We start from the raw sequence: 57,671 nt of genomic DNA, 5'->3' as shown, positions 1-57,671 counted from the left end.
TAAATTGCTGGCTGGTGCTTATCCAAAAGCCAATACAGACGTTGTATTGATTGTTGATGCGAATAATAGTACCAATATCAATTCGTTGAAAAATCTTGGATTTGACGTTAAGGATGACGAAAAGGTAGATTTTGACAAAATCGTTGGTACTGAATTTAAGTTGATTAATAACAATGAATACTATTCAAAAATACCGACAGGTAACTTTATTCCTAATAATGATTACAAAGCGATGTATGATAATGCCAACAATGACACACTGAAAATTTCTGGAATTTTACGGGTGAAGGAATCATCAACAATGAATCTTTTAGCACCGGGAATTGCCTATAGTAACGAGCTAACCTCTAAAATCGTTAAAGATAATGAAAACTCTGAAATTGTTAAAGCACAAAGAGATACAGACATAAACGTCATGACAAATGAAAAATTAGACGATGCAACTAAAGAAAGTACATTGGCTTATCTAGGGGGAGATAGTATCCCTAGCAGTATTATGATCTATCCAAATAACTACAAGGACAAAGAACAAATCTTGAGCTATTTAGATGATTACAACAAAGGAAAGAAAAAAGAAGATAAAATCATCTATACTGATCTAGCAGGAACGATGACTGAATTGACTGGTGGTTTGATGGATGCCATCACTTATGTATTGATCGCCTTTGCTGGAATTTCTTTAGTGACCAGTATGATCATGATCGGTATTATTACCTATACGTCAGTCATTGAACGGACGAAGGAAATTGGTGTTTTGAAAGCTTTAGGGGCACGAAAAAAAGATATTACTCGTGTATTTGATGCAGAAACCTGTATTTTAGGGGTTGCATCTGGAACACTTGGCGTATTGATTGCCTACTTGGCAACTTTTCCAATCAATGCGATTTTATACAATATGACTGAATTAGAAAATGTTGCGCAATTAAATCCAGTTCACGGCGTTATCTTGATCATTGTTTCAACGGTATTAACCATGATCGGTGGTCATATTCCAGCAAGAATGGCAGCGAAGAAAGATGCTGCAATTGCATTGCGAGCAGAATAGAAATAAAGGCAGCTTCTCTAAAAGATAAGGAGAAGCTGCCTTTTTGTGATTCTTGAAGGGCAAAAGCATATTAGTTATCGGACAAAAAGAAAATTAAGGATCGCCAAGGCTACAAACCCAAAGGTAATCAATCCACAAACAATCAGATGAAGACGTTTATTCATTAAGGCTACTGCAATAAATTCTCTAAGAAAAGCATTCGGCAAATAGTAGCGTGCAGTTTTTGAACCGATACCGTCGATTTTTAAACCAACATCTTCGGCATACATTCCGGCCCTAAAAATGTGGTAGTTATTTGAAGTAAAGATTGCGTGATAGCCACTCGGTTTTTCACGTTCCATAATTTCTTTACTAAACTTCATGTTTTCAAGAGTATTGGTAGATTGTGCCTCCATAATAATATCTTCGTCTGGAATTCCCTGCTCCAAAGCATATTCTCTCATTGCTTGCGATTCAGGAATCTTTTCATCAGGTCCTTGTCCACCAGACATTAAAAGCTGGGGCGGTGATAATGTTTTTTCGCTTTGTTCGCGGTAAAATTGAATTGCACGATCAATCCGTTTGGCCAATAATGGCGTGACTTTTTTACCACCGATTAATCCAGCACCTAAAACAATCACAAAATCCTGATTATATTTTGGTTTATTGAGTTGATAAATCAATGAGATCGATAAAAAATTCCAAAAGACGACAAAGAAATAAAACGCGATCGTCGTCGGAATCGAAAGCAAAATGACTGACCAATCAGGAAGTATTCGTGGACCGATCGTTCGTAAAATAATCAATGCTACGATCGCCAAACCCAGAATCAAGGTCAACAAGTTAGGCAGTTTGCGTGATTCGTGTCGCAAGACAATGAAACTATTGCCAATCAAGAAGATTACGGCCGCGTAGATACCAAACAATATGGTCATTAAAAATAAGAGTGCTAATAGTCCTAAGATACCCATACCAATCAAAGAGCTTGCGGTAAGGGTTACAAGCGCTACGTAGCCCATAAAACTTATTAGTGCAAGATTCAGTAGCCAGCCATTTCGTAAGCGGCATTTCTCTTTAATATAAAAATAGCGAAACAATAAAAAGAAGAAAAGCGGGATCAAAATATAAAAGGTTTTCTTTTGAATTTCAATCACACAAAAATATAAGACAAGAAAAATGCCTGTCCACAATGCAAAATTACTAAATTTGTTTTGTTTGAAACGAATCATTACACTAATTAAAACAATAAAATAGATGGCTAAAGCAAGTAAATCTCGTTGAAAATCCATCCCATCACTCCTTTGAAATTTGGGAAATATATTTTTAAGCTTTTTTGATGATTAGCTTATGCTTGTTTATATGTCAGTATAACAAAGAACGGGTGAAATGCGCAGTTAAGAACTATTAGTTGGTTTTATTTAGGAAGATTAGTAAACTTAAGTGGAGGATGTCGGTTTTTGCTTTTTACAGTTACTCTTTTCATTTTTAATGAACTGAGTATAAAGGATGAATAAATTAAGTAAGATAGTATTCGTAATAAGAGTATATTTCAAAAAGTAATTTACTAAAATGATCTAGGAGGGATATGGATGAAGATTAAAGGCATTGATCGCGTGGATCTGCCCACTATTTTTGTTGTCGGAAAAGAAGGACATGGTTTAGCTGAGGATGGGCAATCGTGGGTGCCATTATTATGGGATCAAATGAACACTCATTTTGAAGAATTGGTTGATCTTTTGGCAGGACAAGAAATGAAGGATTTGCAGCTATGGGGTCTGATGAGTGATGCGGAGCATTGGTTAGAGCCGTGGCAAAATGAGGGACGTTATTTAGCTGGTGTTCAAGTGCCGGAAAAAGCCCAAGCACCTGAAGGATGGATTCGTTGGGAAATACCGCCAATGAGCTATTTGACAGTTAAGGCTAGTGCGGAAAAAATTGAAGAGGCGACAAATCTAATGTTGGGAGAAATCTTCCCTATGGAAAATCTGAAGCTTGCCGGTGCGATCCATGAACATTATTTACCACATTTCGCAGAAGGGGAAGTCGAGTTGTATTTTCCCTTTAAAACAAAGGAAAAGAAATAAATTAGATAAAAGAAGCTGTTCCAAGCTCGAAATATGAACTTGGAACAGCTTTTTTCTACAGTCTGAAACTGTCGATGTTCTTGAAATTTTTTTATTTTATGCAAAGATACCTGTAATTTTTTGCCAAATCAATTCGAATGTACTGGCTTTTTCAACGGCACTCTTGGTTACGAGATCTGTTTTTGCACCTTCGTTTTCTTGGACATAGCCCAAAGTATCTTGGGCTAAAGCGACACTGACAGTACCAATTTTTTCATTCTTGTGGACCGGTGCAATGATTGCATTATTGTCCAGCAATGAATGATCTAAGGTTGTCTTAATCGTTAAATTTTTAGGATCCATATCGTTTCGAATCCAAAGCTTAACAGGTTTTTCCATGGCTAAAGCAACTGTTTTTTTCTTGCCATCTGTGACTTTTAGTTCTTTTTTATCAGTGGGTGTCTGTCCAGCAACAGTTACGTCTTGCTGACTCCAATTATTTAAACAATAATCCATCAAGTTACTTGTTTCGACATATCGTGCGTTCTCATCATTTGGTTGATTTAGTGCATTTAAGATGACTGTGATAACACGGCGTCCGTCTTTTTGGATCGTACCGACAAAACAAGCACCAGCTAAATCAGTAGTACCAGTTTTTAAGCCATCAACGCCTTCTTTATAATTCGGACCATCAAATAACATAACATTCCAATTTTCCATTTCAGTTGGTTGAGTTGAATTTGGAGCGAATGTCTTTTCCTTGATCTTAGAAATTTCCAAAATTTCTGGGAAATCCTTGATCAGGTGCTGGGCTACGATTGCCACATCTCTAGCCGACATTAGATTCTCATCATTTTCTTCGGTACCAGGATAGATATGTTCGCCTAGATAAACATTACTCAAACCAGAAGCATTAATGATTGTCGCGTCTTTGATGCCCCACTCTGTGAGCTGTTCGCGCATTTGATTCACAAAGGTATGCTCATTGCCGGCAATGAGTTCAGCTAGAGCAACCGCACAGGCATTGGCTGATTGAACGATCATGGCTTCAAAAAGATCTTTGACTGTATATTTCTGATCACGAACCAACGTTACATTTGACAATTCAGGAACAGTACTTAATTGTTCAGCGTATTCAGAGATCGGTACTTCTTGCTCCCAAGAGATTTTTTGCTGTTTAATCGCTTCTAAAACGAGGTATGCCGTGATCGTTTTAGTGATAGAAGCAATGCCTTTGGGAGAGTCGCCGTCTTGGTTGAAAAAAACTTTTCCTGAATCAGCATCAATGGCGTATCCTGCATTCGCATTGACTGAAAACTCATCTGCCGCATGGACGGGGATTCCAATGAGACTTTGGAAGAAAAGTACTAGGGCAACCAAAACAAGGGGGAAACTTCTCTTTTTTTTCATCGATGTGCTCCTTTATTTCTATTAACCCTAAAAGTTTAGCAAAATCATAGGGTGAATTCAAGAAAATACATGAAAACACCAGAGTTTTTCATTAGTTTTGAAAGGCTCTGGTGTATAGTGATAACATTTTTTATTTTATTTGATTAAAAACTGCGTCCGCCACCGCCAAAGGTTCCACCACCGCTAGAGTGAGTGGTACTGCCACCACCGCCGCCTCCATTGTTGTTAGAGGGTTTAGGAATCCGCCGAGTGGTAACAAAGGAATTCACTAATTGGTCTTGACGTTCAGTCAAATCTAATTGCGCATTTTGACGATATGGGTAACGATAAGTCCCAGCTTTTAATTGATAACGCAAGCGTACAGAAACAAAAAAGGCGATTGCCGCCACTGCTGCAATGACAAAACCGATAATGAATTCAATTGGTCTGATGGATTTATAACGGGTGATTTTTCCGGTTTTTTCATCAATACGATAAGCCCCACCAGGAACGCCATCGTCAACGAATTCTTGTGCATTAAACAAGAAATTTTTACTTGCTTGATAATAATCGCCGTCTCTCATTGCTCCCTCGACATCATCTAAAAGCTTATCACGCCGTTTATCATTGATGTAGTCGATCAGATTCCCTGAAGTTGAGAGATAAATTTCGCGTTGGTTCATATCCAATAAAAGCAAGGCACCATTATGATCATTTCCGATGCGTGCTCTTAGCTGATCATCCGCAAATTTTCGTGGTTCCTCTGAGTTGGTATCAGTAGTTAAAATAAACACTTCGCCTTTGATCTTTTGATTAATGGCATCTGCTTGATTAGACAATTCGGTTCGTTCTTCCGGTGTTAGAAGATTTGCCTGATCATCTACCGTATTAGAAGCGGCAGAGACCTTCAACGGGCTCAAGAATGCTAAAAAGCCAATCAATAATAGGATTTTTTTCATAGGAAATACCCCACAATCACAGCAATTATCATAATCGCAGCGAAAATCCCAGCTGAGAACAATCCTAAACGTTTATTACTGATCGGCAGAATTCCGCTGACTTTACCTGTTTGGCCATTCATCGCATAATAATAGGTTTTCTTCGAAGCATCTTGATACGTCACAAGCCAGACAGGGAGTAACATATAGTGATTGTCCTGTTTCTCTACATTTACGGATTTATTGCCGGCTGTAAAGGTGGTATATCCCGAAACCGTATCTCGTAACAAGTCTTCTGTGTACTCGGTTAATTCATGTTCAATCTGATCAGCTAAGTCCTTGATTTCAATATCCCGCTTTTCTGCTTGGAAGCCTGATAAGTACTCAGTATGGAAGTCCACGGCTTGATCAATCGGGAAAGGCTGTACTCCTTCGACCATTTTTTGCTGCAGATTTTTTTGAAGGGCATTCTTGGTTAAATGACGAATCTTCGCTTTGCCTTTTCGGAAAATCTGATAGACTTTTGTTTCAGTGTATTCAATTTCACCGACGATCCAGACCCGCAAAGAGGTCCCTTTGCCCGTCAAATTACCAGCAGTCTCAGCGTCAACTACCCAATAGGGAAAATAAACACCAGTCATTTTTTCGATTTGTTCTTTGTTGAAAAAATCTTTTGGAATAAAGCGTTTCTTTTGTGTCCATGCTAAAAAATCTGCGGTGGCTTTTTCGCGGTCGATTTTAAAAGGTAAAACTTTATTCGGTAAAAATTCTCCTGTCAAACGTCCTGACAATACGACAGGATTATGACAAAAGTAACAGTAGGTTGCGGCGGTAGTGTGATCAGTGACAATTTGAGCACCACAGCTGGGACATAGAAAGAGATCGACATCATCAGTACTTTCTTCCTTAACGGTAGTAGTTTCTGTTACTCCATCCTCAGCTGGGGCAGCTTCTTTAGCTTCAAATTTTTCGATATCCTCCACTGTAAAAATACTTAAACAATAATCACAATGGAATTTTTGATCACTTGGATTAAATGTCAAAGGTCCGCCACAGTTGGGACAATGATGCGTCAATACATCTGCCATTTGCAGGTCCTCCTATGGTTAGTAATAGTTTAGTCGATCGGAACACCTTTGAAGGGCTTACCGCAATGCGGACAGAATTTCGGAACGCCATTGCTTAAATCAACTGTTTCACCGCAGTCGCTGCACTTCATTTGGATTTTTGCTGCGGCTGCTGGAGCTGGCTTTGGTTCTCCGCAGTTGCTGCAGAATTTACCAGAATTTTTTTCGCCGCATTTCGGGCAAGTCCATTGATCACCTGTGTTTTTTTGTTGAGCCTGTTGATTCTGTTGCATTTGTTGATTATTATTTTGCGAAGCTTGGTTGAGATAGTCTCCGCCAGCGTTCATTCCCATACCCATTCCGAAGAAACCAGTAGCAGCGCCTGCATCATTTTTACCAGCAGCTTCCATGCCACGAGCAACTGAGCCTTGGACGTAGCCTTCACGCACGTTAGGATCACCTAACATGGCACCTTCATTTCGCATGTTGATTAATTTCGTTGAGTCATCGGTATAAGAGATGCTGGCAACTGCCACTGAAACAATTTCCATTCCTCGCAATTCTTTCCAGCTGTCATCTAATGCATCAGATAAGTATTTGCTAAGTTCCAAGCTTTTTGATGGAACATATGAGATTCGTTGTCCATCGGCAGACATTTGATTAATTGCAGCTTGTAAGCCTGTTAGAAATTCTTGCAAATATTGTTCATTGATATCGCTAATATCAACCTGATCCATATTTCTTGGGATCGCATTTGCGAAGAAAAGAATTGGATCAGTTACTTTGATGGAGTAGGTTCCGTGCGCCCGCAAGAATAGCTCTGCATTGTAGAAATTATCAAAATAATTCAACGGAGTACTGGTCCCGAATTTGATTCCTTTAATTTCTTGCAAGTTAATATAAAAGACTTGCTGTTTCTGTGGGGTCACACCGCCAAACTTGAAGCGACTGAATGTTTCAGCGACCGCATCTTTTAATGAACCATTAAACATGGATGGAGCAGAATTGTTTTCAACGGTGTAGTAGCCTTCTTCGGCGGTATAATCAATAATCTTACCACCGTCTACTAAGAGCATCATCATATTTGGATAGACATGAATCACAGAACCATCTGTGATTACATCGCTGGTTCCTTTTTTATTGCTTCCGCGTTTATCATCCTTTCGAACGGCCACGCCTTTTGACATAACTGTTGTTTGTCCCATATCGGCTGGTTCGATAATTTCCAGCCATTGATCGGCTAAACCACCGCCAATACTGCTAGTTGCTGCTTTAAATAGTCCCATGAATATCCCTCCATAAAAACGTTTTTTCTATTATACCACAGGGCTTTTTCTAAATAGAAAGGAAGCCAACCGACAAATTAAAAGACACTAAACAATTGCATTAGACAATTGGTTTCTATAGTTTTTTTACTCGAAATCACGTATAATAAAAAGCAGTGATTTTGAAAGAAAAGAGGAGAATTATGGCGTATCAAGCACTTTACCGCGTTTGGCGGTCGCAACGGTTTGATGACCTTGTTGGACAGGAAGCGATTACCAAAACGCTGAAAAATGCAATCCAACAACAGAAAACTTCCCATGCCTATTTATTTACCGGTCCCCGCGGAACAGGGAAAACTAGTGCGGCGAAAATTTTTGCCAAAGCCATCAATTGTCCGAATAGTGTGGATGGGGAACCTTGCAACGAGTGTGAGATGTGTCGTTCAATTACAGACGGACGACAAGAAGACGTGATTGAGATTGATGCGGCCAGCAACAACGGTGTGGAAGAAATCCGTTTTATTCGCGATCGAGCGAACTACGCGCCGACGACAGCGAAATATAAAGTCTACATTATCGATGAAGTCCATATGCTTTCTACGGGTGCCTTCAATGCCTTATTAAAAACGTTAGAAGAACCGAAGGAACATGTGATCTTCGTCTTAGCAACAACTGAGCCGCATAAGATTCCAGCTACGATCATTTCACGAACACAACGATTTGATTTTAAACGCATTGATGTTCAAGCAATTATTGGACGGATGGCTTATATTCTTGAACAAAGCAATCAGCCTTATGAAGAGCAGGCGCTGTCCGTAATCGCACGAGCGGCTGAAGGCGGGATGCGAGATGCGTTAAGTATTTTGGATCAAGCGATTTCCTTCAGTAATGAAAAAATTACCTTAGAAGATGCGTTAGCCGTGACTGGCAGTTTGACTACAGAAATGATGGACAGTTTTATCGGTGCTTGTTTGCAGCAAGATGTGAGTGGAGCGCTAGAAGTTCTGGAAAATATTTTAGCAGAGGGGAAAGAAGCTCGACGCTTAACGGAAGATTTGTTACTGTACTGTCGTGATTTGCTGATCTACCAGCAAGCACCCAAGTTATTGGAAAGTCGTGCTGCTTATTTAACTGAAACGTTTAAACAATTAGCGGGTTCTACACCTTCTGACCGTTTGTATGTCATGATTAAAATTTTGAGCGAGACACAAAACGAGATTCGATTTACCAATCATGCCAATGTTTATTTAGAAGTAGCGACGGTGAAATTGGCGACACCGCAAACGTCTGCTAATATTGCAATTGGTGATTCTTCAAGCAACCAAATAGCAGTAGCATCTGCGACACAACCAGCAGATCAAGCAGAATTCACTGCCTTGAAGACTCAAATACAGCAGCTTCAAAAAGAAGTTCAACAATTAAAAAAACAGCCAACGGTTGAAAAAGAAGAGCGCAAAACGGCACCGAAGAAAACTGCAAGCACCTATCGTGTTCCGACAGAACGTGTGTATCAAGTGTTAAGTGAGGCAACTAAAGATCATTTACTAAGTGTGAAGAATGTTTGGGAAGACCTGTTAATGGCTTTGCCAGTCACACAACGGGCGATGTTGAAGGCTAGCGAACCAATGGCGGCAGGACCTGATCTGATGTTAATCGCATTTGATTATGAGATTGTCTGTCAACGAGCTGATAGCAGCGATGAGCTTCGCTTGAATATGCAAAACACTTTGAGTATGATGATCAAGGGGTACACGCCAGAATTTGTCTTTATTACTCGTGAAAGCTGGCCACGATTACGACAAGCTTTTGTCAGTCAGCATCATGATCGCCCAGTAGCAGCTGAAACGAATGAGACAGATGATGAAATTACTTTAATACCTGAGGAAACGAATGAAGTTGTTGAGCAAGCAAAGAGTCTGTTTGGCGATCTTGTAACAATTAAAGATGATTAAAGTGTATTAGGTTTTCTTCATACTTTAAGCTTTAAGGCAATTGGTAAGTAGTTTTATGAAATAAATTTATTAATTAAAGGAGCGAATAGATACAATGATGCGCGGAATGGGAAACATGCAAGGCATGATGAAACAAATGCAAAAAATGCAAAAAGAAATGGTAAAGGCTCAGGATGAACTGAATGCGAAAGAATTCACTGGAAGTTCAACCAACGATTTAGTCACAGTGACATTTACTGGGGATAAAAATATGAAAGCAATGACAATCAATCCGGAATTAATTGATCCAGAAGATCCTGATATGTTACAAGACATGATTGTTTTAGCAGTTAATGATGCGATTACTAAGATTACAAAAGAAACCGATCAAACGATGGGGAAATATACAAAGGGACTTCCTGGAATGTAAGCGACTTTGATCTCAGCAAAAAATATTACTTTTTCAAAGATATATTGTTTTTGCTAGTAGTATTATCCATGTCCGGCTTAACGAACTAGCTTTTCTACGCAAGCTACGCATACAGTGACTGCTTGCAGAGCTGATGTGGAACAAGTACCTACTTGGAGCTCAAAAGCTGAACGAGTTCGTGAAGCCTTTCTGGAAGAGAGGAAGGACAGAATGCAATATCCAGAACCAATTGCAAAGTTGATTGAAAGCTATATGAAGCTGCCGGGAATCGGTCAAAAAACAGCGACACGTTTAGCCTTTTTTACAATTGATATGAAAGACGAATCGGTAAATGAATTTGCACGCTCGTTGATCAGTGTTAAAAGGGATTTGCGTTTTTGCAGTGTTTGTGGGAATATCACGGAAGAAGATCCTTGCGAGATTTGTTCGGATACAACTCGTGATCGTGGCACGATTCTAGTTGTGGAAGAACCAAAAGATGTGATGTCAATGGAAAAGGTTCGTGAATATCACGGTCTTTATCATGTCCTTCACGGTGTTTTGTCACCGATGGAAGGTACAGGTCCTGAAGACATCAATATCGCACCTTTAATCAAACGTCTACATGACGATGAGGTAAAGGAAGTTATCATCGCAACAAATGCAACGACAGAAGGCGAAGCAACTGCGATGTATCTATCGCGTCTGATCAAACCAGCAGGTATCAAGGTTACTCGACTTGCTCACGGATTATCCGTTGGCAGCGACATCGAATATGCTGACGAAATCACTTTGTTAAAAGCAGTGGAAGGACGCCGTGAATTATAAAAATTTCGCGGTGTTTTTTTAGAGAGAGAAGATCAAAATTATTTTGGGGGACAAGAACGTGAACGGATTATTTATTACGATTGAGGGGCCAGATGGTGCTGGGAAAACCAGTGTTTTGAATGAGCTCTATCCTAGATTACAATTAACGGCGAAACGATCTATCGTCAAAACAAGAGAACCTGGAGGCATTCCGATCGCAGAAAAAATTCGTCACGTGATCCTTGACCCTAGCAATGATCGAATGGATGATCGAACGGAGGCTTTGCTTTATGCCGCAGCACGCCGTCAGCATCTGATTGAAAAGGTCTGGCCTGCACTTGATGAAGATAAAATTGTCTTGTGTGATCGTTTTGTTGATAGCTCATTAGCTTATCAGGGTGCCGGTCGTGGTATTGGTATAGAAGAAGTTGCTAAGATTAATGAATTTGCGATTGAAGGGACGACTCCTGACATTACGCTGTATCTGGATGTTGATTCCGATACTGGCTTGCAACGAATCATGAAGAACCGAACCAATCAAATTGACCGTTTGGACTCGGAAGGGTTACAATTTCATCAGAGGGTCCGACATGCTTATCTAAAATTAGCAGAAGAAAATCCAGATCGGATCATAAAAATCGATGCTCGGAAGCGTTTAGACGAAGTCGTGAGAGCTTGTTTTTACGAATTGTTGACACGTTATCCAGACTATTTCCAATCATGAGAGGTGTAAACTATGAAACTTATTTTAGCGATCGTTCAAGACAAAGACTCAAATCGTTTGGCCAATGAATTTATTGATGCGAACATTCGAGCAACTAAACTTTCTTCTACTGGAGGCTTCTTAAAAGCTGGTAACAGTACCTTTATTATTGGGATCGAAGACGAACGAGTGGAAGATGCTTTGGCTTTAATCAAAGAAACATGCCAAGCGCGGACGCAATACGTTACAACACCAGTAACTTTAGACATTTCGTTGGATGGACAAGTCCCTTATCCAGTTGAAGTTGAAGTCGGCGGTGCGACAGTATTTGTCTTGCCAGTCGAAGGCTTCCACCAGTATTAAGATGGAAGAAGCGAAAAAACTCCAGACAATTCAGCCCATTGTTTTTCGTCAATTACAAAACAGTTTTGAGCATGGGCGTTTGGCCCATGCTTATCTTTTTGAAGGCGACCAAGGAACAGGCAAAGCAGAATTGGCATTATGGTTTGCCAAGCATCAGTTCTGTTTAAATTTGCAAGAGGAAATGCCTTGCGAAACATGTAACAATTGTCTGAGGATAACCAGTAAAGATCATCCCGATGTAGTTGAAATCGAACCTGATGGACAATCCATCAAAGTTGATCAAATAAGAGCACTGCAAAGTGAGTTAACCAAAAGCGGCTTTGAATCTGCGAAAAAAGTCGTGATTATTCACCAAGCGGAAAAAATGAATATGAACTCGGCTAACAGCCTACTAAAGTTTTTGGAAGAACCACCAGCTAACTTTATGATTATTCTAGAGACCCAATCGCTAGGAAAAATTTTACCTACGATTCGCTCTCGTTGTCAGATCATCCACTTCCAAGCGTTGTCCACAGAACGCTTGCAGTCTCGTTTAGAGGCAGAACAAATTCCTGAAAAAACTGCAAAACTCTTAGCAAATTTAACAAATAGTTATACAAAAGCTGTTGAAATCTCAAAAGATGAATGGTTTAATGAAGCTAGAGATGTTGTTATTCAATGGTTTAATTATCTCGAAAAAAATGATCCGCAAGCGTTTATCTATGTTCAGAAAAAAATGGTCAGGACGTTTAAGGACAAAGCACAGCAACAGCTCGCCTTTGAGATGTTGGCGTATTTTGTGAAGGAAAAACGTGATCAAGTGATGAGACAAAATCAAATAGGTGTAGAAAAATACAATTACCTATTGGAAGATGTTTTATCCGCCAGTCAGAAACTAGAAGCAAACGTATCATTTCAAAATATCGCAGAACAAGTAACGTTGCACATCGTTTATGCTTAACGTTATTTAAGAGAGTAGGGAGAACCATGGTTGAAGTTGTGGGTGTTCGTTTTCGAGACGCAGGGCATATTTACTATTACGCGCCAGGAAAAAACGAATATTTTTATAATGATAAAGTCTTGGTCGAGTCACAGCAGGCGCACCAGATTGCGACAGTGGCAATTCCAAAAATAGAGATTGAAAAAAAAGATTTGTCCGATGATTTAAAAACAATTTTACATAAAGCATCAGACAAGGAATTAAAAAAAGTAGCTCAAAACGAAGCGGATGCGGAGGCGGCCTTCAAAACTGCCAAGGAAAAAATCCGCGCTCATGAATTGGAAATGAAATTGATCCGAGTAGAATATACTTTTGATCGCAGTAAAATGATTTTTTATTTTACCGCAGACGGACGGATTGATTTTCGCGAGCTGGTAAAAGATCTAGCAGGCGTTTTCCGTACACGAATTGAGTTAAGGCAGATTGGTGTTCGTGATGAAGCAAAAATACTTGGTGGAATCGGACCATGCGGGCGTCCATTATGTTGTTCGACCTTCTTAGGTGATTTTATTCCGGTTTCGATCAAGATGGCTAAAGATCAAGGATTATCGTTGAATCCAACGAAAATTTCTGGACTTTGCGGTCGTTTAATGTGTTGTTTAAAATATGAAAACGGTGAATATGAAGCTGCGAAAAAAGAAATGCCTGATTATGGTAAGGAAATTAATACACCAGAAGGTCGGGGAAAAGTAATCGGCCTGAATTTACTTAGTAAAGTTGTTAAAGTTCGTTTGTTTGGCCGTGATGCGACGATTGATTTTGATTATCAAGAACTAGTTGAAGCAGGTGATCTGTCATGATGGATCGACGTTCCTTGTATGATGGCTTGAATCAATTAGAGCTTGACATGCAAAAGAATCTCGAAGATTTAGTCTCGATGAAAGAGACTTTACTGGAGCTCGTTGAAAAAAATGCTAAATTAGAGATGGAAAATGAACGATTGCGGGAGCGGATTCGTGAGATTGATGAGAAGAAGTCCCCAGTCTTGGATGAGCGACAAGAATTGTCAGAATCTCGTTTGAATCTTGAAAAAATTTATGAAGATGGCTTTCACGTATGTAACTTGCTTTATGGATCAAGGCGTGAAGCAGATGAGCCCTGTGCTTTTTGTTTAGATGTTATTTATCGTGAAAGCAAACAAAAATAAAATGAATTAGAAATAGTGGGTATGACGCTGTTCGTCACACCCACTTTTTTAATCAGTTTTGGATTTAGTCTATCGTTGCATTGATCTGTACACGAAGATAACGCTAGTTTTTCAAATTTTTGATTGGATTTACGAGAAAGAATTAGAAATAGTAATTTTTAACAGATAAAAAATGAAAATGAGTTAGGAGAATGATCGTGAAGATCCAGAAAAGTTTCTCACAGGAAGTTGGCACATTGTATTTAGTACCGACACCGATCGGTAATTTGGAGGATATGACTTTTCGTGCAGTCAAGACATTGCAAACCGTTGATTTAATCGCCAGTGAGGATACACGGAATACCCAGAAGCTGCTGAATCACTTTGATGTGAAGATTCCACAAAAGAGCCTACATGAACATAACTATAACGAAAGAATCCCTGAGTTATTGGATTTCCTAAAAAAAGGCCGATCGATTGCTCAGGTCAGTGATGCTGGGATGCCTTCAATTAGTGATCCGGGACATGAATTAGTGGTAGCTTGCATAGAAGAGGATATTCCAGTGGTTGCCTTGCCTGGAGCCACTGCCGGAATGACAGCTTTGATTGCTTCTGGATTATTGCCTCAACCCTTTTATTTTTATGGCTTTTTACAACGAAAGAAAAGCGCTCAGAAGAAAGAATTAGAAGAGTTGAAAAATCAGACAGCAACATTGATTTTCTATGAGTCGCCTCATCGTGTAAAAGAAACACTCAAAAATATTTCTGAAATTCTTGGAAACCGTGATGTGGTGATTTGTCGGGAATTAACCAAACTATATGAGGAATATCTGCGGGGGACGGTAACAGAATTGATGGATTATCTATCAGAGCATTCTTTAAAAGGGGAGTGCTGCTTGTTAGTTTCTGGCACAACGGAGGTATTGGAAGAGGAAGTATTCCAAGGAACGTTGAAAGAGCAGGTTGAAGCATTAGTTGAAGAAGGACAGCTAGCTAAAGAAGCAATTAAATCGGTAGCCAAACGACATGGATTGAAGAAACAAGATGTTTACAGAGAGTACCACGAATTATAAGAGCAGGGATTTATCCCTGCTCTTTTTATGTGAAGTTTTCTGACATGGAAAGTGATTAAATTAGAAAAAAATGAAAAAAATGAGTAAAAACTCTTTTTTTATTTAAGATTGATGTTAGAATACTTAACATAAAAAGAAATGGAGTGGTTTGATGGCAGCGAATATTGCATTTATTTTGATTTGTTCAGGATTAGTTTTTCTCATGACTCCCGCATTAGCATTTTTCTATGGTGGGCTAGAACGACGAAAAAATATTTTGAACACAATGATGATGGTCATTTGTACAATGGGACTAGCATCCTTGATTTGGATAGTGATTGGCTACTCGCTATCATTTAGTGGTGATGGAGATTTTATCGGAAATTTGGATAAAGTACTTTTCAATGGGGTCTCTATGACTAAAGGTGATGGAATTCCCGAAGGATTGTTTGCTTTCTTTCAAATGATGTTTGCCTTGATTACAACAGCGATTTTAACAGGATCAGTTGCTGGTCGGATGCGATTTTCTGCGATTTTTCTATTTATCGCGATTTGGTTGGTCGTGGTTTACTTTCCAATGGCACACATGGTTTGGGGCGGAGGCTTCCTTGATAAGATCGGCTCAATTGACTTTGCCGGAGGAAATGTCGTGCATATTAGTTCAGGAATTTCAGGGCTGGTTTTAGCAATCGTATTAGGTCGTCGTCGCGAGTACCATCTTGGTGATTATCGACCACACAATGTTCCTTTTGTTGTTTTGGGAACAGGGCTTTTATGGTTTGGCTGGTTTGGATTTAATGGCGGCTCAGCATTAGCTGCTGATGGTTTGGCAATTCATGCAATGATTACGACGAATACAGCGGCCGCCTGTGCGATGCTATCTTGGATGTTGATTGAGAAAATTTTAAATGGTAAACCAACTGTTGTTGGGGCATGTACAGGTGCTGTGGTAGGATTGGTCGCTATTACACCTGGGGCTGGCTTTGTATCAATTTGGTCTAGTCTGTTAATTGGTGCTTTAGTAAGTCCATTTTGTTTCTTCTTCATTTCAGTCATCAAGCAAAAGCTTGGGTTTGATGATGCTTTGGATGCGTTCGGTTGTCATGGTGTTGGCGGAATTTTTGGCGGAATTGTAACAGGAATTTTCGCTGATCCTTCAGTTGGTGGAAAAGTTGGGCTAATTTATGGTGAAACTCATTTATTTATCGCTCAAATTGAAAGTGTGCTGTTTACGCTGGTATTTGCTGGAGCAGCAAGCTATTTGATTATTTCATTAATTAGAGCCTTCATGCCTATTCGAGTATCACAACAGGAAGAAGCCCTAGGGTTGGATAAAATCGAGCATGATGAAAATGCTTATCCGACATTTATGGGAATGGATTCTTAAAAATAGCCTGAGGAGGACGCAATGAAAAAAGTTGAAGCGATTATTAGACAAGAAAAATTAGAGATGATCAAAGCAGCGATTGATCAAGAAATAGAAGTGAACGGGATGACAGTCAGTCAAGTATTAGGCTGTGGACTTCAAAAGGGGCAAAAAAGCCATGTTCGCGGACAAGAAGTTATCACTACGTTATTACCTAAAGTGTCGGTGAGTTTTATCTTAGCGGATGAAGATGTCGAGCGAGTGGTTGATTTGATCTTAGAAACGTGTCAATCGGAGGAATGCGGAACGGGAAAAATATTTGTTTATCCGATTGAAGAAGCGATACGCATTCGTACGCGTGAAACAGGTAAAGCAGCGATCCAATAAAAAAGCGCCTATCTAAGAAATTGTTTCCTTCTTAGATAGGTGTTTTTAATTAAGAATGTCTTCTTTTATTTTTGCGAATTCTGCTTCTGTTAAGATTCCTTGATCCAGTAATTCCTTCATCTTTAAAAGTTGTTCTGCTTTGCTTAATTGCTTTTCAGAGTTTTTTTCTTTAGTGACGAGTGGTATATTTTCCTTTAATTGTGTCAGTACTTTTGGAGCTTCTTCTTCTGTTAGGACAATTTTAATTGTTCCTTCTAAAGAAGCAATTTCCAATATATCTAAGCTGGTTACTTTGGTTAGTCGAAGGTCTTGGAGATTTGTCAAAGGAATGACTTTGAAATCATCACCGATCAACTTTTTTTGTCCTAGTATAAAACGTTGATCAGTCAAGGCGTAGGCATAAAATCCATCATTCTTTGTAGCAGATGTTCGATTGTGCAGTCCAATGAAGCAAATCAGTACCTCTTCATCCGTCCTTAGCTGCTTTTCTAAGACAGAAAAAAGTCTGACACCCCATTGACGATCTGAACCAGAGAAAAACCCGGTATCTTGACAGAATTGGTACATTTCCTCGGCAGTTTTCATGGTCCACCCCCTTGTTTTGTTAGTTTTAGTTTAGCAAAATTTGGAAACGCAAACAAATTTTTGTTGAGGGAAATGGATAGGCGTCACGCATACGATTCCACTAACGTATTGGAAGAGGCAACTGGCAGGCAGCTAATTCGTTTTAGCGTACTAACTTTTTTCAAAAACCGAAAAAAAGTTAATTTGATTCTCATCACGCATATCATCCAACTACCCGCCTCGTATCAATATCTAATTTGAGAATGAAATTTGTCAGTCTGACTTTGAGGAACTGCGAAAAGTTGGAATGACAAAAACCACCATAGCCGTCACTATGGTGGAAATGAAGGTTGTTATTTACTCTTGGTAGGAGTAAGTATGAAAAACCAATTCGGGATAATTGGTATAAATTCATGATAAAGCATTCAATCAATGAAATCATGAACGACTGTTTGTTAATCACTAAGAAATGTATTAGAAAAGACTTATGCAAATTACAGTAAAATTTTTAGGATTATTTCATAATGTAAGGGTTGCATTTCGTTTTAAGGAAATTGAGAGCTATGTTACACTTGGGTTGGAAGATTAAATAGGAGGGTACATTTATGGCAAATATCAGTAAAAAGTTACTAACTGAATTGACTTCAGAAGAAGCAACCGGTCCTTTTATCACATTTATGTTGAATACTCATCATGCGCATCAAGATGTTGAAAAAGATCAAATCATGTTTAAAAACTTTGCTAAAGAAGCGAAGCGACGCTTTGAGAAGAAGTACACTGATCACAGCTTTGAACCATTCCAAGAAAAAATCGATCAATTACTAGCAGATGGAGATTTTTGGCGCAGCGGAACAAAAAGTGTCGCAGTAATCCTAACTGCAAAAGAGATGTATGTTCATCGTTTAAGTATTGCAGTTGATGATCAATACTATGTAAGTGATCTGCCGTATCTTTTGGCAATCATTAAGAATGCACAATTCAACTATGCTTATTATTTAATGGCTTTAAATAGAGATTCTATGAAACTTTATTTTGTACGCAATAAAGAAGTCGAGCTGATCGAGCTTCCAGAAGATGCACCAAAGGATATCGTGACTGCTTTAGGTGACGAGCTGACTGGAGGAAATCTAAGTGTTTCTACAAGAGGCGGTGAGGCCGGTAGTATTCATGGAGTCAGTACGAAGGATGAAGAAGTTGAAATTGATTGGGTGAATTATTACCAAGCTGTCGATAATTTTCTGAAGGAATTAGAGAATCCGGATCAATTGCCAGTGTATCTTTTTGCTTTGCCAGAAAATCAAGCGCAATTCAAAAAAATTGCTAAAAATCCTTATTACTCAGATAAAGCAGCGATCAGTGGATCTCCTGCTCAGATGAATATCAATGATATTAAACAAGAAGCACAAAAAATAGCGGATCAGCTAGCAGAAGTGGAAACACAAACCTATCAAAAATTGATTAATAGAAAATTTATTGATCAATTGATTGATATCGTTCCAGCAGCGAAAGAAGGAAAAGTCTCCCATTTATTTATTGCGACCGCAAATCTTGTAGATGGGTTTGGCGAAGATCCCGACGTAGAATATGATCGTCGACAAGTATTGAACGAAATTGCCGACAATGTTATCAAAAATGGTGGACAGGTCTTTGTTCTAGACCAAAAGGATGCACCGGATGAGAAAAGCTTATTGGCGATCCTGCGGTATTAGAAACGAAATATTTCAAATATATTAAGAAAAAGTTTTTTGAGCGATAACCTAGTGTTATCGCTTTATCTATGTTATACTTCTAATTGTAGTTTTTGTACGGTAATATTGGCAAGTTTGTTTCAGACAACATCTTTCCTATTTCACCATTCAAGTAATTACAAATCAATTTTTTATCCTAGGAGGATGTTTAACATGGAACAAGGTACAGTAAAATGGTTCAACTCAGAAAAAGGCTACGGATTTATCACTGCTGAAAACGGAAACGACGTATTCGTTCATTTCTCAGCTATCCAAGGCGACGGCTTCAAAACTTTAGAAGAAGGTCAAGCAGTGACTTTCGACGTTGAAGAAGGCCAACGTGGACCTCAAGCTACAAACGTTAACAAAGCTTAATTATAGTAGACTTTTATGCCAGATGCGTAAGCATCTGGCTTTTTTTGTGATTTTTTACTTTAGATTTTGAAAAGGAAGGACTTATTTGTGAGTACGAAAGAAAGTCGAATCGTTTTAAACAAAGAACTTTCTTGTAGAAAGTGGTACTATTCAGATATAATGCGTGAGGTAAGCTAATAACAAACGGAGCATAAATCTTCGTCGATCACGTATAGTTCTTCTAATTATTACGAATCTGAGAAAGGAGGGGCGCAGGTGAAAAAAAATTATGCCGTTGTTGATATTGAAACGACTGGAACAGACCCTAAAACGGATCGAATCATTCAATTCGGTTGTGTATTAATTGAAGATGGGAAGATTGTCACGCATTTTTCGACTGATATCAATCCGGATCAACCGATCCCAGCGCAGATCCAAACGTTGACTGGAATCACGAATCAGCGAATCAAAAGGGCCCCCTATTTTGAAGACGTGGCGCAAACGATTACGAACTTATTAGCGGATACGATCTTTGTAGCTCACAATATTCATTTTGACTATCCCTTTTTAAGTAATGAATTAGAACGCTGTGGGATGCCGCCGCTGACGATTCCTGGTATTGATACTGTAGAATTAGCGCAAGTATTCATGCCTACCACTTTGAGCTTTCGCTTAAAGGATTTGGCAGAAGAACTGCATTTGGTTCATGAAAACCCGCATCAGGCTGATAGCGATGCAGATGTGACAGCGCAATTATTGCTGCACTTAGAAGCGAAAATAAAAGAGCTGCCAATCATTACCTTAGAAAAAATAGTTGATACTGCTGATCAGATGGCTTTTCAAACAAAGAATTACTTGGAAAATTGCTTAAGAGAGATGCAGGCCAATCCTAAACCATTATCAAAAGATTTAGCCATTATTCATGGTTTGGCTTTGCGAAAGAAACAGGTGCCGCTCTTTTCAGAGAATTATTTTGGTACGAAGGCTTATCCGCGTTCGCGAAAGGCGAAGGAGAAGGTCTATCAAGGTGAATTGGATTTTCGAAAAGAACAGGCTCGTTTGATGAACCTGGTGTATGATTTCTTTAATAAAAAGGATGACAAAAATGTTTTGGTGGAAGCCGCAACAGGAATCGGCAAGACACTAGGCTACTTGTTGCCTATGAGTTTTTTAGCAACACCAGAAAAGCCGATAGTTGTTAGTACGGTGTCTTTATTGCTGCAGGAACAGATTTTGAATCATGATCTGCCACTGTTCAATCGTTTATTGGATCAGCCTTTGCAGGCGGTGGTGATGAAAAGCAGTCGACATTATATTGATTTAGAACGCTTCTATCAAAGCTTTGAAAAGAAATCTGAGCAAAAGCAATATACTTTTTATCAAATGGCTTTGCTCGTTTGGCTCACCCAAACCGAGACCGGGGATTTTGATGAACTGAATATGACCAGTTTAAAGCATCCTTTTTGGCAAGAAGTAGCTCATTTAGGAACGCATACATTGAACCCTAATAGCCCTTTTTATGCGGTTGATTTTATTCGTCACCGTCAGAAAAAATTGACTCAAAGTAATTTAATTGTGACAAATCACGCTTACTTAGCCCAAGAGGATCAGCGCAAAGAGCCACAGCTGCCGAAGAGTCCTTATTTGATCATTGATGAGGCACATCATTTGAATCGGGTGTTGGAAAAAGTTACTAGCCAGCATTTTAATCTTCTAGCAATTCAACGCATGATCACTCATTTGTTCGATAATCAGCAATTTTCTGTTTGGCAAGCACTCGTACAAAAGGATCAACAGACGCAGCATCTACTTGAAATTTTTCAAGATGTATTGCAGGAATTGAATGAGGATTTGACTGATTTTTATCAAATTTTCAAGGACGAATACCCAACAGAAAATGAGCGGTTGATTACTAAAGATATGATCGATCAGCTTTCTCTAGCTGGCGAACAAGTTTTACAGCGTATCGGTCGTCTTTATCAGGACGCCTTGACGCTAGGGGATCAGTTGCAGGCGTATTTTACGATGTACAAAGAGACATTTGGTATCAAGGAACAGGCGGAGTGGAGTGACCTCCAATTATTGTTAGAGAATTTGGCTCAGCAACAGCAGGCGTTTGAGACCTTTAACGAAAAATGGGACGCTCGCTATATTCATTGGTTTAATGCGAAACGTAAAACCTTTCAAGTACAGGATTTAGATGCTTCATTGATCAGCCAGACAAAATGGTATGATCGCTATCAACAGATTCTTTATTTAGGCGGTACGCTAAAAATCGGCAGTGATCGTCATTATTTTGCGAAGCGCTGGGGAATTCCAGATGCCGCATTGAAAATCATTAGCAGTCCCTATGATTATGCCGAACAAGCGCGTTTGTATTTGCCGACTAATAGTATCAGTATCCAGTCGACCTCGCCTGATCAGTACGCGAATTACGTAGCGAGTGTCGTACATAAGATGGCAGAAAATCAAAAACGGCCGATCTTGGTTCTGTTTACTTCACACGATATCTTGAATCGTGTTTATCAGCGTGTGCGTGTCCCTTTACTAAACGAAGGCAGAGAAGTATTAGCTCAAGGTATCGGCGGCAGTCGTGAAAAACTGCTGAAGCGGTTCTTATTGTCTAAAGACGCGTTGCTGTTCGGTGCGGATAGTTTTTGGGAAGGGATAGATTTACCAGGAGATATTTTGCAGATTTTAATCGTAACACGTCTACCATTTGAAAATCCGCAGCGGCTTCAAGTAAAAGCGCGCAATGATTTTTTAGCAGCAGAAGGAATCAATCCCTTTTTCCAAGAAGCGGTTCCTCATGCTGCATTGCGATTGCGGCAAGCATTGGGACGCTTGATTCGCTCAGAAAAGGATAAGGGTGTGATGCTGTTATTAGATCAACGCTTTATCACTGCTGGCTATGGGGAAAAATTACGCAAAGCTTTGCCAAAAGAATTGCCGATCAAACAGCTACCGTTGGAAGAAATCTTACTTGAGACCGACCAATTTTTAAATTCTGACAAAAGTACAGAGAATTAATGAGGCGAAGCTCTTCTTTTGGTATAATGTAGATTGTCTGAGAGGAGTATGATTTTGGATACGAATAGTGCAGGACAACAACGGCTCAACCGATGGCTTTTAGGAATCGTGGCATTTTTACTGATTATCATTGTGGTAGCGACCATGATTTTTATTCGTTCAAATCGTCCGATGCAGCAAGCCAAAAGAGAGGCTGTTCAAATGGCAGAGAAATATGCCGATTTAAAAACGGTAGATCAATTCTATTGGTTTAACCGTGACAAAACGTATTTCACCGTCACTGGTGAAAGCAACTCTGGAGAAGCGATTATTGTGATCGTTCCAGAATCGGGGGAAAAAATCCGCGTTCTTAATCAAAAGGATGGTCTGACAGAGCAGCAAGCTGAAAAACGTTTTGAAAGTGATCACCCAGAGCTAATCTTTGAAAAGGCTGATCTGGGAATCTATCGCGACCAGACTGCTTGGGAGATTACTGCGAAAGATGAACAGGGCGCGATTTATTATTACTTGCTGGCATTTAATGACGGCAAGACGATCAAAGAGATCAAAAAAATTTAAAAAATCTTGGTAAGGGAGTTATCAGTTATGAAATTGTCACAGCGTGTAACAAACCTAGAACCGTCCGTCACTTTAGCCGCTACAGCTAAAGCCAAAGAGTTGAAGGCTCAAGGCTTAGATGTTATTAGTCTAACTGTCGGAGAACCGGATTTTACGACTCCGGAGAATATCGAGCAAGCTGCGATTGAAGGAATCAAGAGCGGAATGGTTAGTTTCTATACTGCTTCCGGCGGTACACCAGAATTAAAGACGGCAATTGTGGACTTTACGAAGAAGAATTACGATCTAACTATTGAGCCGAAGAACATCATCGTAACCAGCGGCGCAAAATTTGCGTTGTACACATTGTTCCAAACGATTTTGGACGCAGGCGATGAAGTGATTATCCCAGTGCCTTATTGGGTGAGTTACGGAGAGCAGGTTAAATTGGCACAGGGAATGCCGATTTTTGTTACTGGTGCTCAGGACAATGATTATAAGATAACCGTTGATCAACTTGAAGCAGCTCGGACTGAGAAGACAAAAGCGATTATTATTAATTCGCCGTCAAATCCTACAGGAATGATCTACACAGAAGATGAGCTGCGGGAAATTGGCGAATGGGCCGTCCGTCATGAACTGCTGATTGTCTCAGATGATATTTATGATCATCTTGTTTATAATGGGAACGAAGCGCCGCATATGGCTTCATTATCTGACGAGATTTTCCATCATACAGTGATCATCAACGGGGTATCAAAAACCTATTCTATGACCGGTTGGCGAATCGGTTATGCGATTGGGAATGCTGAGATCATTGGCGGAATGACGTCAATCGCCTCTCAAGCGACAAGTAATCCAACCTCCGTCAGCCAGGTAGCGGCTGTTGAAGCTTTAACTGGCGAACAAGAAACGGCAGAAAAAATGCGGCAAGCCTTTGAAGCGCGCTTAAATACGATCTATCCGAAGGTGGCTGATTTACCAGGCTTTAAGCTGAAAAAACCGCAAGGGGCATTTTATCTATTTCCAAATATCAAGGGAGCCATGGAGATGGGCGGCTATGACAATGTAACGACTTGGGTTAACGATCTGTTGGAGCAAGAACAAGTAGCGCTGGTAACTGGTGAAGGATTTGGATCTGATGATAGTGTACGGATGAGTTATTCAGCCAGCATGGAGGACTTAGAAGAAGCCGTTGTACGGATTCGCCGCTTTATTGAAAATAGTAAAAAGTAAAACATCAATTCGGGATAAATAAGTTAGGAGAGACATTTGTGGAACAAATTCAAATCATTGATGCCAAGAATCATGTTGGCGAAACAGTAAAAATCGGTGCTTGGGTCGCTAATAAGCGTTCAAGCGGAAAAATCTCTTTTTTACAATTGCGTGATGGAACGGCTTATTTCCAAGCAGTTGTTGTAAAAAGTGAAGTGTCAGAAGAGGTCTTTCATTTAGCCAAAGAATTGACGCAAGAAACATCAATCATTGTGACTGGAGAAATTCGGGAAGATACTCGTTCAAAATTCGGGTATGAACTAGGTGTGAAAGAGATCGAAGTGATCGGTGAAAGCCATGACTATCCCATTACACCAAAAGAACACGGTGTTGATTTCTTGATGGATCATCGTCACTTATGGTTGCGTTCGTCACAACAGCACGCGATCATGCTAATTCGTAACGAAGTGATTCGTGCGACCTATGAATTCTTTAACAACAACGGCTTCGTGAAAGTTGATCCGCCGATTTTGACAGGTTCAGCTCCTGAAGGCACCAGCGACTTATTTGAAACGAACTATTTTGACCATAAGGCTTATTTATCTCAAAGTGGACAATTGTATATGGAAGCAGCCGCAATGGCACTAGGAAAAGTATTTTCATTTGGTCCAACTTTCCGTGCAGAAAAATCAAAAACACGCCGTCACTTAATTGAGTTTTGGATGATTGAACCAGAAATGGCCTTCATGCACCAAGAGGATAGCCTAGAGGTTCAAGAACAGTACGTTGCTTACTTAGTTCAAAACGTATTGGATAATTGCGATTACGCGTTAGATGTACTGGGCCGTGACAAAGAAATTTTGAAGAACTATACAAAACTTCCTTATCCGCGAATCTCTTATGATGATGCCGTAGAATTATTGAAGAAAAATGGTTTTGATGATATCGAATGGGGCGATGATTTCGGTTCGCCGCATGAAACCTTTATCGCGAACTCCTTTGACCGCCCAGTCTTCATTTTAAATTATCCAAAGGCGATCAAACCATTCTACATGAAACCACATCCAACTCGGGAAGATGTTGTCATCTGTGCGGACTTGATTGCGCCTGAAGGCTATGGTGAAATTATCGGCGGTTCAGAACGTGCAACGGATTATGATTTCTTGTTAGAACAAATCCGTGAGCATAATCTTAGTGAAGAAGAATACTCATGGTATTTAGATTTACGCAGATATGGTACTGTTCCACACTCAGGTTTTGGTTTAGGCCTTGAACGAACGATTACCTTTATTGCTGGGATCGATCATGTGCGTGAGGCTATTCCATTCCCACGTCTGTTGAACCGTATTTATCCATAATTGAAATAGAGCAAAAGCGTCGAGGATAGCCTCGACGCTTTTTTAAAATCCAATTTTTTCTATTAATGATCCTTGTTTGTCATCTTCATGTTGGAAGTAGATTGATTCATTCTCGGAAGCATTTTCTTTGAGATTCGTAGTAACAACAGTTTTCACTTCTTCTTTGTCGATGTTCTTTTCGACGATTTGCGAAGTCGCACCTAGAGTAATGAGTGCCACTGCGATGATAGTAAGTTTTTTCATTTTATTTTCCTCTTTTCATTTTTTTAGGTTAAAAGAATTTATGTTTAATTTGTTTTTTCACTGTGTCAAAGAACTGGGTCATTACTTTTGAGCAGGTTTCTTCTGGCAAATGAGTTTCAGCAGTGATAAAGTCGATGATTGCAGCTAAGTGTTTGCTGGAGTACCGAGTAATATTTTCGTTGCAATAGTGTTCGTAGCTTTTTAAAATGCTTTCGATTGTCATAGCGTCTTCGTTTGTTTGGATAGCTAGTGTTTCCATCATTTCTGTATTGTTCATAGTAAATTCCTCTTTCTTGACCGACTGTCGGTCACTTTAGTTTTAAATGTTAAACTCAACAGGTTTTGTTGAGCTTATGGGATAAAGATTTTTTGTAATTGTTCGGTAGTTTGATCGTAAGGATGGATTTCTGGGTTCACATCCAAGGTTTTGTAAATTAAATCTGTTGCAGCAATGATTCGGTTTTGAATGATTTCAGGTGGTAATTTTTCAATTTCGTCAAACATCGTTTGAATCCCGGCGATTAAGAATTGGATACTCTCCAGCGGATAAGCTGTGTTGAATTCTCCTTGCTGTCTGCCAACTTCAATCATTTCTGCTAAGACGGGACAAACTTGATTGATGGTACCGGCTAGCGCTCGCTGTTTCATTAAGGAATTCTCCGGCATTTGGAATTTGTCGACGATTTCTTCTTTTCGTTCATCTTCCTGACTATTTTGTGCAAGGAAGGTGATGAGCTTTTCTAGTGCTGATCCATTTGAAGCTTGGATTTCTTTCGCTCTTGAAATTTCTTGATCAATGATTTGACCAATGACGGCATCTAAGACTTCTTCTTTTGAAACGAAGTAATGATAGAAGGTCCCTTTCGCGATGCCGATTCGTTTCAGAATGTCATTGACGGTTGTTTTGTTGAATCCTTTGGTTAAGAAGAATTCTTCGGCGGTGATGATGATCTCATTTCTTCGTTCATCATGCTCTTTTACGATGCGCATGTCTTACCTCCTTTCTTTAAACCGACTGTCGGTCGTTGCTTCTGACTTAATAATACCGACCGCGGGTCTAGAAGTCAACCACTTTTTTTAAAAAAAGTTCCTTATTTAATAGAAATACTTTCATATCAGGGTTTATACTGTTAAATTATTTTTGAAAAAGCTTTCTTTTCCGCTTGACACATGAATAGTCGCTCATATATAATATACATGAAGAAACATTCATATGTAATTTTAGAGAGAAGGGTATCTCATGGAAAAAGTATATCGTTTGGATGGGTTGGATTGTGCTAACTGTGCAGCAAAAATCGAGCGTTCCGTCCAACAAATTAAAGGGGTAGAAAATGCGCAGGTTGATTTTATGAGCACGAAGCTAACGATTCAAGCGCCTGAAAAGGAAATCGCGCGGGTTTGCGAGGAAGCTAAAGAGGTCGTGAACAAATTAGAGCCAGATGTTGAAGTGAATAGCGTGCAAACAGAAAAAGTCGAAGAGAGTTCTAAAGGGAAAATCATTCAAATTTGTATGGCAATTTTAGCGTTAGGCGTGTTAGTTATTGTTAAACCAACAATGCCTTGGGAGTTCATCGCTTATCTGATTTTATATTTATGGATTGGTTACGATGTTTTGAAGACTGCGATAACAAATATTTTTCATGGTGAAATCTTCGACGAAAATTTCTTGATGGCTGTGGCAACGATTGGTGCGATTGCGATCGGTGAATATCCTGAGGCTGTGGCAGTGATGTTGTTTTACCAAGTCGGAGAATTTTTCCAAGATTATGCTGTGGCAAAATCAAGAAAATCCATCAGTTCCCTATTGGCGATACGTCCTGATTCGGCGAACTTAATCCAAAATGGCGAAGTAAGAAAGGTTGCGCCGGAAACAATTCGTGTTGGCGATCAGATTTTAGTTAAGCCTGGGGAGAAGGTCCCATTAGATGGGATCGTCAAAGAAGGACGTTCGATGCTGGATACTTCGGCGTTGACTGGTGAATCCGTCCCACGTAGTATCAATGCGGGTGAACAAATACTTAGCGGATTCATTAATCAAAGCGGACAATTGACGGTGGAGGTCACGACGACTTTTGGTGAATCGACCGTCAGCAAGATTTTAGACTTAGTTGAAAATGCCAGCAGTAAAAAGGCGCCGGCGGAAAACTTTATTACCAGTTTTGCCCGCTACTACACACCGATCGTTGTTGGTCTGGCTGTGTTGTTAGCAATTGTGCCGCCGTTAGTTATGGGTGAACCTTTTTATGGTTGGGTGTATCGAGCGTTGACTTTCTTAGTTATTTCTTGCCCTTGTGCTTTGGTGATCTCCGTACCGTTGAGCTTCTTTGGCGGAATCGGTGGCGCTAGTAAAGCTGGGATCTTGATTAAAGGAAGTAACTACATTGAAACGTTGGCGAATGTGGAAACGCTGGTCTTTGATAAAACCGGAACCTTGACTAAAGGCGTTTTCGAAGTTCAAAAGGTGGAAACAACGATCAATCAAAAGGATTTCTTACGCTATGTTGCCAGCGCTGAACAAAGCTCCAGTCATCCAATTGCACAATCAATTGTGAAGTACGTGGACCAACCGTTATCACCAGTTAGTAAATTGGAAGAAATTGCCGGCTTTGGGATTTCCGTTGAGATTGAAGGGCATCATTTCTTAGTCGGGAATGAAAAGCTGTTAGCGAAATACGATATTCCCTTCCAAGCAGTTAATGAAATCGGCACGATCGTTTATGTGGCAATGGACGGAAAATACATTGGTCATCTATTGATCGCGGATGAACTGAAGGACAATGTCTCAGAAGCCTTATCAGAAGTGAAAAGCTTAGGTGTGAAACGGACGGTGATGCTGACAGGTGATAACCGGATGATCGCAGATGCGATTGGCAAGAAGGTCGGGATTGATCAGGTCTACAGTGAATTGTTGCCGGAAGATAAGGTCAATCATTTGGAAGCAGAATTGTCTGATGAGCAAAAGACCGCCTTTGTCGGTGATGGAATGAATGACGCGCCTGTATTAGCTCGAGCAGATATCGGGATCGCTATGGGGGGACTTGGTTCGGATGCAGCGATCGAAGCAGCGGATGTCGTGATCATGGATGATCAGCCAGCTAAAATTCCGGTTGCAATCCAAATTGCTCGCAAGACGATGGGCATTGTGAAACAAAATATCGTTTTTGCGATCGGAGTGAAGGTCATCGTTCTATTGCTAGGTGCTCTAGGATTTGCAACGATGTACGCCGCTGTATTTGCTGATGTTGGTGTGACAGTGATCGCAGTGTTGAATGCGATGCGTTGTTTGCGAGTGAAATAAGATTATATAGAAGAAAAGGCTTTGCGACTATTTCTAGTTGCAGAGCCTTTTTGCCAGTCATGCTTTTCGCAGTTTTTATGGAAAGAGAATCGTTTAATACGGAAAAAGAAATTTTTATACGTCCAGTTTAGCATGATGGTATGCGAACGAAAAAAAGCTCATTTTTCTTGGTTTTGGAAAAATGAATTTCTTAATTGAATGAGTTAGCTGCCAGTCATGCTTTTCGCAGTTTTTATGGAAAGAGGATCGTTTAATACGGAAAAAGAAATTTTTATACGTCCAGTTTAGCATGATGGTATGCGAACGAAAAAAAGCTCATTTTTCTTGGTTTTGGAAAAATGAATTTCTTAATTGAATGAGTTAGCTGCCAGTCATGCTTTTCGCAGTTTTTATGGAAAGAGGATCGTTTAATACGGAAAAAGAAATTTTTATACGTCCAGTTTAGCATGATGGTATGCGAACGAAAAAAAGCTCATTTTTCCTGATTTTAGAAAAATGAATTTCCTAATTGAATGAGTTAGCTGCCAGTTTCCCTTTTCGTAATATGAATGAGTAGTGTGTATGTTGGAGGTAGTTAAAAAAATTTCGCTTATCAGTTGACTAAAACAGATTACAAATGTAAACTGTGTTTGTAGATTACAAATGTAAACGAAGGAGGCGAAGAGTAATGACAATGACGGTGACACCGATCAAAATCAGTGACTCGGAGTGGGAAGTCATGCGGGTAATTTGGACGCAGGAATCTACTACAGCGCAAGAAATTATTGATATTTTAGGACAAACCATGGATTGGAAACCAGCGACGATCAAAACATTGCTGGGTCGATTAGTAAAAAAAGAAGCAGTTCGGACAGAGCAAGCTGGGAAAAAATACATTTATTATCCGGCAATCAGTGAAGGCGAAACGGTCAAAAGTGCGACGGAAAATTTGTTTTCTCATATTTGTGCGAAACGAATCGGCGAAACAATCGCGGAGTTAGTTGCGGAAGCGGAACTGACAGATGCAGATGTGGAAATGATCAAAGCGCAGTTAATTAATAAGAAAACTGTAGCCACGATCGAATGCAATTGTATTCCCGGTCAGTGTGAATGCAATCATCATAAATAATTGGCGACAGCCATAAAAAAATAGGAATGGGAGATCATTATTATGAAAAAACAATTTGCAATCAACGGAATGAGCTGTAATCACTGCGTAGCGAACGTGGAAAAGGCGATCAATCAATTAGATGGGATCGATAAGGTCAAAATCAATTTAAAGAAGAATCAAGGCGTTGTTAAATTCGATGAAGCGCAAGTTTCCGCAGACCAAATTGCTGCAGCAGTGACTGAAGCTGGGTATGAAACTGAGGTGATCTAATTGGCAGACACGACAGTAGAAACATTTGCCATCACTGGCATGACCTGTGCCAATTGTTCTGCTCGAGTAGAGAAGGAGCTGAAAGCAACAGAAGGTGTGCTAGAGGCGAATGTGAATCTGGCAACGGAAAAGGCAACCGTTCAGTTTGATGGAAACTTGACGGCGGAAAATTTAATTCAACGAGTTGAGGCTATTGGCTATGGCGCGATTTTGTTTGATGAGGCGCATAAGCAAAAAATCCAAGAAGAAAAGGCCGCTTACCTTGGAAAGATGAAGCGGGATTTGATTTTAAGTGCGGTACTAACAGCTCCTTTGATGATTGCCATGATCGCGATGCTTTTAGGCAGTCATGCAGGCTGGGTACACTTTTTACACCTTCCATTAGTTCAATTAATTCTAGTGACACCTGTGCAATTTGGTGTTGGGCAGCGTTTTTATCGCGGGGCATATCATGCGTTGAAAACCAAAGCTCCGAATATGGATGTGCTGGTAGCGATGGGAACCTCGGCTGCTTTTGCGTTAAGTGTGTATAATGGTTTCTTCAATCCTCACAATTCAGATCTGTATTTTGAAAGCAGCGGCATGATTATCACCTTGATCTTGTTAGGGAAGTATTTAGAACAAAAAGCTAAGACCAAGACCAGTGATGCGATCAAGCAGTTAATGAGTCTGCAAGCCAAGACGGCAATGATTGTTGTGGCAGGCGAAGAAAAGGAAGTACCAATCGAAGAGGTACAGGTTGGTGACATTTTGAGGGTTCGTCCTGGGGAACAAATTCCGGTAGATGGAAAGATTTTAAAAGGACAGACAACGATTGATGAAAGCATGCTTACCGGGGAAAGCTTACCAGTGGATAAACAGGTAGACGATCAAGTGTTTGGCGGCACCGTTAATACCACAGGCAGCATTCAATTTAGTGCTACACAAGTCGGCAGTATGACCGTCCTTTCACGGATTATCCGGATGGTGGAGGATGCGCAGGGTGAAAAAGCACCGATCCAGCAGATCGCGGACAAAATCTCTAGTATTTTTGTTCCGACAGTATTGGGATTGGCGTTACTTACGTTGCTCGCGACCGGTTTAGTGACTGGTGATTGGCAACAGGCCATCGTCCATAGCGTCTCTGTGCTGGTGATTGCGTGTCCATGTGCACTTGGTTTAGCGACACCGACAGCTATTATGGTAGGAACGGGTTTAGGCGCGAAATCAGGAATTCTGATTAAGGGCGGCGGCGCGTTAGAAAAAATTGCTCACCTGACAACAATCGTTTTGGACAAAACTGGAACGATTACAGAAGGCAAGCCAGTAGTAGCAGATTTTGAAGCAGTGGATCCGCAGGCCTTGGCTTATTTAACAAGTCTAGAACAGCATTCAGAGCATCCTTTGGCAAAAGCAATCTATCATTATGGAAAAGATCAGGTTGAAATCTTGCCCGTCGACAATTTTGAGAGCTTAACAGGGCAAGGCGTTACCGGCGTAATCAATGGGCAATCCTATTTTGTTGGTTCAAAACGCGGCTTGAAAGAGCGAAACATTTCATTTCCTGAAGATCGTGTGTTAGCGTTAGAAGAAGAAGGAAAAACGGTGATGTTCTTAACTGACAGTAAGAAAATGCTGGCAATGATCTCGGTAACGGATCAAGTCAAAGCGTCTTCTAAAGCCGCTATTGCTGCTCTTCATCAATCAGGAATCAAGGTAAAAATGCTGACAGGTGATAATCCTCAGACAGCGCAATATATTGGTGAACAGGTTGGCTTACAGGCATCAGATATCGTTGCAGAAGTTTTACCGGAGGATAAGGCTCAGGTTGTTAAAGAGCTTCAGTCTAATGGTCAATCGGTCGGGATGGTCGGCGATGGGATCAATGATGCGCCTGCACTGGCTTTAGCAGATATCGGCATTGCCATGGGCAGTGGTACAGATATCGCGATGGAGACCGCCGATATTACCTTAATGAACAGCGATCTTTTGTCGGTTGAAAAGAGTATTCATCTATCCAAATTAACCTTAAGAAAAATCAAGCAAAATTTATTCTGGGCGTTTTTATACAATGTGATTGGGATTCCTTTTGCTGCTTTAGGCTTTTTGAATCCTATCATTGCCGGCGGTGCGATGGCCTTTAGTTCGGTCAGTGTGCTGCTCAATTCTCTTAGTTTGAATCAAAAGAAGCTTTAACAGAAAGTAATTCTCTCAGGATAAGAATGCTGTAAAAAATAGGAGGCATGCAACATGAAACAAGGAGATCAAATGGATGAATCGATGAAAATGGACCATTCCAAGCATGATCATCACGAAATGAATCATTCAATGAATGGACACGATCATCACAATATGAATCAGGAAATGAGTGGACATGACCATCACGAGATGGCGCATGGAGGCATGGATCATTCGATGCATATGGGAAATTTCAAACAAAAATTTTGGCTCTCACTTGTTTTATCGATTCCGATCATCGTTCTTTCGCCGATGATGGGAATGCAGTTGCCCTTCCAATTCACTTTTCCGGGTTCTGAGTGGGTTGTTCTAGTGTTAGCAACTGTTCTGTTTGTTTACGGCGGACAACCCTTCTTGAGTGGGGCGAAAATGGAGCTGAAGATGAAGAGTCCAGCTATGATGACGTTGATCGCAATGGGCATTACAGTTGCTTACATCTATAGTTTGTATTCCTTTATTGCCAATAAGTTGAATCCTCATGAGCACGTGATGGATTTCTTCTGGGAGTTGGCAACACTGATTATCATTATGCTCTTAGGTCATTGGGTCGAAATGAACGCCGTATCCAATGCCAGCAATGCCTTGAAAAAGTTAGCAGAATTACTGCCGGACGAGGTGAATCAGATCCAAGAAGATGGCTCCACACAAAAGGTCAAGCTTCAGGAAATCAAGAGTGGTGACATGCTCTTAGTTCGTGCTGGAGATAAAATGCCGACCGATGGACAGATCATCAAAGGGACAACGATTGTCGATGAATCGGCTGTGACCGGTGAATCCAAAGGTGTTCAAAAGAACGTCGGTGACACAGTCATTGGCGGTTCGGTCAACGGTGATGGTACGATCAGAGTAAAGGTCACTGGCACTGGCGAAGATGGTTACCTTGCCAAGGTCATGACAATGGTACAGCAAGCTCAGCAGGAAAAATCAAAATTAGAATCAATTTCAGATAAAGTAGCGAAATGGTTATTCTACATTGCGTTAGTTGCTGGGCTTCTAACTTTTACTGTCTGGCTGTTTGTAGCGGATTTGCCACAAGCATTGGATCGAATGGTTACCGTTTTTGTCATCGCTTGTCCGCATGCTTTAGGTTTAGCGATTCCTTTAGTGATCGCTCGTTCCACCTCATTAGCGGCTAAAAATGGCTTGCTGCTGAAAAGTCGTCAAGCCTTGGAACAGGGAAATCAATTAGATTATGTTTTTCTTGATAAAACAGGCACCTTAACAGAGGGTAAGTTTACGGTGACAGGGATTGAGAAATTGGCAGAGACAAGTAAAGAAGAGGCGCTGAAATATATCGGAGCCCTTGAAGCGCAAACCAACCATCCCCTTGCTGTTGGCGTTATGAATTATTTGAAAGCTGAAGGTATTGACCCTTATCAAGCACAAGAGGTGTCGACCTTAAAGGGAATCGGTGTAAGCGGGACAGTAGAAGGTCATCAGGTCATTTTAGCGAATCAAAAAGAAATCGAACGCCGTGCATTGAGCTTTGATCAAGAAAAATTGAAGGAGTACCAAGCACAGGGAAATACGATTTCCTTCCTATTAATTGATGAAGAGCTGGTTGCTTTCTTTGCGATGGGAGACTCGATAAAGCCACAAGCCAAAGCGTTCATCAAAGACTTGCGTAATGCTGGAATCGAACCTGTTATGCTGACTGGAGACAATCAAGAGGCTGCAAAAGCAGTGGCTGATTATCTGGGTCTTAAAGAATTTTTTGGCGAGCTATTACCAGATGATAAAGAAAAAATTATTAAACGCTACACCGATGATGGTAAGAAAGTCATGATGGTAGGAGATGGGATCAATGATGCTCCTGCTTTAGCTAGAGCGACAATCGGAATGGCGATCGGTGCTGGAACTGATATTGCGATTGATTCGGCTGACGTTGTGTTGACTAATAGCAATTTACAGGATATTTTAAAATTTGTCCGTTTGGCGAAGAAAACACATCGTAAAATGATACAAAATCTTTGGTGGGGTGCCGGTTATAATATTTTAGCAATCCCTTTAGCGGCAGGTATTTTAGCACCTATCGGAATTTTACTGAGTCCCGCTATTGGTGCGATTTTAATGTCCTTAAGTACGATTATTGTGGCGATAAATGCTATGACTTTACGCGTCTGAGAATTCAGACGCTTTTTTTTTTGAAAAAAAGTTGATAAAAAACTTTGTGTCTATTTATGTTATTTTTAAAGAAGAGGAAATTCAATGAGTAAAAGAGGAGACACAAGGCATGATTTGGCAATTTATAATAAGAAAGAAAACCCAGGGCTATTTGCAGCTACTTGAATTAATAAATAAAGAACAGTACACGATTACTGAAATGGCTAAGCAACTAAAGGTGAGTATTCGAACAGCGATGCGTTATAGTGATGAATTACAGCAAAAGGGCTATGTGATAAAAGGAAAACCATGGCGAATTAATCGGCAGCACCATCCAAATTTCTTAGAGCTTCATCGGAAAGTGTTAACAGAAGATCCACGCTTTAAACTTTTCAAACAATTTCTTTGGCAACAGACTTCTGCTGACACAGATTACACAAAAATGAGAGAACTGAATCGACAACTGATTCATTTGAACCTTTGGGTAAATCGACGAGCAGGCAGGCTTTTAGGTGATCCAGGTATCATTTTATTGTTACAATTACGCTATTTGAGAGATTTTTATTATTTTGAAGAAGGCGAGGTCTACCAGCAAATCGAACAGTATTATAAAGATCAACCAACACCTTCAGTGAACCAGGTATTGTATCCAGATAAAGTACTAATCAGCCGATTCATTGAAAAATTCGATTTACAGGGAAATTTAACAGAGTTTTTCTTCTTTGATCATTTGCGCTATCATTTTCAAAGCTTTACTGAGTTTTACCATTGCCACCAACAATATCAGACTGATTTATATCAGGAAGTCAGGAAGGCGAGTAGAATTATTGAAGAAACGATTGCTTTGGAAGGCGAACTATTAAGGAGTACATTCAACGTAAAGCTTTTTGATCTTTTCTTTGGACTATCTCAAGGACTTCCAATACTACTCTTCAATTTAAAATGGAAGCAGGGACCGGTTCCGTCAAGTTATGATCATCTTAGTAGGGAAGTAAAGCGGCAAATTCCGATGCTAAGGAATTGTCAAAATGAAGGGCTGGCTTTGGCCTTGAAAAACATTGTGGTTGCAAGTCATCAAGTTGCTTTGAAAACGACGCCCACTTTAGACTCTTCTTTATTGATTCAAGAGAGATATCAGACGGTTTTATTATCTGATTAAGGAAAATTGGATCAAGATTTTTCTTAAAGAAAGGTTATGCTATAATGATGAGGACTACGATAAGAGTGTCATTCTATTTCACGTGTTTCTTGAACATTCGCGTGATTTGTAGAAGGGGATACAGTTGAAAATAAGGGGTAGTTCTTTCATTTGAAGGGCTAGGAAGTAGGAGGAGAGCAGAATGGGATTGCGAAAGTTAGATGTTCCGACATCTTCAATTACAGAAGTAAAAAAATCACCAATGGATGTTTTTGCTCAAGCTCGTAAAGCAGAGACCGGGGTTTATATTTTTAACCGCGAAAAAATCGCTGGTGTGATGCTGACTAAGGAACAGTATGAAGCCTTAGTAGAGGAGTTAAATACCTTGCGAGATACGTTATATCAACCAGTGGAACGAGAATTACCTGTTCCTGAAGAATTAGAGGAATTAGCGACAGCTCTAAGAACAACATTAGCCAAAGGTTCGGTGATTTCGGCGCGCTATTTGGATGAACGCATGGTGGCGACTGGTTTTATCACGAAGAAAACCGGCTTTGGCGGTGTGACAGAAATGATGAAGGAGCTGGAGGATACTGGAAAGATCATCTACCAGCTAAGGCGGCGGGAGCACAACAAGGTCATCTATGCTGAAATTTTTGGTGAGCCGCAGGAGTTCCAACGCGGATCGGCAGACAAGCTGATGATTCGCAAAGTGAACTTAATCGAGAGATAAGGTAATTGACTTAAAAAACTTATTCGGACAACGCTGTTTCTATTGTTTTTGATAGGACAGGTTGTTCTTTTTTTTGCAGAAATTATGTTTTTCTATCTTCTAGTGGGAATAATTGTCTCTGAACAGACGTTCGGTTATAATGAAGATAAGATAGGAAGGGGAGAGCAGAATGGCAGATTTGGTTTTTCCTTTGAAAAATGATACATCGCGAAAAATTATCCATATTGACATGGATGCTTTTTTTGCCTCCGTCGAGGAACGGGACGATCCGGAACTGGCGAAGCATCCTTTAGTAATCGCTCGTCATCCTTCTGATACTGGCGGCAAGGGTGTCGTGACGACGGCGAATTACAAGGCTCGGATTTATGGGATTCATTCGGCGATGAGTGCCCAGAAGGCGTATGAATTGTGTCCTCAGGCTATTTTTAAGCCTGGTGACCATGCTAAGTACAGTGCTGTTTCACAACAGGTTCGAAAAATTTTTCATCGCTATACGGATATTATTGAGCCGGTGTCGATCGATGAAGCTTATCTGGATGTAACGGAAAATAAGATCAATGCGCGTTCGGCCATCAAAATTGCTCGTCTGATTCAGCAAGAGATTTGGCAGGAGCTGCAATTAACCTGTTCTGCTGGAGTCAGCTACAATAAGTTCCTGGCCAAGCTGGCTTCGGATTACCAAAAGCCTCAGGGAATGACAGTAATCTCGCCAGAGGAATCCGTCGTCTTTTTAAAACGTTTGCCGATTGAGAAATTTCATGGCGTAGGGAAGAAGACTGTTCCTAAAATGAATGAGCTGGGAATTTTTACTGGAGCGGACTTGTACGAGAAGAGTGAAATGTTCCTGATTCAAGAATTCGGCAAGATGGGCTATTCCTTGTATCGAAAGGTACGGGGAATCCATGATTCACCTGTTAGTATCACGCGTGAACGAAAGTCTGTCGGGAAAGAACATACGTATGGCCGCCCGTTATCGACAGATGATGAGGTGTTAAGTCAGTTAAGGCAATTGGCGGAAAAAGTCGAGGGCTCCTTAAAACGCGTACAGCGTCACGGCAAGACGGTTGTTCTTAAAGTTCGCTATGCGGATTACACGACAGTCACACGACGGGTCACTTTGCCTTATTACATAGAAAAGAAAGAAGACTTGTTTTCACAGGCCAGTTTGATTTGGGAGGAGATTGGCGGCGTAGAAAAAGGGATCCGCTTAGTCGGAATTACTCTGACTAATCTTGATCCCATTGCATTTGAAAATATTGTGTTGCCTTTGTGGGAAGAGCGTTCAAATTAGTTCGCTCTTTTTGATTTGCTCGAAAGCTTTTTCGGAGTCATGAAGCTTCTCCCAAATGACGACTTCACCTTTAGCCAATGATTTTTTTACATCGATGATGCGTTGGTTGGAACTACCACGAAATTGTAGCATCAAGTTTTTCTTTGAGAGTTCGAAACGACCGTCAACTAAAATATCGATCTTGCTTAGCATTTCTAGCTTATCATCGCTGTCTAACAACAGTTCTTCAAAGGTGTAGCCGCTCCAAGACCAGATGTCCTTCGTATCGCCGAATTCAGCGCGAATTCGATTGATAACTTTTAAGCAGACCTGCGTATTTAAGAAGGGTTCACCGCCTAAGAAGGTCACACCTTGGACATAGTCATGAGCGGTATCCGCAATTAGCTGGTCTTCTAATTCTTGAGTGAAAGGCTTGCCGTAATGAAAATTTTGCGAAGCCGCGTTGAAGCAGCCTTCACAGGCAAAGGGACAGCCGCTGACGTAAAGACTGTTACGGACGCCTTCGCCATCAACAAAGTTGAAGGCCTTGTAGTCTGCGATATATTGTTGGCTCAACTCGCTGGCCAGCCATTCTTTTGGTTTAGGATTACGCATATTTTTCCCCTTTCAAGTAAAACAGGGAGCGGCAAAGAGCGCCGTCCCTGTCAATCGTATTTCTGTTTGGCTCAATGAACGAAGAATGTTCGTTGAGTTTTTTTTTACATGTGTTTTACACGTGAGGCGATTTCTTCGTGACGTCCGTGCACCATTGGACGTGCTTGAGGGTTTCCTAAGTATCCGCAAGTCCGTTTGACTACGTCACATGATTTTGGATCGTGATTGCCGCATTGTGGGCATTCAAAGCCACGTTTGGTTGGTTTGAAGTCACCTTCGAAGCCACATTCGTAGCAGTGGTCAATTGGTGTATTCGTTCCTAGATAGGCGATGCGATCGTAACCGTAATCCCACACAGCTTCCAATGATTTTGGATTTTGTTGAAGAACAGGGTATTCACAATAATGGATAAACCCGCCAGAGCAGTATTTAGGATAATCCTTTTCAAAGTCTAGTTTTTCAAATGGTGTTGGATTTTTACGAACGTCGTAATGGAAACTATTTGTATAGTAGTCCTTGTCTGTAATATTTTCGACAATACCAAAACGTTCTGTATCTAAACGACAGAAGCGGTCAGTTAAGCTTTCACTTGGTGTTGAATACACACTGAAATGGTAGCCATATTCGTTGCCCCATGCATCGGCGTGTTCTTTCAAGTCTTTCATGATGTCAATGGTAAAGTCTTTTGCTTCTGGATTGTTTTCCCATTCGCCGCCGTAAAAGACACTGGCTACTTCATAAAGTCCGATATAGCCCAAAGAAATCGTTGCCCGTTTATTTTTGAATAATTCGTTAACCGCATCGGTCCGTTTCAGACGTTTGCCGAACGCGCCATATTGATAAAGGATCGGAGCGTTTGCTGGTGTAGCTTCTTTACAACGATCGATACGGAAGACTAACGCGTCTTTGGCGATTTGCAGGCGTTCTTCTAATAGAGACCAGAATTTTTCTTTGTTGCCGCCAGACTCTAAAGCGATCCGCGGTAAGTTTAAGGTAACAACGCCAAGGTTCATACGACCTGCGTTGACTTCTTCTCCTTGTTCATTTTTCCAGCCTTGTAAGAATGAGCGGCATCCCATTGGCACTTTGAAGCTGCCGGTTAATTCGATCAATTTATCATAGTTCAAGATATCTGGATACATCCGTTTAGTTGCACATTCTAACGCCAATTCTTTGATATCGTAGTTTGGATCAGTTGGTTCTAAGTTTGTACCACGACGCAAAGTAAAGATCAATTTAGGAAAGATTGCTGTCCGTTTTTCGCTGCCTAGACCTTCAATTCGGATTTGCAGAATCGCTTTTTGAATTTCACGTTCAAACCAGTCTGTTCCAAGACCAAAGCCAAGAGAAGTGAAAGGCGTTTGTCCGTTTGAAGTAAATAGGGTATTGATTTCATATTCTAAGCTTTGCATCGCGTCATAAATATCTTTACGTGTTTTTTGTTTCGCGAACGCTTTTTGTTTTTCAGGGTCATCGATCCACTCTTCAGCGTCTTTTAAGTGTTTTGCGTAATTTAGACGCGCAAAAGGAGCTAATAATTCGTCCGTACGGTCTGCTGAACAGCCACCGTATTGGCTTGAAGCCACGTTGGCGATGATTTGTGAAATCTGGGCTGTTGCTGTTTGGATTGATTTAGGACTTTCAACTTCCGCATTCCCGATTTTAAAGCCGTTGTTCAACATGCCTTTGAAGTCAATCAAACAGCAGTTGGTCATCGGTGTATATGGATGATAATCTAAATCATGATAATGGATGTCGCCTTTTTGGTGCGCGTTCGCCACATGAGGCGGCAGCATCTTCAAACCAATTGATTTGCCGACAATTCCAGCTGTTAAATCACGCTGCGTGTTAAAGACATCACTATCTTTATTGGCATTTTCGTTAACGACGGTTTGATCCTTGTTGATCAATTTTCCGATCGTAAAGTTGATATCGGTGGCTTTGCTGCGCTGGAAGTCGCGGCGCGTCCGATAATTGATATATTCTTCCGCTAATTCATATTCGTTGTGTTCTAATAATGTATGCTCCACGATGTTTTGGATTTCATATATTTTGATATCGCTAGTAAAACGTTCTGAAATTTCTGCATCTACACGCTCAACGATTGACTGGATACGTTCATGAGCCAATGGATCAACAGATCCTTTAATTTTCGTTTCTGCCTTGATTAAAGCATCATAAATCTTTTGATCATCAAATGCTGTGTGACGACCATCACGTTTTACGACCTTAATATTTTTTAGCGACGGTTGATATTCGTTGAACAACGAATCTTTTGTGTGGATTTCCATCATTGCAAACACTCCATTTCCTTTAAAGTTCATTATCAATCATATAGCATTTCTGAGTTTGTTGCAACGATATATAGTATTATTTTTTGTCAAAAAAAGAAAAGCACACTATATATAGTGTGCTCGTTTACTGAAAGATATAAGAAAACTGATGAGGTCAAGCTTCCCTTTATGATAAAATAACTGAAAAATATTTTTCCAAAAAAGTGAAAAAATTGTAAGACTATTGAAGGACGTTTCACATAGGAATCCGCCTCAAATATGATACCATAAAGAAAAAAATTTAGATATTAAAAATAAGTATTCGTCATATTAATTTTTTGAATATGTTGATCACTGCTGCGTCAGACAAGGGCCAACTCATTTTTCTATTTGAGAAAAATAGTACATTAAAACGAATAAGGATGTCAGTTCAACTTTTTGCAGGAGACGTAGGCAAAAGAGAAAATATCAAAACTAGCTAATACATTGATTGAACACTTTAGTTGAATGATATACGGCATTCGAATCAACCTAATTTTTTCTTTTAGAAAAAATGATTACATTAAAACGAATAAGGATGTCAGTTCAACTTTTTGCAGGAGACGTAGGCAAAAAAGAAATTATCAAAATTAGCTAATACATTGATTGAACACTTTAGTTGAATGATATACGGCATTCGAATCAACCTAATTTTTTCTTTTAGAAAAAAATAATTACATTAAAACGAATAAGGAGGCACTCATGAAAAAAATGATCGATGTGCAGCATCTTAGTAAAAGCTTTGGCACACGAAACAATAAAGTCACGGTTTTAAATGACCTGAACTTCAGTGTAGAAAAAGGCGAGTTCATCGGTATTATGGGACCTAGTGGAGCTGGGAAGACGACCTTGATGAATATCCTCTCCACAATTTTATTGCCGACAATGGGTTCCGTTAAAATCGACGGAGCAGATATTACCCAGATGCGAGAGGCTCGTTTGACGGATTTTCGGCGGGAAAATTTAGGATTTATCTTTCAGGACTTTAATCTAATCGATAGTTTAACAGTTAAGGATAATATTATTTTGCCATTGACTGTCAGTAAGCTCTCTAATGAAGAGATTGAAGAACGGGTGCTTCGGTTGACGAAAATTTTGAAGATTGAGCAGATCTTAGCACGTTACCCGGAAGAAATATCCATCGGGCAGCAGCAGCGAACAGCAGCGGCCCGCGCTTTGATCAGCCGTCCATTGGTTTTGTTTGCTGATGAACCCACGGGCTCTTTAGATTCTAAGTCTGCTTCAGAATTTTTGAATTATTTAGATGAGGTGAATCTTCATGAGGAAACCACAATCTTAATGGTGACCCATGATCCTTACACTGCTAGTTATTGTAACCGAGTATTGTTTATTAAAGATGGGCGTTTTTTCTCTGAAATTGTCCGGCGTTCTTCTCGCAAGGATTTTTTTGAAAAGGTCATTGATATGCAGGCAACGATCGGCGGAGGAGGAAAAGCCAATGCTGATTAAAATCGTTTGGCGAAGCTTTAAAAAGCAGTTGTCGAACTATTTGATTTTTTTCTTCAGTCTGATTTTTGCAGTAATGGTTTATTATTCTTTTACAGCGATGACCTATGAGCAGCCGTTAATTCGCAGTGCTGGAAAAAATACACAGCTAGTTGGGATGTTAGGCTTCGGCAGTTTTGCGGTTGTACTGATTTTGCTGTTTTTTATGACGAATACCAATCGTTTTTTTATAGAAAATCGGCGAAAGGATATCAGCATCTTCCATTTATATGGATTGAACTACTATCAGATTTGTCTCTGGTTCATTTTAGAAATTTTCTTTATCGGGATTTTTTCTTTTGTAATCGGGATCGGCGTTGGAGTTTTGCTTTCTAAGCTGTTTAGTATGATTCTTGTGAAAGCTATGGACCTGCCGCTAAGAGTGCATTTCTTTTTCTCGACCGATGCGATCATAGCAACTGGCTTAGTGGTGCTCTTTATATTGGCGGTTGTTTCTTTCCAGATTTTATGGCTGGTATCAGGGTCTAAGTTTTCACATTTAAAGACGCTTCGCTTACGTAAAATTCAAGCGATGAAGGTATCTTTGCCGCAGAAAATCGCTGGTAGTATCGGGGCTCTCTTTTTATTAAGCGGCTGGGGAATGGCGATGACCTATGTTGTTTTTTCCCGGACAGCCAGTGATCGTTTCGGCTTGCTTCGAGGCAATGCTTTGTTAATGGGCTTGATCTTTTTACTATGTGTATTTGGCAGCTATTTATTTTTTGCTTTTACATTGCGCTGGTATAATTCCTATCGGCCAAAGCGCTTAAACAAAAATTTGGGAATGCTATCAAGAAGCGAATGGCAATTACGATTATTTAGTGAATGGCGTTTTTTGGGTTCTATCACAGTTGCGTTAGGTTTAGCATTGGCGATTTTAGGGGGAATGGCGGCACTTGTGTCACTACAAATGCGTTTAGTTGATGAAATTGCTCCGGCCTCTGTAATGATGACACAACAAAGCTATCAGAAGCTAGAACCGAAGCTGCAAAGCGTTGCTCCTTATCAACGGCAGACCTTACACTTAAAAGCAGTGCCAGCCAAACAAAGCGTAGCAATTTCTGGAGAGGGTGTAAATTCTCAGCCGGAAATTACGGATGTCGTTTCGATATCTGATTATCTGGCTTTTCGAAAAACCAATCCTACCTTGCAGAATATTCAGTTAAAGTCTGCTGATTCGACAGTTGTTTTGAGCTCCTATCAGCGTTATCTGAATGATTATGCTCGTTACAGTAAAATCATATATTTGAAAAGTCAGAAGCTAAAGGTTCAAGAAACGCACCCCAATTTTTTTGGTGATACGAGCTTGCGATATGGTACGGGAATGATTGTCGTTTCTGATGAACTTTTTGATGAATTATCAGGCATTTCTTATGCGTTAGAGGTGATCGATGTAGAAGATCGTTTTGAGAATAAGCTGAATCAGGTTATTCGTGCAAACCTGAAGGGCGATTGGGATTATCCGATACATTATGATCTGACTTGGAAAAATGAACAGATTGTCGGAGATATTGTAGAAGGAGAAGGAACTAATAAAGATGGGTCGACGGTATATCGTTCCGAGTATACCTCGTATCAAGAAGTTTATCGAATGACTCGCAGCAGTATGGGGTTGGTGCTGTTCGTAGTGACCTTTGTGACCACCACCTTTATCATTGTGACAGCAAGTATGGTCACACTGCGGCAACTTTCTGAGTTTAAGCAAAAGCGAAAGAAATATGGTTTATTACGACAAATGGGAATACCCGATAAAACAATTTATCAAGAAATTAAGCGTGAAAATCGAGTGGTTTTCTTTATTCCAGCGATTTTGGCTCTGATTCATAGTATGTTAGCTATCTCGGTCATTTCTCACATTGCCAAAAATGCCAACTATGGATTTGTCTATCTGTTTTGTGGACTGATGCTGGTGGTCTATGCGCTATTTTATTGGGCAACGTGCGTATATCAGAAAAAGCTTTCATAAAATCTTAAGAACAGGATGTATCGATATTCGGTATATCCTGTTTTTTCGTCTAGTTATCTTCCCAGTTACATTGGCAGAAAACCAATGATAGCAGGCAGTTTTTCCATTAAAAAAATGTTCTAAACGCCGTGGATACCAATGTGACAAAACTGTTCGTTTGAAAGCGGTATATGTAAGAAAAACAAATGGTAGATTTTTGGCATCCTCCTATAATGAGTACTAAATAAAAGGGAGAGGGCGATCGGATGAAGAAATTTTTTAAACGCCCCGCTACTCGTTACTGGTTAAGTTTTATTGGAAAGACGCTTTTCTACTTTGCCGTCCTTTTAATACTCGTTTACTTATACCATTACAAGAGTATCCAAGGCGGTAATTTTATCTATAACGAATTTTAATCGATTGAAAAGAGTTCGTTCTTGAACTGAACGGGAAGGGGACCAACATGCAAAATATCATTACAGCGATTGACCAATGGGCTAATGAAAAGCCAGAGGCACTCGCTTATCAATCAGAAAAGGAAGAATTCAGTTATCAAACATTACGTCAGTGGTCAGATAACTTAGCACACTATTTGAATCAAAATATAGAAGCTAAAACACCGATTGTTGTCTTCGGAGAATTGGAATTTGCTATGATCGCCAGTTTCTTAGGAGCGGCCAAAAGCGGACATGCCTATATTCCGATTGAATCAACTACCCCATTGGATCGTATCCAACTGATCCTAAAGGTAGCACAGCCAGCAATGATTTTAAGTGTTTTGCCTTGGCCAGAAGAATTAAACGTGACGATTCCAGTCGTGTCGCCTGAAAAACTAGCTGAGATTTTTACAACAGAACATGCATATGAAAAATTGCAGCCAGTGATGGGCGATGAAACCTTCTATATCATCTTCACTTCTGGAACGACTGGGGTACCGAAGGGTGTTCAGATTAGTCACAAAAATTTATTGAGTTTTGTAAATTGGAATCTAAAGGATTTTGAGATCGAAGCGGGCATGCGTTTTTTATCGCAGGCACCCTATTCCTTCGATTTATCCGTTATGAGTATCTATCCTGCACTTTGCAGCGGTGGAACATTAATTCCGATGGAAAAAGCAGTGATCAATGATTTCAAGAAATTATTCAACTTTTTACCAAATTTAGCTTTGGAGGTCTGGGTATCAACACCGTCATTCATGGATATCTGTCTAATGGAGAAGACCTTTGATGGCGAACATGTGCCTTCACTGAAGATTTTCCAATTCTGTGGAGAGGAGCTGCCAAGAAAGACGGCAGAAGAGTTATTACGGCGCTTTCCGCATGCGAAGGTCTTTAATACTTACGGGCCAACGGAAGCAACGGTTGCCATGACGCAAATTGAAGTGACTGAAGAGGTGTTAAGCAAATATGATCGTGTGCCGATCGGTTATATCAAAGAAGATACCGAAGTTCTGATTTATGACGGAAATCGAGCAGTAACAGACGGCATTGCCGGGGAGATCATTATTAAAGGTCCGAGTGTTTCAAAGGGCTACATGCATAATCCAGAAAAAACGGCAGCTGCCTTTTTCAAGATCGATGGCGTTCCTGCTTATCGTACAGGAGATGCTGGAAGACTTCAGAAGGATGGGTTACTGCTATATGAAGGACGGATTGATTTTCAAGTGAAGCTGCACGGCTTTCGAATCGAATTGGAAGACATCGATCATCATTTAGAACAGGTTTCTTATGTTAAGCAGGCGACAGTGGTTCCCAAGTATCAAGACCACAAGGTTCAGCAATTAGTGGCTTATGTTGTTGCCAATGACAATGACTTTGAGAAAACGTATCAGCTAAGCAAGGCAGTGAAAGAAGAATTAGCGGAAGCTGTCATGGACTACATGATTCCGCAAAAATTTGTCTATGTCGATCAATTACCGCGGACGGCAAACGGCAAAATTGATCGCAAGCGACTAATTAACGAGGTGAATAGCTGATGTTGATTCCTCACATGGTGCCTTATGCGTCACCGATTTATTTCATTATCTTATGTGTGGCACTGTTGCCGCTGATAATAAGTCTACTGATTCGCGGTAAACGAATCGGCTGGTACCAGTCACTGATCACACTGTTCTTCTTGTATGTTTCTTTTGGCGGAAAGGATTATCGCCAAGGGCTGGCATTGATCGGCTACGTGATCTTCCAAAGTATTCTTGTTTGGTGTTACAACCATTATCGTAAAAACAAGAATCAAGCGGGCATCTTTTACTTAGCCGTATTTTTAAGTATCGTTCCTTTGATTTTAGTTAAGATCACCCCATTTATAGATGGAGAAAACTCCATCTTTGGATTTCTAGGGATTTCTTATCTGACCTTTAAATCGGTTCAGATCATCATGGAAATGCGGGATGGGATGATCAAGGAATACAGCCCGTTGAACTATATCAAGTTCCTGCTGTTTTTCCCAACGATTTCCTCTGGTCCGATCGATCGGTATCGCCGCTTTGAAAAGGATTTGAAGGAGCCGCCTACACCAGAAAAATACGTCGATTTATTAGGTGCTGGTGTTCACGATATTTTTGTCGGCTTTTTATATAAATTTGTAATCGGCTATTATTTTGGTCAAGTGCTTCTGCCAATCGTTGATCGAATGGCGATGCAGCATGGTGGTATTTCTTGGGGCCTAGTCGGCTATATGTATGTCTATAGTATGTATTTGTTCTTCGATTTCGCTGGCTACAGCCTGTTTGCAGTAGGTACCAGCAAGCTGATGGGATATGAGACACCACCGAACTTTAATAAGCCGTTCTTATCCTGGAACATCAAAGAATTCTGGAATCGTTGGCACATGACCTTGTCCTTTTGGTTTCGCGATTATATTTATATGCGTTTGATGTTCACCTTGATTAAAAAGAAAACCTTCAAGAGTCGGATCGTCGCGTCAAATGTCGGCTACTTTGCTTTGTTCCTGATCATGGGCGTTTGGCACGGCTTGACTTGGTATTACATCTTGTATGGCTTCTATCATGCCGCATTGATTTGTTTGACAGATGCGTGGCTGCGATTCAAGAAGAAACACAAGAAGCAGATTCCATCCAATAAATTTACCCATGCGTTGGCGATTTTCTTAACCTTCAACGCCGTCTGCTTGAGCTTTTTGATCTTCTCAGGTTTTTTGGATAAATTAATATTTCACAATTTCTTTCTAGGAAGATAAACAGCTAGACTACAAAAAAACGAAATGGAGCGAGTAACATGGAAGACACATTATTTAGTATTTTAGAAGATATCACAGGAACAGAGGAAGTTCGAGAAAATCCTGAGGTAGATTTATTCGAGGAAGGATTGATGGACTCCCTAGCAACCGTTCAGCTATTGGTTGAAATTGAAGGACAGTTAGATGTGCAAGTACCTGTTTCAGAGTTTGACCGCGCGCAATGGAACACACCAAATAAAATTATTGAACAAGTGAAAGCTTTACAGGCTTAATGAAAAAGAAACTTTTCGGTATCTTTGGGCCGATTCTTTTAGCGGCAGTATTATTGGTTCTTCTGTTTTTTTCCCCATTTAAAATCAACAGCAATGATCCAAAGCTGATCAAAGCTGCTTCAAGTTCAATGGCTGGAAATGTTTTGCGAGGAAACAGTATTACAAAAGAAGCTCTAAGTACCGATCATTACGTCCCATTTTTCGGCTCTTCTGAATTGAGCCGAATCAGTCCCTTCCATCCATCGGTCTTAGCCGAAAAGTATGATCGCGGCTACACGCCTTTTTTGATGGGAGCGCCTGGAACCCAATCATTGACCCAATTTATGATGATGCAGTCATTGGGAAATGAGTTGAAGGATCGCAAGGTTGTATTCATCATTTCCCCACAATGGTTTGTTAAAAATGGGATCAAACGTGATTACTTTGATGCCTATTATTCCCCAGAGCAGACCTTGACTTGGCTAATGAATCTCAAAAAAGTTCAATCTAGTGATAAATATTTGGCTCAACGCTTGACTCACTATGGAGTGGTAAGAAAAGATGAACGGTTAGAAAGAATGCTAGATGCAGTGATGGCGGGAAATTTACCAGACCAAACGGATGTCACCTTCAGCAGACTAAAATTAAACATGTTAGAACGAGAGGACGAATTGTTCAGTACAATCGGCATGATTAGTAAGCAGAAGGCTATCGATAAAAATGTCAAAGCACTGCCTGAAAATTATGATCCCCATAAATTGAATCAGTTAGCCAATCGTTTAGGCAAGCAGGCGACCCAAGGAAATGAATTTGGGATTCAACAGCATTTCTTTAAACGCAGGATCGAACCACATATGGATCGATTTGCCAATTCGCAACGAAAATGGGATTATCGCTATTCTCCAGAGTTTTCCGATTTTCAATTGGCGCTTGATCAATTAGCGAAAAAGCATGCGAAGGTACTCTTTATCATTCCACCAGTCAATGGCCGCTGGGCAAAATTTACGGGTCTTTCTGATGAGATGCTGCAGCAATTTTCTGCTAAAATCAAATACCAATTAACATCGCAGGGCTTTACCAATATCGCTGACTACTCAACTCAGCAAAATACGCCCTACTTTATGCAAGATACGATTCATTTAGGATGGAAGGGCTGGCTGGCGGCAGATAAAGAAATTGCTCCATTTTTGAAGAGCTCTAATTCTCAAGGTGAGAATTATACGATCAATAATCGTTATTTCCTAAGCAAAGAATGGCAAGAAATGAATCCCGAAGCGATAAAATAGAAATAGGGAAATTACGCTTGTGAACTTGTGATTGTCTGATTTATCGGCTGGATTAGTAAAGAAAAAGAGCGGTTTTAAAGCGTTAATTTCATCTAAAATAGTTCTTTTTTAGAGATTTTAATGGTGATTCACAAACATTAATCAGAACATCTTTGAGACTTAATTTTGTCTTGAGGTGTTCTTTTTTTCTGTTCTAATAACGAACATAGAAAAGTTATGGTTAAATGGCTTTGTGATTTTAATTGTGTTAATAAAATACAGCTAAAAAGAGGAAATGATAATTTTTCTTTTTCTATAGAAAAAAGTAAATAACTCCAAATTTATGCTAAATTTACTTTTGTTTTATTGATAATGTTATAATTTTATTATAAAAAAGCGCATACATCGCTGGAAGGAGCATTTCTTAATGAAAACAATTGAGCAGAAAAAACCGTTATTACAAAGAACATTGTTTGGTGTAAAAAGAGCCACACTTGAGGCGAAAATTACTAGCTATTTTAAATTTTCTCAAGATGTTGCTACATTCATTAAATACCTTGTAGTTGTCATGGTACGAAATTCGCTTGTTGTTAGTGATTTTTCTTTTCTTTGCCAAGAATTGGTTTGTGAGGTGTTTCTGACAGCGGAGCCTAGTGATGTGCTGCGTGAATACTGCGCCTATTTTAAAGATTATTTCAAAAAAAGCGGAGATTGGGATAAGGTCGTTCATCGCTTGTTTAACGACAAAAAGGAATACTATCGTTTAACCGAAGAAGCTCGTTCAAATAAAAAACTTTTAGATACTCCTGGAACAGAGAAGGCTCAGAATTCAGCGCTGACTCTTCGGATCATTTCTGCCTTTGAAGACGCGTCAGGTAAAAAGCATACCTTAACAATTGCGGATGCAGACGAAACACGCTCAAGGGCAGAAACTTCTGAACTTCTGGAAATCCTAACGACTGTGGCACTCTTTGAGACAGCTGCTGGTGTAAGACGATTTGTAAAATTTATTCAAGCAAAGCGTCCGGGAACAAAAGAGACATTTAAAGAGACAGTTGTAGAAGTCGATCAGGTGGAACAACCAGCAGATCAACAGGAAGAGTGTGTCTTAAATTCAGAAGTAGAAACACCAGAAGTGAAGACGATCGAGATCGTTGTGCCAGCAGGTGTTGATCTGAGTACGATGAATGATCAGGATTTACTGACAATGGTTCGCGTCGGACATCCTGATGTGGTTAGTTTGGAAAATATCCGTGTTATATTTACTGAAGAAGAGACGGAAGAACCAGCAGATGATGAACTGGAAATCCAGAAATCTTTTCTCGAACCTGTGATAGAATCGCAGAGTTCACAAACGTTGTTAAAAGACAAAGTTACACCGAAAACCATAGACGATGTTTCTGCTCCACCAACGACAAAACCGCAGAGGACTAAAAAGAAGAGATTGCTTACGCATAAAGAGGCTTATGTCCAGAGTTTGATTGAGAATTGGTATCAGAAAGAGCACAATGGGAAAAATAAGGAGAGTAGTATTAAGAAGAAGAGAAGATGAGTGATTTAATTTTAGGTGCGTATAGTTTTTGCCTCTTCAAATGGCAGAATAAAAGAGCCCAAAGAAAAATATTCTTTAGGACTCTAGTCAATTCTTATTGATAATTTTTATAATAGAAGATCGCTAGCTGTGTTCGGTCACGAACTCCTAATTTATCTAATAGCTGACTGATGTTGTTACGAACAGTGCCTTCACTTAAGAAGAGCTCTTGGGCGATCTCTTTGTTGTTTTTGCCATTTGCCACTGCAATGAGAATGCTTTCCTCTCTTTCAGATAAGTCAATGACTGGTTGTTTTTGAGGAGATTGATCTGTTAAGATCGAAGCTAATTTTCCAACGATCTCTGTTCCAAAAACTGTCTGCCCATTGTATACAGCTTTGATTGCAGGAACGATACTGCCCAGCTCCTGCTTGATTAAATAGCCTTTGACACCGATCTGCAGGGCTTCTCGGATATATTCATCATCGGAAAAAGTCGTCAGTAATAGGATGACGGCTTCTGGCACCTGTTTAAAAATCGCTTTTGCGGCTTCGATACCGGTGCTATTTCCCATGCGAATATCTGTTAATAGAACGTCCGGTCGTTCCTGCAAATAGAGTTTGACGGCTTCTGGTGCAGAATTTCCGGTACCAACAACGTGTATTTCATCAGATATTTCTAAAATAGTTTTCAATGATTCCGTTACTAACGGATCGTCATCAACAACAACAACGCGAATCATGACATACCTCCTCCTAGCAGGATAGAATATTATTTTCTTGTTCGATGGTGATTGTGAAAGGATGGTTGACTATCTTTTGGCAAAACAATGTGAATCAGAAAATTATCCGGAGTTTGTGAGACGTGAAGCTGTCCGTTAATTTGTTCTACGCGCTGACGCATGCTTTTTAACCCAATGCCATCTCCACTTTTCTTAGCAAGTGTTCCATTATCAAGAATTTGCAGTCGATAAAAGGCAGGTAGCTCGTTAAATGAAAGTGTTACATTGCTAGCATTGCTATGTTTCATCACATTAGCAAATGCTTCCTTAAGCACCATAAGCAGTGTTCGTTCCTGCTCCTGATCCATACCTTCTGGAATATTCCCTCGAATCTCCACTTCACAAAATTGAAAATCTGCTATTAACAACTCAAGTCCCTTCGAAAAGGAAAGTGAGGTCTCGTGAAGATCATGAACACTTTCGCGAATATTATCCATCCCTGTATGAATCGTTGTCCGTAATTGGTTCAACGGTTTTTTTAACTTCTCCGATTGATTGATCGCTTCAATCGCGCCAAGCTGAATAATCGCACTAGATAGCAGATGGCCTACATTATCATGAATGTCGCGAGCGATCCGATTTCGTTCTTCGGAAATTTCTAAATCGATGAAGGTTTCCTGCGATTGGATTAGCTCCTGATTTTTCAGTTTCAACAGTTCTTGCTTTTCCCAACTGTCATCCTTTAATTGCAGCAAGGCTTCTTTTACTTCGACCTGTTTTTTTCCACGCCAGGCTAAAAGGATCGCGAAGCTACTCAAAAGTATAATCAGCATACGCTCTGGTGAAGAGTAGGTATCTTGCAATAAGGGAACTGCTAAGACGATTAGCGCCCAGCTCCAAATAATCTCTTCGCGCCAAGCGATCCGCAGGTTAGCGGGCAAGAAAAGGAGCAGGGGCGGCCAGAAAAAACTCAGGATTAGTAAAGGAAAAACGCCTAATGCTTGCCCTAAAGCCTTCTTCAGCAATAGAGCGGGACCAGCTAAGAGGATACTAGCCAACAAATAAACTACCATTTGCGGTTTAAAATCCTGTTGAAAAAGCAGCAGGATACCAATTAATTCTAAAAAGAAAAAATCTATTGAATAACTATTTAAATTTTTCATTGCGGCTCCTACTTTGTATTAAAGGATTTATTTCTCAGATTACTGGAAAATAGGTTCGATTTGCATCATCAAACATTGAATCATTTGATTTAGATAGAAATTTGTATGGATCAAATGACATTTGTCATCGTATGATTGGCGCAAACTCACTACAAGCAAATGCTTATTTTCATTATAGTAAATGTAAGAAGAAAAGGAAAAGGGGTTTTTCAAATGTTGATCGAAATCGAGAACTTAGTAAAACGTTATGGGGATTTCACCGCCTTGAATCATTTAAATTTATCTGTAAAAAAAGGAGAGATATTGGGATTGCTTGGTCCAAATGGCAGCGGCAAATCCACTACTATCAATTGTATTCTTTCATTATTGACCTATGATCGCGGATCAATCAAGATTTTTGGAGAAGAAATGGGACCGGAAAAGTATAGCATTAAGCAAAAGATCGGGGTTGTCCCTCAGGAAATAGCCTTCTTTGAAGAATTGACAGTAACGGATAATATCAACTATTTTTGTGGATTGTACGTTCAAGAAAAGTCTAAACGCGAACAATATGTTGAAGAAGTGATCCAGCTTGTTGGCTTAGAGGAGTTTCGTAAATTTTATCCGAAACAGCTGAGCGGCGGATTGAAACGACGGTTGAACATTGCTTGCGGGATTGTTCATAAGCCGGAATTGATTTTTTTAGATGAACCAACTGTCGCAGTTGATCCCCAAAGCCGAAACAAAATTTTGGATAGTATCAAGGAGTTAAATCGACTGGGTGCGACGATCGTTTATACGACGCATTATATGGAAGAGGTCGAGATTTTGTGTAACCATATCGTTATTATTGACCAAGGACAAGTGATTGCAGAAGGCAGCAAAGAACAATTGAAAAACATGGTTCGTGAGAATGAAAAACTGATTATTGAAGTTCCGGGGCTATCTCAAGAACAAGTTGAGGCGGTAGGAGCTTTTCCATCAATTATCGAAGTAATTTATGATGAAAACTATTTAAGTGTGACGACGAAAGAGCTGAAGGAAGCCTTGCTGCCAATTTTAAATTATTTCGAAGTTGAAAAAATTATGTACGCCAATATTCATACACAAGAAGCGACATTAAATGATGTCTTTTTAGAAATTACCGGAAAAGAATTGAGAGATTAGGGGGGAGCTAAGATGTTTATTCGTTTGTTTACGTATCGATTACGTGTTCTGTTAAGAAATCGCAGCTTGCTTTTTTGGACCTTTGCTTTTCCCATAGTATTAGGTCTGCTGTTTAATCTAGCCTTTGGCGATCTCGATAAGATTGGTGGGATAGAACAATCAACAGTTGGAATTGTTTCTACTAATGAAGCCAATCAAAAACGCTTTGAAAATGTGTTAAAGGAAATCAAACAGGATGGCAAAGTGGTTTTTAAAAGCCGAGTAATGACTAAGAAAAAAGCTCAAGAGCAGTTATCCGATGATAAGCTTTCCGGTTATTTTACAATTGATGAAAAAGAGATTGAGCTGTTTGTCAGTAAAAGCGACACACAGCAGACCGTTTTAAAAGAAGTATTGAATCAATATTTACAAAATACGAAAAAGGTAGAAACCTTATTGGCAACTGGGAAGGTTCAACCGCAAGAGGTCAGCCAGCTGCTTCAGCAGGAGAGCTATATAAAAGATGGAAATGGTACTGGTAATTTCAATTTGAAATCCTTCTACTTCTTTACATTAGTCGGTATGACGATCATGTATGGATTCATGTGGGGGCTGCGCAATGCAAATGACCAGCAGGCCAATCAATCACCTGAAGGTATCCGCTTATGTCTGATTCCTCGAAATAAATTACTTGTTTCGTTTGCCAATATGCTGGCAAGCTTTGTCCTATTCTTTGTCCAAACAGTTTTGATTTTGATGTTTTATCGATTTGTTTATCAAGTTGAGTTTGGTGATCATTGGAACTATATATTGCTTGTCTGCGCTTTAGGTGCCTTTACCTCTATTTCATTTGGAACCTTAATTGGTAATGTGTTTTCAAAACTGGATTTTCAACAAAAAATTTCGATCGGGATATCAATTTCTATGATTATGAGTTTCCTAGCTGGAATGATGGGTTCCCAGTCAATTAAATATTGGATCGATGTGAATCTGCCGTTTTTAGGCCGGATTAATATCGTTAATTTAATCAGTGAAAGTCTCTACCAATTATTCTACTATCAATCATTGAAGCCGTTTTATACCAATTTGATTTGGCTGATTGGATTTGGCGTGGTGTTTATCCTGCTTAATTATTCTTTTGAAAGGAAGGTGCAATATGACCACTTATAAAGCAATTCTGGAAATTTTAAAAAGAAAAAAGGGCAGTTTGCTGCTAGGAATCATCATCATGGCTGTGATCACCTTTTTCTACGCTGGGCAACTAACCAAAGACGCGGAAAAATTAACCGGGGCAAAAATTGCGATCCTTTCAGAGGATGATTCAGCAATCGAAAAAGGCTTCGTTGATTATTTAGCTAAGCAGCATAATCTTATTACGCTGAAGGATACTTCGCAAAAAGCATTAGACGATGCGCTCTATTTTGATGAAGTAGAATATATTTTAGAAATCCCCAAAGACTTTTCTGAGAAATTAGCACAAGGAGAAGGTGTTAAATTAGCCAGTAAGACGCGTCCGGCAACCTTTTCTAAATCATTAGTAGATACGACGGTCAATAATTTTATAAACACCTATTTAACCTATCAAAAACAAATGCCGGAAGACAGCCAAAAGGACTTGCTAAAGAAAACGCAGATAACGTTGAAAGAAGATGGAAAAGTAAATTTTGATTCGACCTATCATAAAAAGAAAAAACAGCGTGTTTCGGGTCAAATATACAATCTATTGGCTTATGGGATGTTTATGTCGATTTTCAGTGGTTATGCAGTGATAAATTTAGCCTTTAATCGCGAGGAAATCAGTCGTCGGAATAGCTGTTCTCCTATATCGCGACGAAAACTGTCACGAAAAATCTCAACTGGCAATTTACTTTACTCAATCTTTTGTCTAGTACTATTTTTAGCCTTCGTTATGTTGGTTACTAGAAACAGTTTTGATCAGGTAGTAGGGTACTTCGTGATCAATACAGTGTCATTTTTTGTAGCAATCGTAGGCTTTTCGATTATGGTTACCAGTATTATGAAAAATGAGGATGCAATTTCGGGGGTCAATAATATCTTTATTATGGGTAGCTGTTTTGTCGGCGGTATCTTTGTACCAAGCGAGTTTTTACCAGACGTAGTAAATAAAATTGCTGCTTTCACCCCGACCTATTGGTTTGCCCAGAATAATGAATTAATCGGAAAAACAGTGGATTTCAATCAAGCCTTCCTGGATAAATTCCTATTCCAATCTGGCGTGCTATTAGCATTTGCGGCAGCATTTTGGGTGATCCATTTGATTACGATGCGAGAAAAGGGAAGTTTGGCTTATAAAAAGGTTCAAGTATAAGGAAAATCAGCGTGTCCGCAATAGGATACGCTGATTTTTATACATCAAAGTAAATCTGTTGTTCTTCACCGAAAAAGATTGGTAGTAACTCGGTCAAGGTTCCTGCAAGCTTATGTGTGTTTAAATCAGTTTTTTTGACCCATAAGAGATCTTTGGGAACGGTTCGCTTTTTGACTGTCGCCGTATAAAGAAATGCCAGCTCACGAGTCTCCTTAGCTAAGTTGTTCCATTCAGCAGTTCCTCGCAGAACTGGTTGGATCACCAATCCAGTTTCTTCTTCAATTTCTCTTAAAGTAGCCTCATAGCTGCCTTCTTCTTTTTCCACATGACCACCAGGAAAAGTCCAGCCGGGCCAATCCTTCTTCTTTCGATCCTGTACCAAGATTTCCCCTGCTTCATTTTCCAGCATGACCATCATAGTTAATTCAATCGCCAACAAACGTGTCATTTCATCACCTCGTAGTGATTATACAACATACTACGCAGAATTTTTTGACAATGGTATACTAATTTATGGATAAACGCTATCCAGCTTTCTCGTTATAAGAGAATTTGAACGATTATTTTTTTAGATAGTCAAACACAAAGCAATTATATTTTTTAGCAAAGCAGGAGGAGTAAGAGTGGAAAAACAGGAAGAGCAGTTGTTGATCGATTTAACTTCAGCACGTGGCATCGCTGGAAATGAAGATGAGGTCAGAGAAGTCTTTAAAAATTATGCGAAGGATTTTGCTGACGATATTTTCTTTGACGGACTAGGCAGTGTTATCGCCAAGCATGGTGGCGGAGGCGGACCGAAAGTCTTTATTTCGGGTCATTTAGATGAAGTCGGCTTTATGGTTACCAAGATCACCGAAAAAGGCTTTTTAGAATTTCAAACGATTGGTGGCTGGTGGAATCAAGTAATGTTGGCGCAGCAGGTCGAAATTAAAACGCGTAAAGGCAAGGTTATTCATGGTGTGATTGGTTCTAAACCACCACATGTGTTGACGCCAGAAGCTCGGAAACGACCATTCGAAATCAAAGACATGTTTATTGATATTGGTGCGTCAAGTGATGATGAAGCCAAAGAATGGGGGATTCGCCCTGGTGATATGGTCACACCATATATCCAATATCAACGAATGAATGATTCAAAATTCTTACTAGCAAAAGCGTGGGATAATCGGATTGGCACGGCTGTGGCTTTGCGTGTGTTGGAGAATTTATCAAAACGGGAGCATCATAATGTACTGTTTGCCGGCAGTGATGTACAAGAGGAAGTTGGTTTACGGGGTGCTCGAACAAGTTCGCATATTGTGAATCCAGACATCGCCTTTGCTTTAGATACAGGTACTGCGGGTGACACACCAGGGATGACACCAAAAGAGGCAGATTCGGTACTGGGAAAAGGACCGCAAATTTTGATCTATGATGCATCTATGGTTCCTCATAAAAAATTATTGGATTTCGTGATCGATGTTGCTGAAGAATTAGAAATTCCATTCCAGTATACAGTGATTGCCGGCGGCGGAACCGATGCTGGTCAAATGCACTTGACGCGTGATGGTGTTCCTTCATTAGCTATCACAGTACCAGTCCGTTACTTGCATTCACATACATCAATTATTCACGAAGAGGATTATTTTAATACCGTCAAATTAGTGACGGAAGTTGTTGCTCGTTTAGACTATGATACAGTTGGAGAAATCAAGAAT

The 57,671-nt window shown here is 40.0% G+C and carries 53 protein-coding genes (2 of these 53 cut by a window edge); 39 read left to right on the top strand and 14 right to left on the bottom strand.

Going from position 1 to position 57,671, the window contains the following annotated elements:
- Positions 1 to 1,045, top strand: the end of a protein-coding gene (locus OMU_RS16105; protein WP_233421632.1) for an ABC transporter ATP-binding protein/permease. Its footprint begins 1,199 nt before the window's first position; the window shows 1,045 of its 2,244 coding nt (coding positions 1,200-2,244); its start codon lies off the left edge, out of view; it ends in the stop codon at positions 1,043 to 1,045.
- 74 nt (positions 1,046 to 1,119) lie between these two features.
- On the opposite strand, the gene OMU_RS16100 is transcribed toward OMU_RS16105, so the two are convergent.
- The gene (locus OMU_RS16100; RefSeq protein WP_016180922.1) at positions 1,120 to 2,313 is read right to left on the bottom strand and encodes a YdcF family protein; all 1,194 of its coding nucleotides are present in this window, start codon (positions 2,311 to 2,313) and stop codon (positions 1,120 to 1,122) included.
- 300 nt (positions 2,314 to 2,613) lie between these two features.
- On the opposite strand from OMU_RS16100, the gene OMU_RS16095 reads away from it, so the two are divergent.
- A complete protein-coding gene (locus tag OMU_RS16095) occupies positions 2,614 to 3,108 on the top strand; it encodes a GyrI-like domain-containing protein (protein WP_016180921.1) in 495 nt (164 codons plus the stop codon).
- A 96-nt stretch (positions 3,109 to 3,204) separates the two neighbouring features.
- On the opposite strand, the gene OMU_RS16090 is transcribed toward OMU_RS16095, so the two are convergent.
- The 4 genes from OMU_RS16090 to OMU_RS16075 form a co-directional block, all read right to left on the bottom strand.
- The gene (locus OMU_RS16090) at positions 3,205 to 4,497 is read right to left on the bottom strand and encodes a serine hydrolase (RefSeq protein WP_016180920.1); all 1,293 of its coding nucleotides are present in this window, start codon (positions 4,495 to 4,497) and stop codon (positions 3,205 to 3,207) included.
- Positions 4,498 to 4,640: 143 nt separating this feature from the next.
- Entirely contained in the window at positions 4,641 to 5,435 is a 795-nt protein-coding gene (locus OMU_RS16085; RefSeq protein WP_016180919.1) for a TPM domain-containing protein, read from the bottom strand.
- Positions 5,432 to 6,502: a TFIIB-type zinc ribbon-containing protein gene (locus tag OMU_RS16080; RefSeq protein WP_016180918.1), complete on the bottom strand. Its 1,071-nt coding sequence runs from the start codon at positions 6,500 to 6,502 to the stop codon at positions 5,432 to 5,434. Before OMU_RS16080 ends, OMU_RS16085 begins: the two co-directional genes overlap by 4 nt.
- Before the next feature lie 29 nt (positions 6,503 to 6,531).
- Complete coding sequence (locus OMU_RS16075; RefSeq protein WP_016180917.1) at positions 6,532 to 7,767, bottom strand: SPFH domain-containing protein; 1,236 nt, start codon at positions 7,765 to 7,767, stop codon at positions 6,532 to 6,534.
- A 182-nt stretch (positions 7,768 to 7,949) separates the two neighbouring features.
- Between OMU_RS16075 and dnaX the strand changes: the two genes are divergently transcribed.
- The 11 genes from dnaX (at position 7,950) to OMU_RS16020 (ending at position 16,869) form a co-directional block, all read left to right on the top strand.
- Positions 7,950 to 9,698, top strand: a complete 1,749-nt coding sequence (gene dnaX, locus OMU_RS16070) for a DNA polymerase III subunit gamma/tau (protein WP_016180916.1) — start codon at positions 7,950 to 7,952, stop codon at positions 9,696 to 9,698.
- A gap of 94 nt (positions 9,699 to 9,792) precedes the next feature.
- Positions 9,793 to 10,107: a YbaB/EbfC family nucleoid-associated protein gene (locus OMU_RS16065; protein ID WP_016180915.1), complete on the top strand. Its 315-nt coding sequence runs from the start codon at positions 9,793 to 9,795 to the stop codon at positions 10,105 to 10,107.
- Between the two features lie 210 nt (positions 10,108 to 10,317).
- Complete coding sequence (gene recR, locus OMU_RS16060) at positions 10,318 to 10,914, top strand: recombination mediator RecR (protein ID WP_016180914.1); 597 nt, start codon at positions 10,318 to 10,320, stop codon at positions 10,912 to 10,914.
- A gap of 58 nt (positions 10,915 to 10,972) precedes the next feature.
- Complete coding sequence (tmk, locus tag OMU_RS16055; protein ID WP_016180913.1) at positions 10,973 to 11,617, top strand: dTMP kinase; 645 nt, start codon at positions 10,973 to 10,975, stop codon at positions 11,615 to 11,617.
- A 12-nt stretch (positions 11,618 to 11,629) separates the two neighbouring features.
- Positions 11,630 to 11,959, top strand: a complete 330-nt coding sequence (locus OMU_RS16050; RefSeq protein ID WP_010740793.1) for a cyclic-di-AMP receptor — start codon at positions 11,630 to 11,632, stop codon at positions 11,957 to 11,959.
- Between the two features lies 1 nt (position 11,960).
- Positions 11,961 to 12,899 (top strand): DNA polymerase III subunit delta', encoded by a 939-nt coding sequence (holB, locus tag OMU_RS16045; protein WP_016180912.1) that lies wholly within the window; start codon positions 11,961 to 11,963, stop codon positions 12,897 to 12,899.
- A 26-nt stretch (positions 12,900 to 12,925) separates the two neighbouring features.
- Positions 12,926 to 13,738 (top strand): PSP1 domain-containing protein, encoded by an 813-nt coding sequence (locus OMU_RS16040; RefSeq protein ID WP_016180911.1) that lies wholly within the window; start codon positions 12,926 to 12,928, stop codon positions 13,736 to 13,738.
- Positions 13,738 to 14,085, top strand: a complete 348-nt coding sequence (locus OMU_RS16035) for a DNA replication initiation control protein YabA (RefSeq protein ID WP_034876619.1) — start codon at positions 13,738 to 13,740, stop codon at positions 14,083 to 14,085. The genes OMU_RS16040 and OMU_RS16035 overlap by 1 nt, the downstream gene beginning before the upstream one ends.
- Positions 14,086 to 14,276: 191 nt before the next feature.
- Positions 14,277 to 15,137, top strand: a complete 861-nt coding sequence (gene rsmI, locus OMU_RS16030) for a 16S rRNA (cytidine(1402)-2'-O)-methyltransferase (RefSeq protein ID WP_034876563.1) — start codon at positions 14,277 to 14,279, stop codon at positions 15,135 to 15,137.
- A 151-nt stretch (positions 15,138 to 15,288) separates the two neighbouring features.
- The gene (locus OMU_RS16025; protein WP_016180908.1) at positions 15,289 to 16,503 is read left to right on the top strand and encodes an ammonium transporter; all 1,215 of its coding nucleotides are present in this window, start codon (positions 15,289 to 15,291) and stop codon (positions 16,501 to 16,503) included.
- Between the two features lie 21 nt (positions 16,504 to 16,524).
- Positions 16,525 to 16,869 (top strand): P-II family nitrogen regulator, encoded by a 345-nt coding sequence (locus OMU_RS16020; protein WP_016180907.1) that lies wholly within the window; start codon positions 16,525 to 16,527, stop codon positions 16,867 to 16,869.
- 45 nt (positions 16,870 to 16,914) lie between these two features.
- Here OMU_RS16020 and OMU_RS16015 read toward each other — a convergent pair whose 3' ends face one another.
- Entirely contained in the window at positions 16,915 to 17,454 is a 540-nt protein-coding gene (locus OMU_RS16015; protein ID WP_016180906.1) for a PH domain-containing protein, read from the bottom strand.
- 584 nt (positions 17,455 to 18,038) lie between these two features.
- Here OMU_RS16015 and OMU_RS16010 point away from each other — a divergent pair.
- The 6 genes from OMU_RS16010 (at position 18,039) to asnS (ending at position 25,654) form a co-directional block, all read left to right on the top strand.
- A complete protein-coding gene (locus OMU_RS16010; protein WP_016180905.1) occupies positions 18,039 to 19,142 on the top strand; it encodes a baeRF6 domain-containing protein in 1,104 nt (367 codons plus the stop codon).
- Positions 19,143 to 19,334: 192 nt separating this feature from the next.
- Positions 19,335 to 19,535, top strand: a complete 201-nt coding sequence (locus OMU_RS16005) for a cold-shock protein (protein ID WP_010745638.1) — start codon at positions 19,335 to 19,337, stop codon at positions 19,533 to 19,535.
- A 255-nt stretch (positions 19,536 to 19,790) separates the two neighbouring features.
- Positions 19,791 to 22,544, top strand: coding sequence for a helicase C-terminal domain-containing protein (locus OMU_RS16000; protein WP_016180904.1), 2,754 nt, complete (start codon positions 19,791 to 19,793; stop codon positions 22,542 to 22,544).
- Between the two features lie 54 nt (positions 22,545 to 22,598).
- Positions 22,599 to 23,102, top strand: a complete 504-nt coding sequence (locus OMU_RS15995; RefSeq protein ID WP_016180903.1) for a cell wall elongation regulator TseB-like domain-containing protein — start codon at positions 22,599 to 22,601, stop codon at positions 23,100 to 23,102.
- 27 nt (positions 23,103 to 23,129) lie between these two features.
- Positions 23,130 to 24,317: a pyridoxal phosphate-dependent aminotransferase gene (locus OMU_RS15990; RefSeq protein ID WP_016180902.1), complete on the top strand. Its 1,188-nt coding sequence runs from the start codon at positions 23,130 to 23,132 to the stop codon at positions 24,315 to 24,317.
- A gap of 38 nt (positions 24,318 to 24,355) precedes the next feature.
- The gene (gene asnS, locus OMU_RS15985) at positions 24,356 to 25,654 is read left to right on the top strand and encodes an asparagine--tRNA ligase (protein WP_016180901.1); all 1,299 of its coding nucleotides are present in this window, start codon (positions 24,356 to 24,358) and stop codon (positions 25,652 to 25,654) included.
- Positions 25,655 to 25,696: 42 nt separating this feature from the next.
- Here asnS and OMU_RS15980 read toward each other — a convergent pair whose 3' ends face one another.
- The 3 genes from OMU_RS15980 to OMU_RS15970 all read right to left on the bottom strand — a co-directional run bounded on the left by OMU_RS15980 (position 25,697) and on the right by OMU_RS15970 (position 26,887).
- Complete coding sequence (locus tag OMU_RS15980) at positions 25,697 to 25,897, bottom strand: hypothetical protein (RefSeq protein ID WP_016180900.1); 201 nt, start codon at positions 25,895 to 25,897, stop codon at positions 25,697 to 25,699.
- A 28-nt stretch (positions 25,898 to 25,925) separates the two neighbouring features.
- Positions 25,926 to 26,174 carry a hypothetical protein gene (locus tag OMU_RS15975; protein WP_016180899.1) on the bottom strand — a complete coding sequence of 83 codons (249 nt, stop codon included), beginning with the start codon at positions 26,172 to 26,174 and terminating at the stop codon, positions 25,926 to 25,928.
- A gap of 74 nt (positions 26,175 to 26,248) precedes the next feature.
- Positions 26,249 to 26,887, bottom strand: a complete 639-nt coding sequence (locus OMU_RS15970; RefSeq protein ID WP_016180898.1) for a TetR/AcrR family transcriptional regulator — start codon at positions 26,885 to 26,887, stop codon at positions 26,249 to 26,251.
- Positions 26,888 to 27,137: 250 nt separating this feature from the next.
- Between OMU_RS15970 and OMU_RS15965 the strand changes: the two genes are divergently transcribed.
- The 8 genes from OMU_RS15965 (at position 27,138) to dinB (ending at position 38,037) form a co-directional block, all read left to right on the top strand.
- Entirely contained in the window at positions 27,138 to 29,195 is a 2,058-nt protein-coding gene (locus OMU_RS15965) for a heavy metal translocating P-type ATPase (RefSeq protein ID WP_016180897.1), read from the top strand.
- 667 nt (positions 29,196 to 29,862) lie between these two features.
- Positions 29,863 to 30,303, top strand: a complete 441-nt coding sequence (locus OMU_RS15960) for a CopY/TcrY family copper transport repressor (protein ID WP_016180896.1) — start codon at positions 29,863 to 29,865, stop codon at positions 30,301 to 30,303.
- 42 nt (positions 30,304 to 30,345) lie between these two features.
- Positions 30,346 to 30,555: a copper chaperone CopZ gene (copZ, locus tag OMU_RS15955; protein WP_010745648.1), complete on the top strand. Its 210-nt coding sequence runs from the start codon at positions 30,346 to 30,348 to the stop codon at positions 30,553 to 30,555.
- Positions 30,556 to 32,730 (top strand): heavy metal translocating P-type ATPase, encoded by a 2,175-nt coding sequence (locus tag OMU_RS15950; RefSeq protein ID WP_016180895.1) that lies wholly within the window; start codon positions 30,556 to 30,558, stop codon positions 32,728 to 32,730.
- A gap of 54 nt (positions 32,731 to 32,784) precedes the next feature.
- On the top strand, positions 32,785 to 34,896 hold the full coding sequence (locus tag OMU_RS15945; RefSeq protein WP_016180894.1) for a heavy metal translocating P-type ATPase: 2,112 nt from the start codon (positions 32,785 to 32,787) through the stop codon (positions 34,894 to 34,896).
- Between the two features lie 109 nt (positions 34,897 to 35,005).
- Positions 35,006 to 36,034, top strand: a complete 1,029-nt coding sequence (locus OMU_RS15940) for a helix-turn-helix domain-containing protein (RefSeq protein WP_016180893.1) — start codon at positions 35,006 to 35,008, stop codon at positions 36,032 to 36,034.
- Between the two features lie 181 nt (positions 36,035 to 36,215).
- Positions 36,216 to 36,746, top strand: coding sequence for a hypothetical protein (locus OMU_RS15935; RefSeq protein ID WP_010745652.1), 531 nt, complete (start codon positions 36,216 to 36,218; stop codon positions 36,744 to 36,746).
- 169 nt (positions 36,747 to 36,915) lie between these two features.
- Positions 36,916 to 38,037: a DNA polymerase IV gene (gene dinB, locus OMU_RS15930; protein WP_016180892.1), complete on the top strand. Its 1,122-nt coding sequence runs from the start codon at positions 36,916 to 36,918 to the stop codon at positions 38,035 to 38,037.
- Here dinB and nrdG read toward each other — a convergent pair.
- Together nrdG and nrdD are read right to left on the bottom strand one after the other, a co-directional pair.
- On the bottom strand, positions 38,029 to 38,631 hold the full coding sequence (gene nrdG / locus OMU_RS15925) for an anaerobic ribonucleoside-triphosphate reductase activating protein (RefSeq protein ID WP_016180891.1): 603 nt from the start codon (positions 38,629 to 38,631) through the stop codon (positions 38,029 to 38,031). The genes dinB and nrdG overlap by 9 nt on opposite strands.
- A gap of 104 nt (positions 38,632 to 38,735) precedes the next feature.
- Entirely contained in the window at positions 38,736 to 40,925 is a 2,190-nt protein-coding gene (nrdD, locus tag OMU_RS15920) for an anaerobic ribonucleoside-triphosphate reductase (protein WP_016180890.1), read from the bottom strand.
- Positions 40,926 to 41,645: 720 nt separating this feature from the next.
- Here nrdD and OMU_RS15915 point away from each other — a divergent pair.
- From OMU_RS15915 to OMU_RS15885, 8 genes are all read left to right on the top strand, one after another.
- Positions 41,646 to 42,413 (top strand): ABC transporter ATP-binding protein, encoded by a 768-nt coding sequence (locus OMU_RS15915; protein WP_016180889.1) that lies wholly within the window; start codon positions 41,646 to 41,648, stop codon positions 42,411 to 42,413.
- Positions 42,403 to 44,415, top strand: coding sequence for an FtsX-like permease family protein (locus OMU_RS15910; protein WP_016180888.1), 2,013 nt, complete (start codon positions 42,403 to 42,405; stop codon positions 44,413 to 44,415). Before OMU_RS15915 ends, OMU_RS15910 begins: the two co-directional genes overlap by 11 nt.
- Before the next feature lie 245 nt (positions 44,416 to 44,660).
- Positions 44,661 to 44,810: a teichoic acid D-Ala incorporation-associated protein DltX gene (locus tag OMU_RS22995; RefSeq protein WP_016180887.1), complete on the top strand. Its 150-nt coding sequence runs from the start codon at positions 44,661 to 44,663 to the stop codon at positions 44,808 to 44,810.
- A 47-nt stretch (positions 44,811 to 44,857) separates the two neighbouring features.
- Positions 44,858 to 46,369: a D-alanine--poly(phosphoribitol) ligase subunit DltA gene (dltA, locus tag OMU_RS15905; protein WP_016180886.1), complete on the top strand. Its 1,512-nt coding sequence runs from the start codon at positions 44,858 to 44,860 to the stop codon at positions 46,367 to 46,369.
- Positions 46,369 to 47,589: a D-alanyl-lipoteichoic acid biosynthesis protein DltB gene (dltB, locus tag OMU_RS15900; protein ID WP_016180885.1), complete on the top strand. Its 1,221-nt coding sequence runs from the start codon at positions 46,369 to 46,371 to the stop codon at positions 47,587 to 47,589. Before dltA ends, dltB begins: the two co-directional genes overlap by 1 nt.
- Positions 47,590 to 47,627: 38 nt before the next feature.
- Complete coding sequence (dltC, locus tag OMU_RS15895; protein WP_016180884.1) at positions 47,628 to 47,861, top strand: D-alanine--poly(phosphoribitol) ligase subunit DltC; 234 nt, start codon at positions 47,628 to 47,630, stop codon at positions 47,859 to 47,861.
- On the top strand, positions 47,861 to 49,126 hold the full coding sequence (dltD, locus tag OMU_RS15890; protein WP_016180883.1) for a D-alanyl-lipoteichoic acid biosynthesis protein DltD: 1,266 nt from the start codon (positions 47,861 to 47,863) through the stop codon (positions 49,124 to 49,126). Before dltC ends, dltD begins: the two co-directional genes overlap by 1 nt.
- Positions 49,127 to 49,532: 406 nt before the next feature.
- Positions 49,533 to 50,657: a hypothetical protein gene (locus OMU_RS15885; protein ID WP_016180882.1), complete on the top strand. Its 1,125-nt coding sequence runs from the start codon at positions 49,533 to 49,535 to the stop codon at positions 50,655 to 50,657.
- A gap of 94 nt (positions 50,658 to 50,751) precedes the next feature.
- Here OMU_RS15885 and OMU_RS15880 read toward each other — a convergent pair whose 3' ends face one another.
- Both OMU_RS15880 and OMU_RS15875 read right to left on the bottom strand, forming a co-directional pair.
- Entirely contained in the window at positions 50,752 to 51,378 is a 627-nt protein-coding gene (locus tag OMU_RS15880; RefSeq protein ID WP_016180881.1) for a response regulator transcription factor, read from the bottom strand.
- 29 nt (positions 51,379 to 51,407) lie between these two features.
- Positions 51,408 to 52,520: a sensor histidine kinase gene (locus OMU_RS15875; RefSeq protein WP_016180880.1), complete on the bottom strand. Its 1,113-nt coding sequence runs from the start codon at positions 52,518 to 52,520 to the stop codon at positions 51,408 to 51,410.
- A gap of 213 nt (positions 52,521 to 52,733) precedes the next feature.
- Between OMU_RS15875 and OMU_RS15870 the strand changes: the two genes are divergently transcribed.
- The 3 genes from OMU_RS15870 to OMU_RS15860 are packed head-to-tail and all read left to right on the top strand — an operon-like array spanning position 52,734 to position 55,974.
- Complete coding sequence (locus tag OMU_RS15870; protein ID WP_016180879.1) at positions 52,734 to 53,666, top strand: ABC transporter ATP-binding protein; 933 nt, start codon at positions 52,734 to 52,736, stop codon at positions 53,664 to 53,666.
- A 12-nt stretch (positions 53,667 to 53,678) separates the two neighbouring features.
- Entirely contained in the window at positions 53,679 to 54,815 is a 1,137-nt protein-coding gene (locus OMU_RS15865) for an ABC transporter permease (RefSeq protein WP_016180878.1), read from the top strand.
- Positions 54,802 to 55,974 carry an ABC transporter permease gene (locus OMU_RS15860; RefSeq protein ID WP_016180877.1) on the top strand — a complete coding sequence of 391 codons (1,173 nt, stop codon included), beginning with the start codon at positions 54,802 to 54,804 and terminating at the stop codon, positions 55,972 to 55,974. The genes OMU_RS15865 and OMU_RS15860 overlap by 14 nt, the downstream gene beginning before the upstream one ends.
- Positions 55,975 to 56,011: 37 nt before the next feature.
- On the opposite strand, the gene OMU_RS15855 is transcribed toward OMU_RS15860, so the two are convergent.
- Complete coding sequence (locus OMU_RS15855; protein WP_016180876.1) at positions 56,012 to 56,422, bottom strand: NUDIX domain-containing protein; 411 nt, start codon at positions 56,420 to 56,422, stop codon at positions 56,012 to 56,014.
- A 175-nt stretch (positions 56,423 to 56,597) separates the two neighbouring features.
- On the opposite strand from OMU_RS15855, the gene OMU_RS15850 reads away from it, so the two are divergent.
- Positions 56,598 to 57,671: the 5' portion of a M42 family metallopeptidase gene (locus OMU_RS15850; protein WP_016180875.1), read on the top strand. The gene runs 6 nt beyond the window's last position; only the first 1,074 of its 1,080 coding nucleotides appear in the window; its start codon is at positions 56,598 to 56,600; the stop codon falls past the right edge of the window.

This window comes from Enterococcus avium ATCC 14025, from assembly GCF_000406965.1.
Lineage (GTDB): Bacteria > Bacillota > Bacilli > Lactobacillales > Enterococcaceae > Enterococcus_A > Enterococcus_A avium.
This window is presented reverse-complemented; position numbering and strand designations above follow the sequence as displayed.

Excerpts from the sequence above, each read along its gene's own strand:
- OMU_RS16100 (WP_016180922.1), bottom strand. The coding sequence starts at position 2,313 with ATGGATTTTCAACGAGATTTACTTGCTTTAGCCATCTATTTTATTGTT.
- OMU_RS16095 (WP_016180921.1), top strand. The coding sequence starts at position 2,614 with ATGAAGATTAAAGGCATTGATCGCGTGGATCTGCCCACTATTTTTGTT.
- OMU_RS16090 (WP_016180920.1), bottom strand. The coding sequence starts at position 4,497 with ATGAAAAAAAAGAGAAGTTTCCCCCTTGTTTTGGTTGCCCTAGTACTT.
- OMU_RS16085 (WP_016180919.1), bottom strand. The coding sequence starts at position 5,435 with ATGAAAAAAATCCTATTATTGATTGGCTTTTTAGCATTCTTGAGCCCG.
- OMU_RS16080 (WP_016180918.1), bottom strand. The coding sequence starts at position 6,502 with ATGGCAGATGTATTGACGCATCATTGTCCCAACTGTGGCGGACCTTTG.
- OMU_RS16075 (WP_016180917.1), bottom strand. The coding sequence starts at position 7,767 with ATGGGACTATTTAAAGCAGCAACTAGCAGTATTGGCGGTGGTTTAGCC.
- dnaX (WP_016180916.1), top strand. The coding sequence starts at position 7,950 with ATGGCGTATCAAGCACTTTACCGCGTTTGGCGGTCGCAACGGTTTGAT.
- OMU_RS16065 (WP_016180915.1), top strand. The coding sequence starts at position 9,793 with ATGATGCGCGGAATGGGAAACATGCAAGGCATGATGAAACAAATGCAA.
- recR (WP_016180914.1), top strand. The coding sequence starts at position 10,318 with ATGCAATATCCAGAACCAATTGCAAAGTTGATTGAAAGCTATATGAAG.
- OMU_RS16050 (WP_010740793.1), top strand. The coding sequence starts at position 11,630 with ATGAAACTTATTTTAGCGATCGTTCAAGACAAAGACTCAAATCGTTTG.
- holB (WP_016180912.1), top strand. The coding sequence starts at position 11,961 with ATGGAAGAAGCGAAAAAACTCCAGACAATTCAGCCCATTGTTTTTCGT.
- OMU_RS16040 (WP_016180911.1), top strand. The coding sequence starts at position 12,926 with ATGGTTGAAGTTGTGGGTGTTCGTTTTCGAGACGCAGGGCATATTTAC.
- OMU_RS16035 (WP_034876619.1), top strand. The coding sequence starts at position 13,738 with ATGGATCGACGTTCCTTGTATGATGGCTTGAATCAATTAGAGCTTGAC.
- rsmI (WP_034876563.1), top strand. The coding sequence starts at position 14,277 with ATGATCGTGAAGATCCAGAAAAGTTTCTCACAGGAAGTTGGCACATTG.
- OMU_RS16025 (WP_016180908.1), top strand. The coding sequence starts at position 15,289 with ATGGCAGCGAATATTGCATTTATTTTGATTTGTTCAGGATTAGTTTTT.
- OMU_RS16020 (WP_016180907.1), top strand. The coding sequence starts at position 16,525 with ATGAAAAAAGTTGAAGCGATTATTAGACAAGAAAAATTAGAGATGATC.
- OMU_RS16015 (WP_016180906.1), bottom strand. The coding sequence starts at position 17,454 with ATGAAAACTGCCGAGGAAATGTACCAATTCTGTCAAGATACCGGGTTT.
- OMU_RS16010 (WP_016180905.1), top strand. The coding sequence starts at position 18,039 with ATGGCAAATATCAGTAAAAAGTTACTAACTGAATTGACTTCAGAAGAA.
- OMU_RS16005 (WP_010745638.1), top strand. The coding sequence starts at position 19,335 with ATGGAACAAGGTACAGTAAAATGGTTCAACTCAGAAAAAGGCTACGGA.
- OMU_RS15990 (WP_016180902.1), top strand. The coding sequence starts at position 23,130 with ATGAAATTGTCACAGCGTGTAACAAACCTAGAACCGTCCGTCACTTTA.
- OMU_RS15980 (WP_016180900.1), bottom strand. The coding sequence starts at position 25,897 with ATGAAAAAACTTACTATCATCGCAGTGGCACTCATTACTCTAGGTGCG.
- OMU_RS15975 (WP_016180899.1), bottom strand. The coding sequence starts at position 26,174 with ATGAACAATACAGAAATGATGGAAACACTAGCTATCCAAACAAACGAA.
- OMU_RS15970 (WP_016180898.1), bottom strand. The coding sequence starts at position 26,887 with ATGCGCATCGTAAAAGAGCATGATGAACGAAGAAATGAGATCATCATC.
- OMU_RS15965 (WP_016180897.1), top strand. The coding sequence starts at position 27,138 with ATGGAAAAAGTATATCGTTTGGATGGGTTGGATTGTGCTAACTGTGCA.
- OMU_RS15960 (WP_016180896.1), top strand. The coding sequence starts at position 29,863 with ATGACAATGACGGTGACACCGATCAAAATCAGTGACTCGGAGTGGGAA.
- copZ (WP_010745648.1), top strand. The coding sequence starts at position 30,346 with ATGAAAAAACAATTTGCAATCAACGGAATGAGCTGTAATCACTGCGTA.
- OMU_RS15945 (WP_016180894.1), top strand. The coding sequence starts at position 32,785 with ATGAAACAAGGAGATCAAATGGATGAATCGATGAAAATGGACCATTCC.
- OMU_RS15940 (WP_016180893.1), top strand. The coding sequence starts at position 35,006 with ATGATTTGGCAATTTATAATAAGAAAGAAAACCCAGGGCTATTTGCAG.
- OMU_RS15935 (WP_010745652.1), top strand. The coding sequence starts at position 36,216 with ATGGGATTGCGAAAGTTAGATGTTCCGACATCTTCAATTACAGAAGTA.
- dinB (WP_016180892.1), top strand. The coding sequence starts at position 36,916 with ATGGCAGATTTGGTTTTTCCTTTGAAAAATGATACATCGCGAAAAATT.
- nrdG (WP_016180891.1), bottom strand. The coding sequence starts at position 38,631 with ATGCGTAATCCTAAACCAAAAGAATGGCTGGCCAGCGAGTTGAGCCAA.
- nrdD (WP_016180890.1), bottom strand. The coding sequence starts at position 40,925 with ATGATGGAAATCCACACAAAAGATTCGTTGTTCAACGAATATCAACCG.
- OMU_RS15915 (WP_016180889.1), top strand. The coding sequence starts at position 41,646 with ATGAAAAAAATGATCGATGTGCAGCATCTTAGTAAAAGCTTTGGCACA.
- OMU_RS15910 (WP_016180888.1), top strand. The coding sequence starts at position 42,403 with ATGCTGATTAAAATCGTTTGGCGAAGCTTTAAAAAGCAGTTGTCGAAC.
- OMU_RS22995 (WP_016180887.1), top strand. The coding sequence starts at position 44,661 with ATGAAGAAATTTTTTAAACGCCCCGCTACTCGTTACTGGTTAAGTTTT.
- dltA (WP_016180886.1), top strand. The coding sequence starts at position 44,858 with ATGCAAAATATCATTACAGCGATTGACCAATGGGCTAATGAAAAGCCA.
- dltB (WP_016180885.1), top strand. The coding sequence starts at position 46,369 with ATGTTGATTCCTCACATGGTGCCTTATGCGTCACCGATTTATTTCATT.
- dltC (WP_016180884.1), top strand. The coding sequence starts at position 47,628 with ATGGAAGACACATTATTTAGTATTTTAGAAGATATCACAGGAACAGAG.
- dltD (WP_016180883.1), top strand. The coding sequence starts at position 47,861 with ATGAAAAAGAAACTTTTCGGTATCTTTGGGCCGATTCTTTTAGCGGCA.
- OMU_RS15885 (WP_016180882.1), top strand. The coding sequence starts at position 49,533 with ATGAAAACAATTGAGCAGAAAAAACCGTTATTACAAAGAACATTGTTT.
- OMU_RS15880 (WP_016180881.1), bottom strand. The coding sequence starts at position 51,378 with ATGATTCGCGTTGTTGTTGTTGATGACGATCCGTTAGTAACGGAATCA.
- OMU_RS15875 (WP_016180880.1), bottom strand. The coding sequence starts at position 52,520 with ATGAAAAATTTAAATAGTTATTCAATAGATTTTTTCTTTTTAGAATTA.
- OMU_RS15870 (WP_016180879.1), top strand. The coding sequence starts at position 52,734 with ATGTTGATCGAAATCGAGAACTTAGTAAAACGTTATGGGGATTTCACC.
- OMU_RS15865 (WP_016180878.1), top strand. The coding sequence starts at position 53,679 with ATGTTTATTCGTTTGTTTACGTATCGATTACGTGTTCTGTTAAGAAAT.
- OMU_RS15860 (WP_016180877.1), top strand. The coding sequence starts at position 54,802 with ATGACCACTTATAAAGCAATTCTGGAAATTTTAAAAAGAAAAAAGGGC.
- OMU_RS15855 (WP_016180876.1), bottom strand. The coding sequence starts at position 56,422 with ATGACACGTTTGTTGGCGATTGAATTAACTATGATGGTCATGCTGGAA.